Origin of the sequence: Streptomyces sp. P17, from assembly GCF_032436805.1 — a bacterium.
GTDB lineage: Bacteria > Actinomycetota > Actinomycetes > Streptomycetales > Streptomycetaceae > Streptomyces.
Map to the genome: position 1 here is coordinate 55,510 of NZ_JAVRBF010000018.1, position 56,149 is coordinate 111,658.

Here is a 56,149-nt window from a genome sequence, read left to right on the forward strand (position 1 = left end):
TGACGGGCGCGACCTGGCGTAAGTCTTCTTACAGCGGCGACACAGGGGGGCAGTGCGTCGAGTGCGCGCCCCTCGGAACGGCGACCTGGCGTAGGTCCTCGTACAGCGGAGGCACGGGCGGCGAGTGCATCGAGGTCGCCGACCTCACCCCCCACATAGTTGTCCGCGACTCCAAGAACCCCGCCCACGGAACACTCACCGTCACCCCGGACACCTTCGCCACCTTCGTAACGGCAACCGCCGCCGGTGCCTTCGGCTGACGTCACTCCGCGCGTACCGCCTCGGCAGCGGCGCGGTAGATACCGCTGGCGGTGGTCAGGTGACCGCGTGCCTCGTCGGGGGTGGTCGAGACGTGGGCGAGGTATTCGGCGCGGTGGTACGTCTTCGCCGTTTCCGGGTGGCGCTCGATCTCGATCAAGGCGGCCCAGTGATCGAGGTAGGCGTGGACGGGCTTCAGCGAACCGTGCTGCACAGCCGTCGCCAAGGCTTGATCCTTGGCCTGGTCGTACACAGTCAGCAGCCGAGGGGCGACAACCGCACAGGCGGCATGCAAGGCACCCGGCGTGCGCTCCGGGCGCGGGATCAGCGGCCAGTCGCCCTCTGCTGTTCCCTTCACAGGCACGCCTCCGACTCCAGCCCCACCCCGACTCATCCCGCCCCGCAACCGTCAGGACGCCGCACCCGGCGCTTTGGCCCTCCCCCGCCCCACCTGCGTCCGGACCGCGCCCATGCTCGCGGCGATGACCAGCGCGATGGCAACCGACTCCATGGCCGACAGGGCCTGGTTCAGCACCAGGAAGCCCGCCGTCGCCGCGATCGCCGGTTCCAGGCTCATGAGGATCGCAAACGTGGAGGCGGGCAGACGCCGTAGGGCCAGGAGTTCGAGGGTGTACGGGAGTACCGAGGAGAGGATCGCCACCGCCGCGCCCAGGGCGATCGTCACGGGGTCGAGGAGCTTTCCGCCCGACTCCAGCACGCCCAGCGGCAGGAACAGCACCGCCGCCACCACCATCGCCAGCGCCAGCCCGTCCGCCTGCGGGAACCGTCGGCCCGTACGCGCGCTGAAGACGATGTACGCCGCCCACATCGCGCCGGCGCCCAGGGCGAAGGCCACGCCCGCGGGGTCCAGGCTGCTGAAGCCTCCGCCGCCGAGGAGGAAGACGCCGGCGAGGGCCAGTCCGGCCCAGACGAAGTTGATCGCCCGCCTGGATGCGACCACCGACAGTGCCAGCGGGCCCAGCACCTCCAACGTCACCGCGGGGCCCAGCGGGATGCGGGCCACCGCCTGGTAGAAGAGGCCGTTCATCGCGGCCATGGTGATGCCGAACACGACCACTGTTCCCCAGTCCGTGCGGGAGTGGCCACGCAGCCGTGGGCGGCACACCAGCAGCAGAACCAGCGCCGCCACCGCCAGCCGCAGTGTCACCACGCCCAGCGCGCCCGCCCTCGGCATCAGGCTCACCGCGAGGGCACCGCCGAACTGCACCGAGATCCCGCCGGCGAAGACCAGCCCGACCGGACCGAGGGAGCCCCAGCGGCGCGGCGCACCGACCGGGAGGGAAGCGGTGGAGGAGGCAGCGGCGGCGGTCGGCGCGGGCGAGGTCACGGGCGGTCCTGAGGGCTCGGAGATCGTTCATCGTGATGTACTGCTGAGTCCAGGGTAGTGGACTCTGTCAGGTGTGTGAACCCAATTCGGAGCTGTCCCATGAAGTGAGAAAGCGATCCGGCAGCGCGCCGCGCGGCATCACCCGGAACGGCCCAGCCCTTCCGCCAGCACCTCCGCCAGATGCCGCCCCCGCACGCCCGCCAGCTGCTCCAGCTGCGTCCGGCAGGAGAAGCCGTCCGCCAGGATCAACGCCCCCTCCGGAGCCTGCCGTACGGACGGAAGCAGTTGCTCCTCCGCGCATGCCGCCGACACCTCGAAGTGGCCCTTCTCGAAGCCGAAGTTCCCGGCGAGCCCGCAGCAGCCGCCGCTCAGTCCGCCGGAGAGCAGTGCGGCTTCCCGCAGGCGGCGGTCGGCCGCGTCGCCGAGGACCGCGTGCTGGTGGCAGTGGGTCTGGCCGGTGACCGGGCGGTCCACGCGCGGTGGCGTCCAGTCCGGGGCCAGGCGCTCCAGGGCCTCCGCGAAGGTCAGGACCCGGGCCGCCAGGCGAGCCGCGCGCGGGTCGTCGTGCAGCAGCTCCGGCAGGTCCGCCCGCAGGGCCGCCGCGCAGCTCGGTTCCAGGACCACGAGGGGCACCTCGGCCGCCAGTACCGGTTCCAGCAGGTCCAGTGTCCTGCGCAGTACCGCTCGGGCCCGGTCCAACTGGCCCGTCGAGATGTACGTCAGGCCGCAGCACACCCTCCCCCGACGCCCCGCGCCCAGCAGCGAGAGAGCCCCTCTCGTACGGCCGTCCCCCACCGGCCGCCCCCGCATCCGCAAGGTCGGCGGCAGCGCCACCCGCAGACCCGCCGCCTCCAGCACCCGTACCGCCGCCCGCCCGACGGAAGGCGAGAGGTGCTCGGTGAAGGTGTCCGGCCACAGGACGACCAGGCGGCCGTCGGCAGCGGCGGGGCCGCCCTTACGTCGCCACCATCCGCTGAATGTCTCCGTGGCGACCCGAGGAATCCCCCGCTCGGCCGCCACCCCGCCGAGTCGCTTGCCCAGCGACGCCAACACCCCCACGGACGCGAGGGAGTTCACCACGGGAGCCAGCCGCCATCGCGCCACCCATCGCAGCCACACCGGCAGCCACCCCATCGTGTAGTGGGCCGCCGGGCGCCGCCGCCCCGCGTAATGGTGGTGCAGGAACTCCGCCTTGTACGTGGCCATGTCCACCCCGACCGGGCAGTCGGAGCGGCAGCCCTTGCAGGACAGGCACAGGTCGAGCGCGTCGCGGACCTCCGTCGAGCGCCAGCCGTCGGTCACGACCTCGCCCGCGAGCATCTCGTGCAGCAGCCGGGCACGCCCGCGCGTGGAGTGCTCCTCCTCGCCCGTCGCGCGGAAGGAGGGGCACATGACGGCGGGGCCGGTCGCCGAGGTCGTACGGCATTTGGCGACGCCGACACAGCGGCGTACGGCGGCGGAGAAGTCACCGGCGTCGGACGGGTAGCCGAAGGCCACGTCGACCGGTTCGCGGGGCAGGACGGAGAAGCGGAGGCCGGTATCGAGAGGGGACGGGCGGACGAGCATGCCGGGGTTCAGCGACCAGTCCGGGTCCCATACCGCCTTCGCCCGCTCGAACAGGCCGACCAGCTCCGGGCCGTACATCTTCGGCAGCAGTTCGGCCCGCGCCTGTCCGTCCCCGTGCTCCCCGGACAGCGAACCGCCGTGGGCCACCACCAGTTCGGCGAGCTCCTCCGAGAAGCGCCGGAAGCGGCCGATGCCCGCCTCGGTGAGCAGGTCGAAGTCGATACGGACGTGGATACAGCCGTCCCCGAAGTGGCCGTACGGCGTTCCGCGCAGCCCGTGCGCGGTCAGCAGGGCGCGGAAGTCCCGCAGGTAGGCGCCGAGGCGGGCGGGCGGGACCGCGCAGTCCTCCCAGCCCGGCCAGGCCTCGCTGCCGTCCGGCATGCGGGTCGCCGTACCGCTGGCGTCCTCGCGGATGCGCCACAGGGCCCGCTGCCCGGCCGGATCCGTGACGACCAGGGAGTCCACGACATCGGCGGCGCGCACGATCGTCTCCGCACGCGCGCGTGCCTCCTCGGGCGACTCCCCGCCCGTCTCCACGAACAGCCACGCACCGCCCCTGGGCAGCGCGACCGCCGAGGGCACCAGGTCGGCTGCCATGCCCTCCACCGTCAAAGGGCCGTACGGCAACAGCCCCGCCGCGGCCTCGGCGGCCGTGCCCTCGTGCGCGTACCCCAGTACCGCGAGGGCACGCGCGCGTGGCGCCGCCACGAGTGCGACGACCGCCTCGGTCAGCACGCCGAGCGTGCCCTCGGAACCGCAGAAGGAACGGGCCACGTCCGCGCCCTTCTCCGGCAGCAGCGCGTCCAGCGCGTAACCGGAGATACGGCGGGGCAGCTCCGGAAACCCGGTCCGCAGCAGGGCCAGTTCCCCCTCCACCAGCCCCCGCAGCCCCTCCGGCGCCCCCGCCCAGCCCCGGCCGAGCCTCAGCCGCTGCCCGCGCGCGGTGACGACGGCCAGCTCGCGAACGCTGTCCGCGGTGGTCCCCCACGCCACCGAGTGCGAGCCGCAGGAGTTGTTCCCGATCATCCCGCCGAGCGTGCAGCGGCTGTGGGTGGAGGGGTCGGGCCCGAAGCGCAGTCCGTGCGGCGCTGCGGCGTCCTGGAGCCGGTCGAGGACGAGTCCGGGCTGGACGACGGCGGTACGGCTCCCGGGGTCGAGGGACACGAGACGGTTCATGTGCCGGGTGAAGTCCAGCACGACCCCGGTGCCGGTGGCCTGCCCGGCGATGGAGGTGCCCCCGCCGCGCGGCACGACCGGCACGCCGTGCCTGCGGCACACCTCCAGTACGGCCGCCACGTCGTCGGCGTCGCGCGGGGCGACCACGCCGAGCGGGACACGCCGGTAGTTGGAGGCGTCCATGGTCACCAGCGCCCGGGACGTGACGTCGAAACCCACCTCGCCCCGGACGGCCTTGCGCAGCTCGACCGCCAGATCCTTCATGCGTCCACTCAACCAGCCCCACGTCTCAGCCGACGGACTGCATTTCGCCCCGGTTTCCCCCAGCGGCTAACCTCACCCCGTGGCTGAGATCCAGATTCCCGCTGACATCAAGCCCGCCGACGGACGTTTCGGCGCGGGCCCCTCCAAGGTGCGGACGGAGGCGCTGGACGCCCTCGCCGCCACCGGTACCTCTCTGCTGGGCACCTCCCACCGCCAGGCCCCGGTCAAGAACCTGGTCGGCCAGGTGCGGGAGGGCATCAGCGAGCTGTTCCAGCTCCCGGACGGCTACGAGGTCGTCCTCGGCAACGGCGGCTCCACCGCGTTCTGGGACATCGCCACCCACGGCCTGATCGAGAACAAGTCGCAGCACCTCACCTTCGGTGAGTTCAGCTCGAAGTTCGCCAAGGCCGCGAAGCTCGCCCCCTGGCTGGCCGAGCCGACCGTCATCTCCTCGGAGCCCGGCACGCACCCGGAGCCGCAGGCCGAGGCGGGCGTCGACGTCTACGCGTACACCCACAACGAGACCTCCACCGGTGTCGCGGCCCCCGTCAAGCGCGTGGCCGGTGCCGACGAGGGCTCCCTCGTCCTCGTGGACGCGACGAGTGGCGCCGGCGGTCTGCCCGTCGACATCGCCGAGACGGACGTCTACTACTTCGCCCCGCAGAAGTCCTTCGCCTCCGACGGCGGCCTGTGGATCGGTGTCTTCTCCCCGGCCGCGATCGAGCGCGCCGGGCGCGTCCACGCGAGCGGTCGTCATGTGCCGGAGTTCTTCAGCCTGCCGACGGCGATCGACAACTCCCGCAAGAACCAGACGTACAACACCCCGGCCCTCGCCACCCTCTTCCTGCTGAACCAGCAGCTGGAGTGGATCAACGGCCAGGGCGGCCTCGCCTGGTCCACGGCCCGTACGAAGGACTCCTCGACCCGGCTGTACGGCTGGGCGGAGGAGAGCAAGTACGCGACCCCGTTCGTCACGGACCCGGCCAAGCGCTCGCAGGTCATCGGCACGATCGACTTCTCCGACGAGATCGACGCCGCCGCCGTCGCCAAGGTGCTGCGCGCGAACGGCATCGTCGACACCGAGCCCTACCGCAAGCTCGGCCGCAACCAGCTCCGTATCGCGATGTTCCCGGCGATCGACCCGGCGGACGTCGAGGCGCTGACGAAGTGCGTCGACTACGTGATCGAGAAGCTGTAAGCAGTCATCGAGAAGCTGTAAGCGGTTTCCGTACGGCTGTGGAGGGCGCCCGGCGAACCCCGCCGGGCGCCCTCGCCTTTCACCGGCCGAGCTTCTGGAACCTCCGCACCGCGAGCGGCAGGAAGATCGCCGTCAGGACGACGGGCCACACGCCCGCCATGAGCAGGGCGTGCTCCTCGACCCAGGAGTCGCCGCCGCCGACCGGGGTGCCGAACAGGTCACGGGTCGCCGCGGCCGTGGAGGAGATCGGGTTCCAGGCCGCGACCCAGCCCAGCCAGTCGGGCATCAGCTGGGGTGCGACGAAGATGCTGGAGATCATCGTCAGCGGGAAGGCGACCGCGAAAAGTCCGCCCGCCGCCTCCGGGTTGGGGACCAGGAGACCGAGCCACACGCCGATCCAGATCAGCGAGAACCGCAGCCACAGCAGCAGCCCGAACGCGGCCAGGAAATTGAGCCCGCCGTCCGGCCGCCAGCCCATCGCGACCGCGGTCAGCATCATGATCGCCAACTCGGCGCAGGCGCCGAGGAGATCGGTCACCCCGCGTCCGGCGACCACCGCGGAGGAGGCCATGGGCATGGAGCGGAACCGGTCGAGGACGCCCTTGGTGGAGTCGTAGACCACGAGGGTCGCGGTGTTGATGAAGCCGAAGGCCATGGTCATCACGAACATGCCGGGCATCAGGAAGTCCTTGTAGTCCCCGCCCCCGGGCACCTGCATGGCGCTGCCGAAGACATAGCCGTACAGCAGGACGGAGAGGATCGGGAAGCCCAGCTGCCAGGCGATGTTGACCGGTTGGCGCTGGTAGTGGGTGAGGCCGCGGCGGACGATGTTCCACACGTCGGCGAGCAGCCAGTACGTACGGCCGCCCGGAGCCTGCGTGTTCAGGTCTACGGCGGTCATGCCGCTGCCTCCTTCTCGGTGCGGTGTCCGGTCAGACGCAGGAAGACGTCGTCGAGGCTCGGCCTGCGCAGTCCGATGTCCTCGACCCGCACGCCCTCGTCCTGGAGGGTGCGCGCGACCTCGGTGAGCGCGCTCACCCGGTCGGTCACGGGAGCGTGCACCCGCAACTCTGCCTCGTCGGCCTCGGGTTCGCCGTCCGAGACCCGGGAGACGACCTTGACCACGCGCGGGATCTCCGACCGCTCGGCGACCACGACCTCGACCCGGTCGCCGCCGACGAGGTTCTTCAGCCCGTCCGGGGTGTCGTCGGCGATGGCCTTCCCCTGGTCGATGACGGTGATGCGGGAGGCCAGCTTGTCGGCTTCCTCCAGATACTGCGTGGTCAGCAGTACGGTCGTGCCGCTCGCCACCAACGCCCGTACCGACTCCCAGACTTCGCCCCGGCTGCGCGGGTCCAGCCCGGTCGTCGGCTCGTCCAGGAAGAGCACCGCCGGGGCGAGGATCATCGACGCGGCGAGGTCCAGGCGGCGCCGCATACCGCCGCTGTACTTGCCTACGCCCTTCTCGGCGGCGTCGGTCAGGTCGAACCGCTCCAGCAGCTCGGTGGCGCGCGCCTTGGCCCGCCTGCCGCCGAGGTGGAACAGGCGGCCGAACATCTCCAGGTTCTGCCGGCCGGTGAGTACCTCGTCCACCGCGGCGTACTGCCCGGTGAGCCCGATCCGGGCGCGCACCTCGCGCGACTGCCGGACGACGTCCAGGCCGGCCACCGTCGCCCGGCCGCCGTCCAGCTTCAGCAGCGTGGACAGGATGCGCACGGCCGTGGTCTTGCCCGCGCCGTTCGGACCGAGCAGTCCGTGTACGGTGCCCTCGCGGACGGCCAGGTCGAAGCCGTCGAGGGCGCGCTTGTCGCCGTAGCGCTTCTCCAGGGCCTCGGCCCGTACGGCGTGTCCGTCGCTCATGGGGTCCCCCTTCTCCGTAACCGAGTACACCGTACCCGATTGCGCGTACGCCGTACCCAGTTTTTTCCGGAGGACTTAAGCTGAAGGGCATGACCAGCGGCAAGGGCGGTACGGAGACCAGTGGCAGCGGTGACATCGCCCGCACCATGGAACTGCTCTGGGACACCGGCAGGCGCCCCAGCCGCGGCCCGAAGCCGACCCTCACGATCGACCAGATCGTGGAAGCGGCTGTCCGGGTGGCGGACGGCGAGGGTCTTGAGGCGGTCTCCATGCGCCGGGTCGCCGCCGAACTCGGCACCGGCACCATGTCGCTGTACCGGTACGTCCCCGGCAAGGGCGAGCTGCTCGACCTGATGCTGGACCGGGTCCAGCGGCCCTCGGAGGACCCGGCCGATCTGGGCGACGGCACCTGGCGCTCGGCGCTGGAGGCCCTGGGCCGCGCGACCCTCGACCTCTACCGCCGCCACCCCTGGCTGCTCCAGGTCAACCAGTCCCGCCCGCTCCTCGGGCCGAGCGCCCTGGACGGCATGGAGAAGATCCTCGCCCGGCTCAAGCCGATGGGCCTGAGCGACCCCGAAACGGTCTCGGCGATCATCATGATCGACGGCTATGTCGTGGGCGCCGCGCGCACCCAGCTGTACCAGCGGGAGGCGGAACGGCGGACGGGACTGACCGACGCGGAGTTCTGGCAGGCGCAGACGCCGATGCTGGAGAAGGTCCTGACGTCCGGCCGCTATCCCCTGCTCTCCTCCCTCGCCGAGGACACATGGGGGCCGGACTTCGACCACTTCGAGTTCGGGCTGCAGCGGATCCTGGACGGGCTTGAGGTGTTCGTGGCCCGGCGCCGGGAGGAGTGAGCCGGGGGCTCACCTGCGCCGCAGCAGCCGCCCGAAGCCGAACACCGCGGCGATGACGGCGGCCACGGCAAGGGCGCCGACCTTGTAGTCGCCGCCCTCACCGTCACCGGAACCCCCGTCGGCGGACGGCGACTTGGAGTCCCCACCGCCACCCTCGCCGGAGGCGTCCCCGGGCGCGTCCTCCGGCTGCACCGAACTCTCCGCCCCTTCGGCGCCGTACATGAGCTTCGAGCCGTCGGCGGTGTAGGTGACGGACTCGCCCTGGCCGAGGAACGGCACGCTCAGACGGCCGGTCCGCTTGAGGTCGCCGCCGTTCCAGTCAAAGGCGGCGGCGCCGAAGTAGCTGCGGACGACGAGCGTCTTGCCGTCGGGCGCGAGGGTGGCGTCGGTGGCCTGGAGGTTCTCGACGGTGGCGATGGGCTTGAAGACGTTCGTGCCGGAGGCGGAGAGCTCGGCCGGACCCTCGTAGAGTTGCCCGTCCCCGTCCTGCTTGTCCACGATGTAGACGCGCCCGGTCTTCGGATGCACGACGAGCGACTCCGCGTCCCGCGCCCCGTCCTCGTACTTCACGACGTACTGCGTGGCCTTGATCGTCTGATCCCGCAGCTCCTTGGGCTCGGGCAGCTGGTAGATCCACACGTACGGCCAGGTGCCGCCCATGTTGTCGCCGATGTCGCCGACGTAGAGCTGGTTGTCCGGGCCGACGGAGATCGCCTCGACGTCGCGCGGTGCGCCGACGCCGGTCATGGTGAGGGTGGCGACGGTGTCGCCGGTGGCGCTGTCGACGGCGTAGAGGTAGGCGCCGTCGTCACTGTCGTTGTGGGTCCAGTAGATGCCGGGATGCTGACGTGAGGCGGCGAGACCGCTGGACTCGGTGATGCGCGGGTCCTTGATGGTGAAGCCGTCGTCACCGTCGGCGGCGGAGGCGGGCACGGCGAACGCGCCCACGAGGAGGGCGGCGGCGAGGACGGCGAACGGTCGGCGCATGCCGTCAAGACTGCCATCCCGCCCTGCCGTTCGGCGGGGCGTGTCCGGCCTCACACCCCACCCGCCCCGCTGATCGTCCATCATGAGCGGATGCTCAGGTTCATGCCCGTCGGTGACTCCCAGACGATCGGAAGCGCGGGCGAACACACCTGGCGCTACCGACTGTGGCAGCACCTGCGCGACACGTACGGCGGACCCTTCACCCTCGTGGGCCCCCGAGAGACGCTCTACGACAAGGCCACGGACTCCCCCACCTCGTACGAGTACGCCGACCCCGACTTCCCCCGCGCCCACCTGGCCGGCTGGGGCGAGGGCTGGCTGCACATGGCGCCGCTGATCGGCGAGGCGGCACGGTCGTGCCGGGCGGATGTGCTGCTGGTCTCCCTGGGCCTGATCGACCTGGGCTTCTACACGAACGCGCAGCAGACGGCGGAGAACGTGCGGGCCTTCGTGGCCGAGGCACGGGCGGCCCGGCCGAAGGTGCGGATGGCGATCCTGCCGGTCATCCCGAACATCCGGGCGGAGTCCGAGCCCGACTTCGGCGCGCAGGTCACCCTCTTCAACGAACTCCTGGCGAAGGCGGTGGCCGACCTGGACGAGCCCCGCTCGTCCCTCCTGCTGACCTCACCCCCGCCGTCGTACGACATCAACTTCGACACGTATGACGGCACCCACCCGAACGCCAGCGGCGAGCAGAAGATCGCGGCGGCGTTCGCGGACGCGATGTGGCAGGCGTGGGGTCTGGGGGAGCGGTACGGGGACTGAGTTCCTTACGTGACCTGGTCACCGTGCGTATCGTTGTACTGCGCGGCTGCATCTGTCCGTGGGGCGGCCGGGGAGGAGCGCCACGATGACCGTCCTTCAAGACAGGATCGCGATGGCCGACGCCAACACCGAGCGCTTGGACGAGTGGTTCGAGCGGCTTGAGCGCATGCCCGTCCCCGAGGGATACAAGGTCGAGATCGTCGGGGGCAACGTTCACATGACGCCGCAGCGGGACACTCACTGGGAAAACATCCGGCGGATCGTGCGGGCTCTCGAGGACAGGTTCGGCATGGACGTCAAGGTCTTCTCGGACGTCCGCATCGACTTCCCTGGCCACGAGAACGGATTCTGCCCGGACGTCGCCCTACTCAAGGACTCGGCGAAGAAGGACGACAAGAACCACTGGCGTTACCAGGACGTCGACTTCGTCGCCGAGGTCATCTCCGAGGGCACGGGCGCCAACGACTACGGCCCGAAGAAGTCTGCCTACGCGGTCGCCGAGGTCCCTCTTTACCTCGTCGTCGACCCCTACCAGGGCCGGTGCTTCGTCTACACCCACCCCAAGGACGGCGACTACGCCATGAGGACGTCGGTGGACTTCGGCACCGACATCGACCTCACCGGCACCGTCGTAGACCTCGTCCTCAAGACCGACAAGTTCCCCCGCGACTGACAGAATCAGTTCGCATGGCGATCATCCATCACACCACCCTCAAGCCCTCCAAGCTCGACCTGCTCACCACCTGGCTGCCCGCCCGCCCCTGGTATGCCGGCGACGGCGCACCGGAGTTGACCAAGGCCGGCGGTTTCCGGCTGGACGATCCCGAGGGTGAGGTCGGGATCGAGTTCATGGTGGTGGGCGATGCCGACGGGGTCACGTACCTCGTCCCCCTCACCTACCGCGGCGCCCCTCTCGACGGCGCCGAGCACGCCCTCGTCGGGACCATGGAGCACGGGGTGCTGGGCAAGCGCTGGGCCTACGACGGCTGCCATGACCCGGTGCTGGTCGCCGAGTTGTTCGCCCTTGTCGAAGGGCGCGCCCAGGCGCAGGCCCAGTCCATCGACAACACCCCGGACCACGAGATCGCCCGCTCCTACACCGGTCCCGGCGGCCTCCGTCCGCAAGGCCCCGCCGTCGAGGACAAGAGCGGCACCGAGATCACCGCCCAGGACGGCACCACCCTGCGCCTGCATCGCCGCCCCGGCCTCCCCGACGCCCCGCCCCCGGGCGTCGTCGGGCATGTCTCCGGGCACTGGACCGCCCCGGACGGCACCCGCGTCCGCGCGCTCTTCGCCGAGCTGCGCTGAGGATCCTTGCTTCGAGTCCACTCCACGCAGTTGGCTTGTCAGTCATGAAGTACACGCAGCTCGGACGCACGGGACTCAAGGTCAGCCGACTCGTCCTCGGCACCATGAACTTCGGACCGCAGACCGACGAAGCCGACAGCCACGCGATCATGGACGCGGCGCTGGACGCGGGCATCAACTTCTTCGACACCGCCAACGTGTACGGCTGGGGCGAGGACAAGGGCCGTACCGAGTCGATCATCGGCAGCTGGTTCGCCAAGGGCGGCGACCGCCGGGACAAGGTCGTCCTCGCCACCAAGGTGTACGGCAACATGGGCGCCGACGGCGCGGCCTGGCCGAACCACGACAAACTGTCGGCGCTCAACATCCGCCGGGCCGTCGACGCCTCGCTGAAGCGGCTCGGTACGGACCACATCGACGTCTACCAGTTCCACCACATCGACCGGAACACCCCCTTCGAGGAGATCTGGCAGGCCATCGACGTCCTCGTCCAGCAGGGCAAGATCCTGTACGCCGGTTCCAGCAACTTCCCCGGCTACAAGATCGCCCAGGCCAATGAGACCGCCGCCCGCCGCGGCTCGTACGGCCTGGTCAGCGAGCAGTGCCTGTACAACCTGTACGAGCGCCGCGCCGAGATGGAGGTCATCCCGGCCGCGCAGGACTACGGGCTCGGCGTCATCCCGTGGTCGCCGCTGCACGGCGGTCTGCTCGGCGGCGTGATCAAGAAGGAGACGGAGGGCGGACGGCGTGCCTCCGGGCGCGCGGCCGACACCCTCGCCGATCCCGCCGCCCGCGCCCGCCTCCAGTCCTACGAGGACCTGTTGGACAAGCACGGGGTCGAACCGGGCGAAGCGGCCCTGGCCTGGCTCCTCACCCGCCCCGGTGTGACGGGCCCGATCGTCGGCCCGCGCACCGCGCAGCAGCTCGACTCCGCGCTGCGGGCGGTCGAGCTGGAACTGAGCGAGGAGCTGCTGACGGGCTTGGACGAGATCTTCCCCGGACCGGGGCCGGCTCCCGAGGCCTTCGCCTGGTAGCACCCCTGTCAGCGGGGGCGCCCCTGGTCAGGGCGCCTCCGCTACTGGCCCACTGCTGCCGCCAACACGACCACGACGAACATCAGCACAAGCACACCGGCCATGATCCGGTTCCGGGTTTTCGGGTCCACACCCCGAGCCTAACCGCCCGCCCCGAGCGCCCAACGGGCGACCGCCTCGTACCGCGGCTGCTCCCCCGGCACCCCGGACCTCGGCAGGTCACTGCGCACCAGCGCCAGCTCCCCCACGGTCCAGGCGCGCCCGGTGAAGGCGTCCAGCGACGCCAGACAGTCCCGTACATCCACCGCGTCCCGGCTCCGCGCCACCGTCAGATGCGCTTTGTACCGCCGGTGGTCCCCCATCGGCACCCCCGCCTTCCGCCCCGCCGCCTCCGCCCGGTCGGCCAGCAGCCGCATGCTCGGCACATCCCCGTCCGCCCCGACCCACAGCGCCCGGCCGTGCCCGAACTGCCCGCCCCCGCGCAGGGTCAGCCGGAAGGGCTCACTGCGGTGCGCCGCGCGCTCCAGCCGAAGAGACAGATCCGGTACGACGTCGTCGTCGACCTCGCCGTAGAAGGCAAGCGTGAAGTGCCACCCGGGGCGGCCGGTCCAGCGCAGCGCGTCCGACCCCGGCAGCGTCTTCAACTGGTCGACCTCAGCGGCCAGTTCACGGGAAACATCCTCCGGCAGGAGCAGCGCGGCGAAGAGTCTCATACGTCCAGTCTCACCGCCGCACCCGCGAGTGACCCGGTCACCGTGCGTATCGTTGTACTGCGCGTTTGGCCGTGACCGAGCGGCAGCCGGGCAGGAGCGCCACGATGACCGTCCTTGACGACAGGATCGAGATGGCCGAGAGCAGCGGCGAACTCACGCTCGACATGATGTTCGAGTGGCTGGAGAAGATGCCCGTCCCCGAGGGATACAGGACCGAGATCGTCGGGGGGCACATCTTCATGTCACCGCGGCGCCGCACTCACTGGCAAATCATCTTCGACATCCTCGACCAGCTGCGCAGTCGGCACCCCAAGCAGTGTCTGATGTCCGACGTCCGCATCGACTTCCCGGCCGGCTCAACGGTTTCGCCACCGACGTCACCCTGATCGCCGAGGACGCGCAGGTGGACGACAAGGGCCGCTGGCATTACGAGGACGTCGAGTTCATCGCCGAGGTCATCTCCAAGGACACGGCTTCCAACGACTACGGCACCAAGAAGACCGCCTACGCCCTCGCAGAAGTACCGGTGTACCTGATCGTGGATCCCTACACCGCGGAGTGGCACCTGCACGCCCTGCCCCAGGACGGCAAGTACCACAGCGCGGTCAGCTTCTCCTTCGGTGAAGAGATCGACCTGGCCGAGACCGCGGTCGGCCTCGTCCTGAAGAGCGACGAGTTCCCCCGCGACTGACCTGGACGCCCCTCCTACGCCACCGTCGCCAGCTGCTCCCGCTCCCTCGGCACGAAGCGGACCACCGGATGTCCGCCGTTCCAGCCCACCGTCAGCCGTAGATTGCCGACTCGGGCCAGGACCAGGCCGATCACGACCGCCGCGGCCGCGGCGATGGCGCCGCCGGCGGCCAGGCCCGCGCGGACGCCGTACGCGTCGGTGATCCAGCCGGCGATCGGCGCTCCCAGCGGCGCGCCGCCCATGAACACCATCATGTACAGGGCCATCACCCGGCCGCGCATGGCCGGGTCGGTGCTCAGCTGGACGCTGCTGTTGGCGGTGACGTTGACCGTCATGCCGAACATCCCGATCGGGACCATGAGCAGCGCGAACAGCCACAGCGAGGGCGCGATCGCGGCCGCGATCTCCAGCGCGCCGAAGGCCACCGCGCCCGCGACCAGCACCCTGAGCCGGGCGGTGCCGCGGCGGGCGGCGAGCAGGGCGCCCGACAGGGAGCCCACCGCCATCAGGGTGTTGAACAGGCTGTAGGAGCCGGCCCCCGCGTGGAAGACGTCGTCGGCGAAGGCGGAGAGGTAGACGGGGAAGTTGAAGCCGAAGGTGCTGACGAACCCGACCAGGACGATGGTCCAGATCAGCTCCGGGCGCCCGGCGACGTACTGCAGGCCCTCCCGCAGCTGACCCTTGCCGCGCGGCGCCCGCTCGACGACGTGCAGGTCGCGGGCGCGCATCAGCAGCAGCCCGGCGATGGGCGCGACGAAGGACAGGCCGTTGAAAAGGAAGGCCCATCCCGTGCCCACGCCGGTGATCATCAGGCCGGCCACCGCCGGGCCGACGAGCCGCGCGGACTGGAAGTTCGCCGAGTTGAGACTGACCGCGTTCTGGAGCTGGTCGGGGCCGACCATCTCGGTGACGAAGGTCTGCCGGGCCGGGTTGTCGACGACCGTCGCGAGACCCACGGCCCAGGCGGCGAGGTAGACGTGCCAGACCTCGACATGTCCGCTCAGCGTCAAAAAGGCGAGCGCGAGGCCGGTCACGGCCATGGCGGACTGCGTGACGAGCAGCGTGGGCCGCTTGGGCAGCCGGTCGACGAGGACACCGCCGTAGAGGCCGAAGAGCAGCATCGGCAGGAACTGCAGAGCCGTCGTGATGCCGACGGCGGTCGCGGAGCCGGTGAGGCTGAGGACCAGCCAGTCCTGGGCGATGCGCTGCATCCAGGTGCCGGTGTTGGAGACGACCTGTCCGATGAAGAACAGGCGGTAGTTCCGGACGCCCAGCGAGCTGAACATCGAGGACTTGGAAGACTTGGTAGGGGTGGTCGGTGCGGGGGCGGAGGGTGCTCCGGATCCCGTACTCAAAAGGCTTCGCCTCCTTCGACGCGCTTACAGGTGTGCGAGCTTCTCCAGTACGGGGGCGGCGGCGCGGAGTTTCGCCCACTCGTCCTCGTCGAGGCCGTCGACCAGGGTGGCCAGGAAGGCGTTGCGCTTACGGCGGCTCTCTTCGAGCATCGCCTCGGCCTGCTCGGTCCTCGTGACGACCTTCTGGCGCCGGTCCTCGGGGTGCGGCTCAAGCCGGACCAGCCCCTTGGCCTCCAGCAACGCGACGATGCGGGTCATCGACGGCGGCTGGACATGCTCCTTGCGGGCGAGCTCGCCCGGGGTGGCCTGGCCGCAGTTGGAGAGGGTGCCGAGCACCGACATCTCGGTCGGGCTCAGCGACTCGTCGACCCGCTGGTGCTTGAGCCGGCGGGACAGCCGCATGACAGCGGAGCGCAGGGAGTTCACGGCGGCAGCATCGTCGCCGTGGGTAAGGTCCGACATGTTCTTTAGGTTACCTCATTACCCTGACTAAAGACCACCCTGACACGCACAAATGCCCGTGACCCCGGCCACTGAACCCCGCCGTCACCCATATGAGTGAGCCGAATCCGGAAAGTGACACGCGGTCCGGCCACCTGAGGTGACCCTCGTAGGCATGGGGACCAGCGTGCTCAGCCTGCGGATAGACGGGGAGCTGCTCGAACGGCTCCGGCACCACGCGGCGAAAAGAGGAATGAGCGTCCAGGACTACGTGGTCCGGGCGCTCATTCGGGACGACTTCGACGAGCGGTTCCAGACCGCCGTGGAAGAGACAGAGAAGTTCTACGGCCTTACGTGAGGCCCAGCGCCGGCATCAGGTAGTAGAAGCCGAACACCGTGGCCACGACATACATCGCGGCGGGGATCTCCTTGCCCCGCCCGGCCGCCAGCCGCAGCACCACGAAGGTGATGAAGCCCATGCCGATGCCGTTGGTGATCGAGTAGGTGAACGGCATCATCACCATCGTCACGAACGCCGGGATCGCGATCGTGTAGTCGGCCCAGTCGATCTCCTTGACGGAGTTCGCGAGGATCAGGAAGCCGACCGCGAGCAGCGCCGGGGTGGCCGCCTGGGACGGGACCATGGTGGCGACCGGCGTCAGGAAGAGCGCGACGGTGAAGAGCCCGCCGGTGACGATGTTCGCGAAGCCGGTGCGGGCGCCCTCGCCGACGCCGGCCGTGGACTCCACGAAGGCGGTGGTGGCCGAGGAGGAGCTGGCACCGCCCGCGGCGACCGCGAGGCCGTCGACGAAGAGGACCTTGTTGATGCCGGGCATCTGCCCCTGGGCGTCGGTCAGCTTGGCCTCGTCGGAGACGCCCATGATCGTGCCCATGGCGTCGAAGAAGCACGACAGCAGGACCGTGAAGACGAACAGGACGCCGGTCAGCATGCCGACCTTCTCGAACCCGCCGAACAGGCTGACCTCGCCGACCAGACCGAAGTCGGGGGAGGCGAGCGGGTTGCCCGGCCACTTCGGGGTGGTCAGGCCCCAGGAGGGGATGTCCGCGACCGCGTTGATGATCACCGCGAGGACCGTCATGGTGACGATCGAGATCAGGATGGCGCCGGAGACCTTGCGCACGATGAGGGCCAGCGTCAGCAGCGCGCCCAGGATGAAGACGAGCACCGGCCAGCCGTTGAGATGACCGCCGCCGCCGAGCTGGAGCGGGACGGTGGTCTGGGCGGCGTCCGGGATGCGGGAGACGAACCCGGAGTCGACGAGCCCGATCAGCATGATGAACAGGCCGATACCGATCGAGATGGCCTTGCGCAGTCCGAAGGGAACGGCGTTCATCACGCGCTCGCGCAGACCCGTGGCGACCAGCAGCATCACGACGAAGCCGGCCAGGACGACCATGCCCATGGCGTCCGGCCAGGACATCCGGGGCGCGAGCTGGAGCGCGACGACCGAGTTCACGCCGAGTCCGGCGGCCAGCGCGATCGGCACATTGCCGATGACGCCCATGAGGAGCGTGGTGAAGGCGGCCGTCAGGGCGGTGGCGGTGACCAGCTGACCGTTGTCGAGCTGATTGCCGTACATGTCCTTCGCGCTGCCGAGGATGATCGGGTTCAGCACGATGATGTACGCCATCGCGAAGAAGGTGGCGAAGCCACCGCGGACCTCACGCGCGAGCGTGCTGCCCCGCTCCGAGATCTTGAAGAAGCGGTCGAGCGCACCGTACGCGGGCGCGCCGCCCGGCTGCTCGGGGGCGGGAACCTTGGCGGGGGCCGAGGTGGGCATTGGCGTTTCCTACGAACAGAAGTGGTCAGAGACAAACGGTTTCAGTATGAACATATGATGGATTGATCGCTATCTCCGCGCGTAGACCGCGTGTGGACCTGATCGCGGTGAGCCGCTATCCGATCGCCTCGTAAGCTGTGCCCATGGCGAAGTGGACACCCCAGCACGAGGCGCCGGAGCCCCTGGAGGGCCCCGTCGTCGCCACCATCACGGGCGGCACGATCCTCTGGTTCGTCCTCTTCCTGATCCAGCTCCCCTTCTACGGCTGGTTCGACGACCGCGGGCACCTGTGGTGGCTGTGGACCTGCCTGGCCGGCGGCGGGCTCGGTCTGATCGGCATCTGGTACGTCCGCAAGCGGGACGCCGCGATCAAGCGGTCCGCGTCCGCACAGCAGTAGGCGCGGCCTACAACCACGGCACCATTTCGCCCCGTTGCCCGTCCTCCCCAGGTCGGATCTTCCGCGCACTCGGCGGGTGAAGCCGTAAATCCGCACGTACCGTCGAATGCATGACGCACATCGACGCGGGCACCGAAGTCGATCCCGGCCATCCCCTGCCCGCCCCGGTGGGTACGGGCGGACTGACCGCCGCCGAAGTGGCCGAGCGGGTCGCGCGGGGGCAGGTCAACGACATACCGGTGCGCAGCAGCCGCTCCACCGTCGATATCGTCCGGGCCAATGTCTTCACCCGGTTCAACGCGATCATCGGCGTGCTCTGGCTGATCACGCTGTTCGTCGCGCCGATCCAGGACAGCCTGTTCGGCTTCGTCATCCTCGCCAACACCGGTATCGGCATCGTCCAGGAGTGGCGCGCGAAGAAGACCCTGGACTCCCTCGCCGTCATCGGGGAGGCCCGGCCCACCGTCCGGCGCGACGGGGTCGCCGCCGAGGTGACCACCGCCGAGATCGTGCTGGACGACCTGATCGAGATCGGGCCCGGTGACAAGGCCGTCGTCGACGGGGTGTGCGTCGAGGCCGACGGCCTGGAGATCGACGAGTCCCTGCTCACCGGCGAGGCGGACCCGGTCGTCAAACGGCCCGGGGACCAGGTCCTGTCCGGCAGCTTCGTGGTCGCGGGCGGCGGCGCCTTCCAGGCCACCAAGGTGGGCCGCGAGGCCTACGCCGCCCAGCTCGCCGAGGAGGCCTCCCGCTTCACCCTGGTCCACTCCGAGCTGCGCTCCGGCATCTCCACGATCCTCAAGTACGTGACCTGGATGATGATCCCGGCCGCGCTCGGTCTGATCGCCACCCAGCTCTTCGTGAAGAACAAGGACCTCGACGACTCGATCGCCCGGACCGTCGGCGGCATCGTCCCCATGGTCCCCGAGGGCCTGGTCCTGCTCACCTCCGTCGCCTTCGCCATCGGCGTCATCCGGCTTGGCCGAAAACAGTGCCTGGTTCAGGAACTCCCGGCCATCGAGGGCCTCGCCCGCGTCGACACCGTCTGCCTCGACAAGACCGGCACCCTCACCGAGGGCGGCATGGACGTCACCGAGCTCAGACCGCTGGGCGGCCGCGACGAGGGTTACGTCCGCACCGTGCTCGGCGCCCTCGGCGAGTCCGACCCCCGCCCCAACGCCTCCCTCCAGGCCATCATCGACGCCTACCCCGACGCCGAGGACTGGCGCTGCACCGAGTCCCTCCCCTTCTCCTCCGCCCGCAAGTACAGCGGCGCCACCTTCAGCGAGGGGGGCGGCGAGTCCAGTACGTGGCTGCTGGGGGCGCCTGATGTGCTCCTGCCCGCCGGTGACCCGGCCCTCGCGGAGACCGAGGCGCTCAACAAGCAGGGCCTGCGCGTCCTGCTGCTCGCCCGGGCCGGCCGCGACCTCGACGATCCCGGCGTGGCCGACGGTGCCAAGCCCGCCGCACTCGTCGTCCTGGAACAGCGGCTGCGGCCCGACGCCGCCGACACCCTGCGCTACTTCGCCGAGCAGAACGTCAGCGCCAAGGTCATCTCCGGCGACAACGCGGTCTCGGTGGGCGCGGTCGCGAACAAGCTCGGGCTGATGGGAACGACCGTCGACGCACGCACGCTGCCGCGCGACAAGGACGGCATGGCCGCCGCCCTCGACGAGGCCACGATGTTCGGGCGCGTCACCCCGCAGCAGAAGCGGGACATGGTCGGCGCCCTCCAGTCCCACGGGCACAACGTCGCCATGACCGGCGACGGCGTGAACGACGTCCTGGCCCTGAAGGACGCCGACATCGGCGTCGCGATGGGCTCGGGTTCGGAGGCCACCCGCGCGGTGGCGCAGATCGTGCTGCTCAACAACAGCTTCGCCACGCTTCCCTCGGTGGTCGCCGAGGGGCGGCGGGTCATCGGGAACATCACCCGGGTCGCGACGCTGTTCCTGGTGAAGACGGTGTACTCGGTACTGCTGGCCGTGATGGTGGTGTGCTGGCAGGTGGAATACCCGTTCCTGCCACGGCACTTGACCCTGCTGTCCACCCTGACCATCGGCGTCCCGGCGTTCTTCCTCGCCCTCGCGCCCAACAAGGAACGGGCGAAACCGCACTTCGTGCGGCGGGTGATGCGGTACTCGATCCCGGGTGGCGTGGTGGCCGCGGTCGCGACCTTCCTGACGTACCTGATCGCCCGTCACTACTACTCGGGCGAGGGGGCGTTGGACGCGGAGACCAGCGCGGCGACGCTCACGCTGTTCCTGATCTCGATGTGGGTGCTGGCGATCATCGCGCGGCCGTACACCTGGTGGCGGGTGGCCCTGGTCGCGTCGATGGGCCTCGGCTTCGTCCTGGTGCTGGTCGTGCCCTGGCTGCAGGAGTTCTTCGCGCTGCGGCTGGTCGGCGAGACCATGCCCTGGATCGCGGTGGGGATTTCGGTGGGTGCGGCGGCCGCCCTGGAGTTCCTGTGGAAGTGGGTCGACCGCCGTTTCCCGGCGTAAGGAGTCCTACTGCACGTCGATGGCGTCGCCCTTGGCGCTGACCGGCGCCGTGCTCGTGATGCCCGCGTACGTGAAGCGGTAGTAGCCGTCCTCGGAGGCCGTGACCGTCGTCTTCAGCGCACCGCCCGTGGCGGTCTGGACGCCCTTGACGTTCGTGTAGGCGGTCGTGCCCGCCTTGCGGAACTGGAGCACCACCTTCTGGCCCGCCGGGAGGCCCACGTACTTCTCGGTCTCCCAGTTGGCGCGGGTCAGCTTGCCGGTGACCGTGATGGGCTTGCCCTTCTTCACCGGCTCCGGCGCGGCGTCGACCGTGAGCTTGGAGGCGCGCTGGACCACCGTGCTGCCGAGGTCGCCCTGGTCGGCGTAACCGACCTTGGTGATGTCGTAGTTCTCGCCGAGCGGGTCCTGGCCGTTCTGCGCGAGCGCGAGGGCCGCGCCCTTCCAGGTGCCGGCGTCGGAGTTCAGCAGCTCGCCGTCGCCCGGGTAGATGTCGATCTTGCCGGTGCAGTCGGCGGTGGTGGCCGAGGTCGAGGTGCAGGTGGCGGCCTTGTTGCCGAACAGCATGTTGTCCGGGGTCGCGAAGGCGCCCTTGTAGATGTACGGGCCGGTCTGGAAGTCCTCGGCCTTGATGTCGATGTCGGCGGCGTGGGTCATCGTGTAGGTGACCGTCGTCGAGACCTGGGCGGTCGTGCCGGCCTTGACCGTCTTGGCGATCTTGAAGTTGGAGAAGGTGACGTCCATGTCGTACGGGGCGTCGGCGCGGGTGCCGTAGGCGCTCTTGGCGGCGGCGTCGCGGATCTTCGCGACGTCGGCACGGTAGGCGGAGGCGGAGTCGTCGGCCTGCGCGGCCGGCACGGCGAAGGCGGACAGGGCCAGGGCGCCGGAGACGGCGGCCACAGTGGCGCGAATACGCATGCGTTCCCCAAATGGTCGTGAAGGGAGCCTGGATGCTCCACATGATCAGAGGGGCGCGCGGGCCGTTCGGTTGCCCGACGGCCCCAAAACGCCGACGCCCGGCCGCGGATGGCTTCCGGGACCGGGCGACTGCGTACTGCCGGGCTGCTTACTGGACGTCGATGAAGTCACCCGCGGCCGAGACCGGCGCGGTGGACGTGATGCCCGCGTAGGTGAAGCGGTAGTAACCGTCGGTGGACGCCGTGACCGTGGTCTTCAGCGCGCCGCCCGTGGTGGTCTTGATGCCCTTGACGTTGGAGTACGTCGTGGTGCCCTTCTTGCGGAACTGCAGCACCACGCTCTGGCCGCTGGGCATGCCCACGTACGTGTTGGAGTCCCAGCTGGCGCGGGTCAGCTTGCCGGTGACCGTGATGGTCTTGCCCTTCTTCACCGGCTCCGGCGAGGCGTTGACCGTCAGCTTGGAGTAGCGCTGGAGGTTGAAGGAGTTGGTCTTGTCCTGCACCGCGACACCGACGTTGTCCAGGTTCGGGTTCTCCGGGTCCTCACCGTTGAAGGCGACCGCGAAGGCGGCGGCCTTCCAGGCGCCCGCGTCCTCGTTCAGCAGCGCGAGCGGGTCGATGGTGACGGTGGCCTTGCAGGACGCGGCGGTGGCCGAGGTGTCCGTGCAGGTGGCGTCGTTGCTGTCGAACGACCAGATGGAGTTGTCGAACGAGTCGCCGCGGTAGAGCTCGACACCCGCGAAGAAGTCGGAGGCCTGGATGTCGACGTCCGCGCCGTGGGTGAGGGTGAAGGAGACCGGCACGTTCACCACGTTGGTGGTGCCGACCTTGATGTTGCTGCCGTTGTTGACCTTGACGTTCGAGAAGGTGGCGTCGAGGGCGTAGGGAAGGCCCCCCTCGGCCGCGGCGAAGGCCGACTTGCCGGTGGCCGCGTGGGCGGCCTCGCTCGCGGCGCTGAGCTGGGCGGGCACCCGCGAGTCGTCGGCCTGCGCGAGAGGCGCGGCAACGGCGGACAGGGCCAGGGCGCCGGAGACGGCGGCCACGGTGGCGCGAATACGCATGTGTTCCCCAGTTGGAGAGGGGCCCCGACGATGGTCGTTCCCTACGGCTCGTCGTCGGTCGGGGCCCAAGTGATCGTGGAGCCTGTTGGCTCGCATGATCAGATTCGTGACGCATGTGAATGGTTGTACGTCGTACGAAAATTCTGTGCGGATATTTTTGGGACCGTGTGAGCGGCTCAGTCGAACCAGCGGTCCCGCGCCAGCTCCTGCGTCCGCGACGGGTCCTCCAGCAGCGCCGCCACCTCGAACCGGCGCGGCCACTGCCCGGCCGCCCAGGCCAGACCCGCGGCAACGCCCTCCAGCGTGGACGCGTGCAGCACGCCGTCGTCGGTGAGCCGCCAGTCGATCTCCACGCCGTCCACGACGAGTTCCTCGTGCTCGACGTAGGAGGACGGGGTCCGCGGCCCCAGCAGCACCCGCACGGATTCCGGTACGTCGTGCTCGGTGCCCTCGGAGTCGACCTCGCCGGTGACGGACTCGCTGAGGCGCCGCACCTGGAACAGCTCGGCCAGCTCCGCGGCCCGCGACGGCCGTACCGGCAGCAGCGGGACGCCCTCGGTGAAGGGCAGCAGGTCGGGCGAGTCGACGACCACGGCGTCGGCCGCGTCCGCCACCTCCACCCGGCCGTCGATCACGGCCCGCAGCTCGTCCGGCAGGGTCACCTGCTCGGGGTCGAGGTCCGCCAAGGCGCTGTAGAGGGCGTGCAGTTGGGCGCCGGTCACGTTCCGTTCGGGGTCGGCGAGCCGGTCCAGCAGCTCGGCGGCGCCGCCCGGCTCGTCGAGCAGGGCCGCGACCGACGTCCGTACGCCCAGGGCCCGCAACACCTGCTCGTCGTCGAACCCGGTCGCGTCGGCCTCGTCGTACAGGCCGCGCAGCAGCGGGTCGCCACCGGAGGCGAGCAGCCCCGCGGGGCGGCGGCCGTCGAGCACGGGGTGCCCGCGCAACCACCAGGCGGTGTAGGGCCGTACGACCTCGTGCGTGCCGTCGGGCAGCAGGATCCGCACCTGCTGGGTGAGGGCGTCCCTGAGCGGCGGCTGGGCGAGGAGGGCGAGGGCCTGGGGCCACTTGTCGTCGTCGACCAGGTCCAGATCGCGTACGGCGACCAGTTCCGTGGCGACGGGCGGCACCGGGGTGTCCGGGAAGCGGTCGAGGATGTCCTCGCTCCACACATCCACGGCGTCCAGCAGCCCGGCGTCGTCCGGCTCGGCGAAGTCCCCTTCCCGGGGCTCCAGTTCATCGGGGTCGAGGACGACGTCCGTGGCCCGGACGAGCGCGAAGCCGGCGAGCACTCCGCAGGCGGCGAGGGGCTGCTCGCCCCACTTGCCGGCCAGTTCGGCGTCCACGGCGGCGAGTTCGCCCTCACGCATGACCTGGTGGAAGGGGCTGCCGGGCAGCACCAGCTCGCCCGCGGGCGCCAGTTCCCCTTCCTCGTCCGGCAGGGCGAGGGCGCCGAGCCAGGGCTCGTCACCGGGTTCGAGGTCGGCGTCCCGCACCAACGCCAGGACGGTGTCGGCCAGTTCCTCGGCGTCGGGGGCCCCCTGCTCCCAGTCGAGACCGCCCTCGTCGTCCAGGGAGGCGGCGACAGCGGCGCGCACCTGCGGGGTGGTGAGCACGGCCCGCGCGGTGGCGGGCAGCGCGCCGAGCTTCTCCAGCAGCGGGTGGGCGGCGGCCGGGTGGGCCACCTTCAGACCGAGCCGGGCGAGGACCTCGGGGTCGACGGGGGCGCCCTCGGGACTGGGCAGGAGCACCTGCCGGGGCCCGATGGTGGTCCGCCCGTCGGCCAGCGGTACGGGAAGCCCGGAGAGCCGGTCGGGGTCGACGCCGGCGAGGCTGTCGTACAGCCGCCGCCACCAGCCCGGCTCCTTCTCCAGACCGGCCAGCCGGTCCACGGCATCGGTCAGCGGAACCCGGGCCACGCCCAACGTCCGCAGCTCCACCCGCCGTTCGAGCCCGGCGGGCAGCAGAGTGGGCAGCACTTCGGCGAGGACACGCACGGTGTCCGATCCCGCGCCCTCGACGACCTCGGCCTCCCGGGGCCGCAGGGCCTCGGGAAGATCGTCGGTGGCTTCGAGGGCGGGGGGCAGGAAAGAGGTCCGGGGCAGCCGTTCCAGGATCGCCGCCCGCAGTGCGCCGTCCAGCTCGCCCTTGCCGAGCGGCCCGGGCACGAGGTCGATGATCCCCGCGGTCACCGGCCGCCACTCGGCGAGCAGCTCGGCGTAGGCGTCGGCGGCGCGCTCGACGAGGAAGTCGGTCAGCGGGCCGGGGGCGGCGTGCCGCCGGGTGGTGTCCAGCGGGAAGGAGGCGATGAGCAGCGCGGGCACCCCGAGCGGCTCGTCGCTCGGCGTCGGGGCGTGCACGACGGGGCTGGTGCGCGGCCGTGCCGGGGAGCCGTCCGCTTCGGCGGGCACGGCCCAGGTGACGGACCAGTGGGGGCGCAGCCGCTCCTCCACGGGCCGGTCGGCGAGCAGCTCCGCCGTGAGCGGCCCGTGCGCGACAGCCGTACGCCAGTGGGTGATGCCGTCCCGCGAATCCTCTACGACGGTGAAGACGCCGTCGGTGCGGCGGCTGATCGTCCGTACGGTGTCCGTCTCGATGACGACCTCGGTGAGCCCCGGCAGGGCGAGCAGGAGGGCGTCGTCGACGGCGTGCAGGAGGCGCTCGGCGAGGTCGGCGGCGGCCGTGTCGCGCAGCGGCAGGATGACGGCGGTGTCGTAGGGGCCGGGGGCGGTGCCCTCGGCGGCGAAGGGGAGCCGGAGGAGGGGCACATGACCGTCGCGGCGGCGGATCTCGTCCCCCAGACCCGGACTGTGCCGGGCGGTGTCGGCGGCGAGTTCACGGGCCTCCGCGAGCGACCAGCGCACCCCGCCGTGCCGGCCGACCACGGCGGGCTCGTCGGTGACGGACAGGACGGCGGCGAAACCGACGCCGAAGCGGCCGATGGAGGGAGTGTCCCGTTTGGCGGACGCCCGGAGCGTGGAGAGCGACTCGACGCCGGCCGCGTCCAGCGGGGCGCCGGTGTTCGCGGCGACGAGGACGCCGTCGCGCAGGGTGAGCCGGAGCCGTCCTGGCACGCCCGCGCGTGCGGCGGCGTCGGCGGCGTTCTGAGCGAGCTCCACGACGAGCCGGTCGCGGTATCCGCCGAGGACGAGGTCCTCCTCGGCGTTGGCGTCCTCCCGGAACCGGGCGGGGCTGGTGGCCCAGGCGTCCAGTACCCCGCGTCGCAGCCGGGCGGTCCCGAACGGATCCGCTCCCTCGACGGCCGGCCGCACGAACTTGCTCACGTTCACTCCACTCATCGGCGTGACGATGAAGGTACCGCGAGGTGGGGCCCCGCTAACCCCGGGCCAGGGGCTTACCGAGGGCTAGGGCCTGTCCGGCGGATCAGGTCGGCTGCAAGGAACGGTGCTGCCCGGCCCGAACCGAGCGGGGTCTGGTGCGTGCAGCCGCAAGGCGGAGGAGGGAGTCGACGCGGAGCGCCGGCGAGTGACGACAACGCGGCAGGGGGTCCCCCCTCTGGGAAAGTGCGCACCAGACCCCGCGACGCCGGCATGCTCCGCCGGACAGGCCCTAGGGGGTGTGTTTTGAAAGTCCCGCACAGCACCCACGGCGCCCGGCACGCACCCTCGCCGCACCGGCCAAAGACCCAAGTACGTCCAGTACGAGGGCCTTCGTCCGGCACGCCGAGGGCACGCACCGAACACCGCGGGCACCGCACAGGACTTTCAAAACACCCCCTAGGAGTGACCGAGATCCGCCGCGTCCTCGTCCGACACCGCCGGTACCGAGCCCGAGTCCGACGCCGGGCGCAGGGGGAAGGGGTCGACCGTCGTCTCGTCGATCACCGGTGGGGCCGGCTGTGGGGGCTTGGGCATGACGGCCGCCTCGGAGTGGCCACCACAGCCGTAGGTCAGGGAGACGACCCGGCCGTCGGCCGGGGAGAACTCGTTGGCGCAGACGCCGAAGGCCTGGCCCAGGGAGCCGCCAAGACGCATCAGGAAGCCGCAGCTGACACAGGAGGCGGGAGCCGCCTGCGCCATCGGGGTCTTGGCGCCGAACGCCTCCTCCCAGCGGTCGGCGGCGATATGGAGGCCGTAGCGGGACAGGACCCGGGCCCGGCGCATGCCCAGTTCCTCGGCGACGGCGGCGATCGAGCCCCGCAGGGGGGCGACCGGCAGATGCGCGGGGGTGCCGGCGGTCACCTCGGCGTCCTCGGCCTCGACCAGCTCGGCCATCTCGTGCGAGACCGGGGAGCTCGGCACCGGCTCGTCCTCGCCGGTGTAGCCGGGCTCCAGGCGCAGGTCCTCGGCGTCCGTCGGGAGCAGGTCGCCGGGACCCATGTCGCCGGGGCGCAGCCGCTCGCTCCACGGCACCCACTCGGGCGCCAGCAACGCGTCCGGGCCGGGCAGCAGGACGACCTCGTCCAGCGTCACGATCTTCGCGCGGGAGGCCCGCGCCACGGTCACGGCCCAGCGCCAGCCGCGGTAGCCGAGCTCCTTGCACTCGAAGAAGTGCGTGACAACGCGGTCGCCCTCGGAGACAAGACCCACGTGCTCCCCGACGACGCCGGGCGCGGCTGCCTCCTCGGCGGCGGTGCGGGCGAGGTCGGTCGCCTCGGCGCACAGGCGGTCGGGGGTGCGGCTTCGCGTTGTCGCTGCGCTCACAGGTATCGCTTCTCTCCTACGCCGTCTCTCGGGTGCGGCTGCCTGAAGGCGGCGGGGCGGGCGGACGGAGCGGACCGAAGGACCGCGTCGACGTCGTCGCCCCCTCGCACTCGGGCGCACCTGTCACCATCCATTCTGCGGGATGGCCGAGATACGCACGCTACCTGCTCACCGGCGCTCGGCCTACACCGACGGTCGTAAACCGCTGACAAAGCCGCCGCCATACGCGCGGTAACCGCACTACGTACGCCCGTCTCGGGGCACTATGACGTCGTGGCAGCCGCGCGGACGCCTCAAGGAGCCACCGGGGTCGGTGGGGACAGGGGCCGCAGCAGAAGCGGCGGTTCGGGCCGACTTGGCGGTGCCGTCCGCTCCGTCGGACGTGCCCTGCACTTTCCGGTCACCGGTACCGCCCGCGGCATCCGCAAGGCGACCCACGCGCAGGGCGCCGGTGAGTCCGGCCTCGGCAAGCTGATCGAACTGCACGGGGTGAACGGCGCCGGGGACATGATGATCACCGTCGCCCTCGCCTCCACCGTCTTCTTCTCCGTCCCGACCGACGAGGCCCGTGGCCGGGTCGCGCTGTACCTCGGTATCACCATGGCGCCGTTCACGCTTCTCGCGCCCGTGATCGGCCCCCTCCTCGACCGCGTCCCGCACGGCCGCCGGGCGGCGATGGCGGGCGCGATGCTCGCCCGGGCCCTGCTCGCGCTGGTGCTGTCCGGTGCGGTGATCACCGGCGGTGTCGAGCTGTACCCGGCGGCCCTCGGCGTGCTGGTGTCGTCGAAGGCGTACGGCGTGGTCAGAAGCGCGGTCGTGCCCCGGCTGCTGCCACCCCGCTTCTCCCTGGTGAAGGCGAACTCACGGGTCACCCTCGGCGGGCTGCTGGCCACCGGCGTGGCCGCGCCGATCGGCGCCGGGCTCCAGGCGATCGGCCCCCGCTGGCCGCTCTACGGCGCCTTCGTGCTCTTCATGGTGGGGGCGTTCCTGTCGTTCACGCTGCCTCCGAAGGTCGACTCGGCCAAGGGCGAGGACACCGCGCTGCTGGCGGCGGACGAGCAGCATCTGCACGGACCGCACCTGAAGCCGGTGAAGCGCCCCGGGCTGCGCACGGTCGGCATCGCCGTCACCCACGCGCTCGGCGCCAACGCCGCCCTGCGCTGTCTGTCCGGCTTCCTGATCTTCTTCCTGGCCTTCCTGCTGCGCGAGCATCCGCTGGCCGGCCAGAGCGCCGCGGTGTCGCTGGGGATAGTGGCCGTCTCGGCCGGGGTGGGCAACGCCTGCGGTACGGCGGTCGGGGCGTGGCTGAGATCGCGCGCCCCGGAGATCATCATCGTGACCGTCGTGGCCGTTGTGCTGACCGCGGCGATCACCGCCGCGGCCTTCTTCAGCGCCGCCCTGGTGGCCTGTCTCGCGGCGGTCGCCGGGTTCTCGCAGGCGCTGGCCAAGCTGTCCCTGGACGCGCTGATCCAACGGGACGTTCCGGAGCTGGTGCGCACCTCCGCCTTCGCCCGCTCCGAGACGCTGCTGCAGATGTCCTGGGTGCTCGGCGGCGCGATCGGCATCGTGCTGCCCCTGAACGGCACCCTGGGCATGACGGTGGGCGCCACGATCGTCGCCGCGGGCTGGCTGACCACGGTCCACGGCCTGATCGTCTCGGCCCGGCACGGCCGCCCGCCGCGGACGAGGGTGGCGTAACGCACGGCACGCCGCACCCCAGGTAAAGAGACCGCAGGACGCTCCCGATAGCCTTCGCCCATGACCCTGCTGCAATCCGCTGTGCGACGCCGCCGCGCGCTCGCCGCCGCCGGCGCCGTATCCGCCGGACTGCTCGTTCTGTCGGCCTGCGACAAGCCCACGCCGATGGCCACGATCACCGTCGGTTCGTCCTCGGTCAGTGAGGAGGCCACCTGCGGTGGCGAGGGTGACGCGCTGAAGACCCCGGACGTGACGAAGTGCCTGAAGGACACCGGCATCAAGTCGATCACCGTGGATCCTGACGAGACCGTCCGCTTCGGTGTCGACCCCGAGGTCGCCGACAAGCGCTGGACGATCCTGATGAACGGTCAGCCGCTCACCGAGGACTCCGACAAGACGTACCGCACGATCCCGGGCAGCGTGTTCTTCAACGCCCAGTACGGCGCGCAGGGCGACTCCACCCTCGTCTCCATCAAGGCCGGGGACGGCAAGAAGCAGAGCCAGACGGTCACCGGCCTGTGGTCCTTCAAGCTGAAGAAGGACGACTGACCACGCCCGCCGTACGCGTCCTCGTGGCCACCGCGGTCCCCGCCGAGCGGGACGCGGTGGCTCGGGCGTTCCCGGGCGAGGTGCTCGCCGTCGGCGTGGGCCCGGCCCGCGCCGCGGCGGGCACCGCCACGGCCCTCGCGAGAGCCCCGTACGACCTGGTGATCTCCGCCGGGATCGCCGGCGGTTTCGCGCCGCACGCCCCCCTCGGCTCCCTCGTCGTCGCCGACGAGATCACCGCCGCCGACCTGGGCGCCGAGACACCCGACGGCTTCCTGGCGGTCACCGAGCTCGGCTTCGGCACCGTCACCCACCGTCCGCCCGATGCACTCGTACGGGAGACCGCGACCGCCACCGGCGCCCTCACCGGCGCCGTGCTCACCGTCTCCACCGTGACCGGCACCGCCGTCCGCGCCACCGCGCTGCGCGAGCGCCACCCGACGGCCCTCGCCGAGGCCATGGAGGGCTTCGGGGTCGCCGAGGCGGCCGCCGCGCACGGTGTGCCCGTGCTGGAGATCCGGGCCGTGTCCAATGCCGTGGGCCCGCGCGACCGCGCGTCCTGGCGCATCGGCGAGGCACTCGACGCCCTGACGGTCGGCTTCGGGAAGCTCACACCCGTCCTGCAGAGTTGGAAGTCGGTATGAGGCTGCAGATCGCGTACTCCCCCTGCCCGAACGACACCTTCGTCTTCGACGCCCTCGCACACGGCCGGATCCCCGGCGCGCCCGAGCTGGACGTGACGTTCGCGGACATCGACCTCACCAACGGCATGGCCGAGCGCGGTGAGTTGGAAGTGCTGAAGGTGTCGTACGCGGTGCTGCCGTACGTCCTCGACGAGTACGCGCTGCTGCCCTGCGGGGGCGCGCTGGGCCGGGGCTGCGGTCCGCTGGTGCTGACCCGGGAGGCCGGGGTGGACCTCACCGGCCGTACGGTCGCGGTGCCCAGCGAGCGGTCGACGGCCTATCTGCTGTTCCGCCTGTGGGCCGCGGACACGCTTCCGGGCGGGGTCGGGGAGATCGTGGTGCTGCCGTTCCACGAGATCATGCCGGCCGTGCGGGACGGGAAGGTCGACGCGGGACTCGTCATCCACGAGGCCCGGTTCACGTACCAGAACTACGGGCTGCACAAGCTCGCGGACATGGGCGAGCACTGGGAGCACACCACCGGGCTGCCGATCCCGCTCGGCGCGATCATCGCCAAGCGCTCCCTGGGCGCCGAGCGGCTGACCCGCCTCGCCGCGTCGATCCGCGCCTCGGTGCTGGCCGCCTGGGACGACCCCGAGGTGTCCCGGCCGTATGTCATGGAGCACGCCCAGGAGATGGACCCGGCCGTCGCCGACCAGCACATCGGGCTGTACGTCAACGAGTTCACCGCGGGCCTCGGCGAGGACGGCTACGCCGCGGTGCGCGGTCTGCTGACACGCGCGGCGGCCGAGGGGCTGTTGCCGCCCCTCGGCCCGGACGCGCTGGAATTCCCGTAAAAGCGACGGCTATACGTCGAGCTGGTCGGCGACCGCCCGCAGCAGACCCGCGATCTTCTTGCCGGCGGCCTTGTCGGGATAGCGGCCCCTCTCCAGCATCGGCGTGATGTTCTCAAGGAGGGTCGTCAAATCCTGGACGATGGAAGCCAGCTCGTCCGGCTTCTTGCGCGTGGCCGCCGCGACCGAGGGGGTCGGGTCGAGAATCGTGACGGACAGGGCCTGGTCGCCGCGCTGTCCCGCGACGACCCCGAACTCCACTCGCTGGCCCGGCTTGAGCGTCTCGACTCCGGCGGGGAGGACCGAGGAATGGACGAAGACGTCACCGCCGTCGTCGCGGGAGAGAAAGCCGAAGCCCTTCTCGCTATTGAACCACTTGACCTTGCCGGTAGGCACGTCTGTCCTCGTCCTCGTACTCGTCGGAAAACTGCTTCTGGAAACGGCTCTTGATAGCACTCGGGCGGGTCGACCATGACCCGCCGGTACCAAGGCTAATGGTCTTCGGGCGGGTGACAAGACGTCCCCCGGTTGTTCCTTCGCGCAGGGAACTACCCTGGTCCGGTGCGTGACAAAACCCAAACGAATTCCGCCGCGCCCGGTGACCGACTGATCCGAGTCGGAGCGGTCGTGTTCTTCCTCGGTGCCGTGGCCACTGTGGTCACGGTGGCCCCCCTGCTGCTGGGGACGACGCCTTTCCCGACGTACATGTTCGGACTGAGCATGCTGATGGGCGTCGGATTCCTGATCGCGGGCGTGGGCGTGTTCCAGTCGATCGCGGCGGGGCGCCGTCAGGCGCGGGCGGGCCAGTAGCCCGCGAGCCACCCCGGGAAGTGCGTGAGGTCGGCGAGCACCACGTCGGCACCGGCCGCGCGCAGGGCGTCGGCGTCGTAGGGCCCGGTGGCGACGGCGACGGAGAGCGCCTCGGCGGTCCGGGCGCCGCGTACGTCGCCCAGGTGGTCGCCGACGTAGACACCTGCGGCGTACTCACGCAGCGCCTCCGCCTTCCGCTCGGCCCACAGGTCGCCCATCACCGCGTCGGGCTCGATGCCGAGATGGTCGAGGTGCAGCTTGGCGTTGGGCTCGTACTTGGCGGTGACGACGATCGCCCGTCCCCCGGCCGCCCGTACGGCCGCGATCGCCTCGACGGCGCCGGGCAGTGCGGGGGTGGCGGCGATGGCGAACTCCGGGTACATCGACCGGTACAGCTCGGCGATCTCCCCGACCCGCCCGGCCGGGAACCAGTTGGCGAGCTCCTCCTCCAGCGGCGGCCCGAGCCGGGTGATCGCGAGGTCGGCGTCGACGTAGGTCCCGGTGCGCTCGGCGAGCGCGGTGTAGCAGGCGTGGATGCCGGGGCGCGAGTCGATGAGGGTCATGTCGAGGTCGAAGCCGACAGTGAGGGCGGGCACGGGGTTCTCGGTGGAGGCCATATGGGCCATTGTGCCCATCCCGTACGACGGACCTACTTCTGCCTCTGCGACCGCCACACCAGGTACAGCGCCGAGGCGACCGCGGCGCCCCGCACCACCCAGGGCCAGGTCTCGGCGACGGCGCCGTTCATCTGCCCCTCGGCGATGGGTTCGCCCCAGCGGCCGTCGGTACGGCCCCACAGCCACACGATCCCGGCGGTGAGCGCGAGGCCGGGCAGGACGATGACGGCGCCCTTCTTCTCGGCTTCGGTCAGCCGGCGGGAGCCGTAGGCGAGAAGCCAGCCGAGGATCAGCACGACGAGGTTGCCGATGACGGCGCCGGTGAGGAGGAGGGCGGCGGCGAGGAGGAGAAGGGGGTTCTGCCGGCTCTTCCACCTGGCGGCGGGGAGCACCCGGAAGCGGCGGCGCGGGGCGGGCTCCTCCTCGACCGGTTCCTCCGCCTTCTCGACGACGGCGGGGACCCGGGCCGCCTCTTTCGCGGGCGGAGGCTTGAGCAGCTCCGGGATCTCGACGCCGCCGACGAACCCGGGGACCTCGTCCCCGACCCCGAACGGGCCGGAGTCCACCCGCCACCAGTCGGGCTGTGCGGCACTGTCACCGAGCTCGTGGGTGGCGGCGAGATGGGGCGAAGAGGGCACCTCGACGCCCCCGGAGTCGGCTTCGGCGGGCCGGGGCCGGGGCACGATCCGCCGCAGCCGCTTCTCCTCACGGTCCGGCTGTACGGGCACGGAGGCGGCGGGCGCTTGGGGCTGGGGCGCGGCGCCGCGGCCACCGGCGGCGGTGACGACCTCGTCCGGGCTACCGAGCCGGTCGATGATCCGGCGCACGGCGGCAGGACTGTCGACGACGACTTTGGCCCGGCGCCGGTCGATCTCGTTCCGCAGCTCGGAGACGAGCCGCATCCGAGTACTCGACGGCAACTGCCGCTGCTGAGCCACGTCTCCGACGCGGCTCAGATACTCGTAGACGACCTGATCGCTCTCAATACCCACCGAAGTCCCTCCGGGGGTCGGCACGTTGAAACCCAGCGCAACGAAGGTACCGCCTCCCGGTCTGCGTCTCGCTCCCGACGCGGGCCGGCGCTCGGGGCGCGCACCCCACGGCACATCGGCCCACCCGTCCAGGACAACCCGCTAACGTGGGCAGGATGAGCGACCCGGCATCCCCGCCCCGTTCCCTCGCGGAGGCGCTCCGCGCGCGGGACGACGCCTCCCTGGCCGTACTCCTGCGCGCCCGCCCCGACCTCATCACCCCCGTCCCGACGGACCTCACCCAGCTCGCGACACGGGCCGGCACCCGCGCCTCCGTCGTCCGCGCCCTGGAGCGTCTGGACCGCTTCGCCCTGCAGACCGCCGAGGCCCTGGCCGTGGCCGGGGACCCGGCTCCGTACGAGGAACTCCTCGGCCTGATGGCCGGCGACGAGGGCGACCCCGCCGTCGAGGGCGCCCTCCCCCGAGCCGTCGCGCTCCTTCGTGAGCAGGCCCTGGTCTGGGGCGACGACGCCCGGCTCCGGCTCGTCCGCACGGCCCGCGAGCTGCTCACGCCCACCCCGCAGCACCCGTCCCCCACGGGCCTCGGCCCAACGGTGCGGGAGGCCACGTCGGGCATGTCCCCGGGCCGTATCCAGGAGATCGTCACCGCCGCCGGACTGCCGTCCACCCACGACGCCGTCTCCGCGGTGACCGCGCTGACCGCCCTGTTCACCGACCGGCACCGGATGTCCGCGCTGCTCTCCGGCGCCCCGGCGGAGTCCCTCGACGTGCTGACCCGGCTGATCTGGGGCCCGCCGTACGGCCAGGTCACCGCCGACCCGGCGCCCCGGCTCCGCTGGCTCCTGGACCGCGGGCTGCTGCTGCCGACGACGCCGGGGACGGTCGTACTCCCCCGCGAAGTGGCCCTGCATCTGCGCGGCGGCCATGCGCACCGCACCACCGAGCCGCTGCCGCCCGCCGTGGCGGCCGCGGCCACGCACCGTCCACAGGTTGTGGACGCGACGGCGGCCGGACAGGCGTACACCGCGCTCGCCACCGTCGAGGAACTGCTGAAGGACTGGGACGAGGGCGGTCCGTCGGTTCTGCGGGCCGGCGGTCTGAGCGTGCGCGACCTCAAGCGCACCGCCGTGGCGCTGGACGTCGCCGAGCCGGTCGCCGCCTTCTGGGTCGAGCTGGCGTACGCGGCGGGGCTCCTCGCCTCCGACGGCGAGGCCGACGAGCGGTACGCGGCGACACCGGCCTACGACGAGTGGCTTGAGCAGCCCCCGGACCGCCGCTGGTCCCGGCTCGCGGAGACCTGGCTGACGGCGACCCGGACGTCGGGCCTGGTCGGCGGGCGGGACGCGAAGGACCGTACGCTCTCCGCCCTCGGCCCCGGCCTCGACCGCTCCGCCGCCCCCGAGGTACGGCACCGGGTGCTGACCCTGCTGGCCGGACTGCCGGAGGGCGCCGCCCCCAGCGCGGAGTCGGTGCTCGCCCGGCTGCGCTGGGAACGCCCGCTGCGCGGCCCGCAGCAGGGCGACGATCTGCGCGCACAGCTGGCCCAGTGGACGCTGGCGGAGGCCGAGATGCTGGGCGTGACCGGCCGGGGCGCCCTGTCGGCACACGGCCGCGCCCTGCTCGGCGCACCGGAGAAGCCCCACAGGCACGAGGAGCGCTCCGCGGGCCCCGGCGACAAACTCCCCGTCCACCACCGCCCCGCCCCGGCCGCCGCCACCCTCTCCCCTCCCGAAGAGGCGGCTGCCTCCGCGGCGGCCGCCCGCCTGCTGGCCCCGCTCCTGCCCGAGCCCCTGGACCACGTCCTGCTCCAGGCGGACCTGACCGCGGTGGCCCCCGGCCCGCTGGAGCGGCCGCTCGCGGACATGCTCGGGGTGCTGGCGGACGTGGAGTCGAAGGGCGGCGCCACCGTCTACCGCTTCACGCCCGGCTCGGTGCGCCGCGCCCTGGACGTCGGCCAGTCCGCCTCCGACCTGCACGCCTTCCTCGCCGCGCACTCCCGTACGCCGGTGCCGCAGCCGCTGACGTATCTGATCGACGACGTGTCCCGCAGGCACGGCCATCTCCGGGTCGGCGCGGCCTCCGCCTACGTCCGCTGCGACGACGACGCCCTGCTGAACGAGATCCTCGCCGACAAGCGCGCCGCGGGTCTGGGCCTGCGCCGCCTCGCCCCGACCGTGCTGGCCGCCCAGGTGGACCCGGCCGCCCTGCTGGACGGTCTGCGCGCGATGGGGTTCGCCCCGGCCGCCGAGTCCGCCGAGGGCGATGTCCTGATCACCCGCGCCCTGGCCCACCGCACTCCGCCCCGCACGGCCCCCGAACCGGTCCCGGAGGGCCCGCCGGTCCCGGACGCGACGCTCCTGTCGGCGGCGATCCGCGCGATCAGGGCGGGCGACATGGCCTCCACGACCCCTCGCAAACAGCCCCCGCTCTCCGGCGGCGACCTCCCCCGCACCTCCTCCGCGGAGACCCTGGCCACCATGCAGGCCGCCGTCCTCACCGGCGAGGCCCTGTGGATCGGCTACGTCAACGCCGAGGGCTCCGCCAGCCAGCGCGTCATCGCCCCCCTCCGCGTCGAGGGCGGCTTCGTCACGGCATACGACCACACCGCGGACGAGGTACGGACGTATCCGCTGCACCGGGTCACCGGGGTGGCCGAGCTCGCGGACGACTGAGATTGATCGTTCCCGGGTGCGGCACACTGGAGGTTTGGACCAGTCCGGAGGGATGCGTACGTGAACGGATCGCTGATCGTCAATACGATCAGGTGTGATGCACACACTAGCGCCCAAGTCTGAGCTGTGCGGCGTTCCCGCTGGCCAGCGCAGCAACTCGACCTTGTCTACTGCAAGGGCTTGGCCAGGTAACGCTTCAGAGCGTCGACACCATCAGGTACGAATGTCCACCGCTGGAGCGCGTCCTGGAGTTCGCTCTCGGTGACCCACCCGTGCCAAGCGATCTCCGACGGATCGGGGGCGATCTCCTCGGTGACGACAGCTTCGTGGACGCCGAGCCAATACGGGCTGATCGCCCCTCGGCAGAGGAACTTGAAGGCGAATCGGACCGACGCCTGGACGCCCAGTTCCTCAGTGAGTTCGCGGACTGCCGCCTCCTCGTAGGACTCTCCGATCTCTGCGGCTCCACCGATCAACCAGTTGTACTGTCCTGGGAACCGGGAGATGTCCTCCTGCCTCCGATGCACGAGGATGCGGCCCCCCGTGTCTCGACAGACGGTCGTCGCGACGCGGTGCAGCCAACGGTTCTTGATGGCCTCGCCTCGGTCCACCACCCCGAGCACCCGATCCCGCTCGTCCGCCCGCTCCACCAGTTCGCCCATGGCTCTCACCATCGCAGAGGGGTACGACAGTCCGTTGCTACCAGCCAGTTCATCCGCGGGTGTATCGGGCCGCCGTGTACGCGATAGGGCCGGTCAGCCCCGTACTCACCTCGTCGACCATGTCCACGACCTCGAATCCCGCACCCGATACGTAGCGGTCGAGTTCGCGCGGGAACAGGACCCGCCGCCTGATCTCGTCCCGGGCCTCGTCTCCCGTGGGAAGGACCCAGCTCCTGTGCATGGTGTTGATCTGCGTCCGCAGGTCCCACGAGTAGGTGATGGTGACCTGCGCTGGTCCGTGCGGAGTCCGGACAACAGTGGTCGTCACCTCTGAGCGGGTGATGGGCGACACCGGCGAGCAGAGTACGAGCAGTCCACCCGGCCGTGCGTGGGCGGCGAAAGTCTCGAACACCTCGCTGATCTCGTCGTTGTCGTGCACGTAGGCGAGGGAGTTGCCGAGACAGGTCACGACATCCGTGCGCCTCCCGAGTCGTACGGTCCGCATGTCGCCTGCGCGGATGTCGAGCGCTGGCCGCACCTGGTGTGCGAAGTCGACCATGCCGGGCTGGAGATCCACCAATACGGACTTCCGCAGCATGTCGCCCAGGATCGGCGCCCCATAGGAACGCAGCCCTGATTCCAGGACGCCCAGGAAGTTCTCCGGCTCGGTCGGCGCGGCCACCCACTCGGGCAGTCCGGCCCGTCTGATGCGGTCGCGGAAGAGCGCCTTCCCGCGCTTGTGCTCGTGCGGCAGTTGTTCCATGAACCGCACCATGTGCGGGTGCACGAGCGGGCTGACGGGCCAGGTGCCGGACCGGAGGAATCCGGGGTTGTGGAGGCCGAACGCCATCAGGGTCGGGACAGGTAGTACCGGCATGGGCGCCAGGTTCTCGTTCACCTCGCCGAGCGCTTGCGTCGCCTTGCTGCCAAGCCACGGGACCGGTTCCGCGGGCGGTAGTTCGGCCTCCTTCCTGGAGTGGTGGGCGTTGATCTCGTCGCCGCCGCTGCCGGTGACCATGACCTCGCACCGCCGGTTCGCCGCCTGTTCTCGCACGACGTCGAACGCCTCTCGGTAGAAAGCTCCGGCCGGGTCGTGGGGCTTGCCGAGGGCTCGTACGCCGCCGGGCGCGAACGGGGGGTACTGCATGGCGGGAATCGCGGTGTCCCGGAATCCGCAGTGATCCACCAATACCTGCCTACGCTCGCGCTGCTGCGCGCCGAGCGCTCCGCCCACCAACAGTCCGAAGCTGTACGTCTCGTCGAACCGGGCCGCCCTCACCGCCAGGGCGACATTCCCCGAGTCGGCACCGCCGGACAGTTCGACGCCGACACACCCGGTCGCTGTCGGGGCTTCTCGGACCACGTTGGTCAACAACTCGTCGAAGACGGTGAGCGGGTCCACGCCTGACCGTAGCGGGCGGGGCTCAAGTACGTGCTCAGCGGGTTCGGGGTAGCGGATGGCCAGGCCCGAGGACGTGAACACCGCCGTCGCCCTCTCGGTGAGCCGGTACACGCCCTCGAACAACGTCTCGGACGTGTAGCGGTGCTGCCTCGTCAAGGTGCGGGCCACTACTCGGGGCACCAGACGCTCAGGGCGCAGGTACGGGCGTAACTCGGCCAGGTCCCATGACGCGTGCAGCACGCCGGCCTTCGCCACAAGGTGGAGCGGGGCGCTGCCGAACACACCCACCGTGAGACGGACTTCATCCGGTGTCATCGTGAGTTCGGTGAAGTCGGCTTCCCCGCGCTTGCCCTCCTTCACCTTGACTCGGACAAACGGCGCGCGATCGTCATCGAGCTCCGTGACCAGCGCGCCAAGGTTCGCAGGCTCGATCCAGCTCTCACCGTTGACCCAACGGCCCGCCTGCGGCCTCCAACGTGGTGCCTGGAGATCCGCCAGATGCAGACGCAGCGACAGCATGCCGCCCCTTTCCCATGGGGTGCGGCGGGACAAGGCCCTCTTCCTGGATGACGCCGAAAGCGTGCATCACTTACTGAAGGAGCGTGCTCAACGCGTCACCATCCGCGTGGGTGTCGACGGTATAGCCGATGAGGTTGAGGACCTACGCGACACCAAGCCGAGCGACTTGAACTACGTGTGCTTGATCACGAAGGAGCCGCACGTCAAGGTTCGGCTCGGGGCAGTGCCCTACGTCTCGGCGGGTGACAACCAGGACGCCCGCGAACTTGCGCGGGATGTGTACAGCTTGATCAGCGTCCGTCAACGGCCGGGATGGCAGAACCTCGCCGCGATCAGCGCCGTGAGGATTCTTGGTTTCGGTCCCGCCATGACGTTTCTGGCTGTCCTTCTGGCCGACGTGCTTGGACTGATCTCGCCTTCCGATCACACACGCAGTCTGATCGGAAGCGTCTTGCTTCCCGGCGTCTTGCTTGGTCTCCTCGGTTCAGCCATCACCTACAAGCAGTGGCTCAAAGTTGACTATGCGACACCTGTGCTTCCCGAACGGCGGCGAGAGGCCCGAAGCCGATCCACGCAGGGCAAGTCGGGGCTATCACGCCGCGCCTGTTCGCGTTCGTCGGTGACGACCTGGCCGAGGCGAACAAGCTGTTCACCAGGCTGGTCAAGTTGCGCCGCGACCGTTTCGCCGCCATGAAACGGGCTCTGGGCACCGCCAACCTGTGGGACGTGAACCCGTCGGCTGCCTGGCCCCTGGTGGTCCTGGTCATCGACGAGGCGCACACCTTCTTCAGCCAGCCCAAGGGCAGCGACAAGCGCTCCCGGGAACTGGCCGCCCTGGCCGCCGAGAACGCCCGGCTCGTGGACGACCTGATCCGCAAGGGCCGCTCGGTCGGCTTCGTGACCATCGTGATCACCCAGAAGCCCACCGGTGACGCCATCCCCACCTCGATCCGCGACAACTGCGGTATCCGGGTCTCCTTCGCCCAGACCACCCAAGAGGCGGCCGTAGCCGCACTCGGTGACGACATCCGCCAGTGGCCGGACGCCAACCCCGCCAGCCTCCAGGACCCGGCCTACGTCGGCGTGGCCTCCATGCGCATCCGAGGTCAGGAGGGCTTCACCCGCGTACGGATGCCGGAAGTCACGTCAGCCTGCGTCTTCCTTGGGCGTCTCGTCCTGCCCGCTCTTCTTCTCCGCTGCCGCCCGCCGCATGTGACCTTCCTCACCGAAGTGCACGGACAACCGCGACGTGTCCAGCTTCTTCCCACCGCGCCGCGCGGGTGCCACCTCCAGGTAGCCGCCCGCGTTCAGCAACAGGTCCCGCTTACCGGCCACGTCCGAGCGCTTCCATTGCTCAGCGTGCGTCTCACCGGTCGGCTCCGCCTTCACACCGCCGGGCTTCGCCGTGCGCTGCTTCTCCTGCAGAGACGCCAGGCGGTCCTCCAGCTTGGCGTACTGCTCCGCGTACCGCCTCGCGCCGTCGTCGCCCTTGAACAGGCCCCGGTCGTAGCGGTCCTTCTGCAAGTCGGCCAACGCTTCTTCGGCCTGCCTGATCTGGGGACGGAAGTCCTCGCCCACCTCCTGGACCATCCGCATCACGGAAAGGTGCCCGTACTTCGCGAGGAACTGCTCAGTGACGTACTCCTCGGTGGTCACCCCCGCCACGGTCGGCCCGTAGCACTTCACGCCCGGCTTCTCCTCCCCCTTCGCCGCCCGCTGGCGGTACTTCAGAGGTCCGATGCACCGATACCGAAGCTGGCCGTTGCGCCCGCTGAAGGTGTACATGCGCTCGCCGCAGACTCCGCAGTGCATGATGCCGCGCAGCAGTGACGTCCCCTCCCGGCGCTTCTCACCGGGGTTGGCCCGGCGCTCCAACTCGTCCTGGAGCGCCTGCCACGTGTCCGTGTCGAGGATCGGTGGGCGGTTGACCAGGGGCAGACCGTCCGTCCGCAGGATCGGCTTTCCGTCCTCGATGAGCTGTCCGAGCAACTGGGGGTTGCTCAGCAAACTGCGCAGCGTCGTCGTGTACCACTGCTTGGAATCGCTGCGCTTGCCCGTCGTCTGGCGTGAGGTGTGGCCAGGAGAAGGGACACCCTCCTTGTTGAGGTCGTTGATGATCTGCATGAGCGAGTCCTTGGTCAGGACCCGCTCCACGATCCGCTTGATCGTCTTGGCCTCGTCCTCGTTGACCGCGAGGACCTTGCCCGCCCCGTTGGGGTTGGGGATGACCATGTACCCGTACGGGACACGACCGCCGGTGTAGCGGCCCTCGCGGCGCAGGTGCTCGTGCGCGCTGGACACCCGCATCCCGATGGTGCCGGACTCCAGCTCAGCGAAGACCGCGATCACCTTCGCCATGGCTCGGCCCATGGACGACGTGAGGTCGAGCGGCTCCGTCGCCGACGCGAGCGCGACGCTCTGGTGCTCGGCGAGTCTCATGATCTCCGCGAAGTCGACCGTGGAGCGCGCAAGCCGGTCGATCTTGAAGAACACGATCACGTCCAGCTCGGCGAGCCTGGTCAGGATGCGTTGCAGTCCCGGCCGGTCGAGCCCGCGCGAGAACCCCGAGACATCGATGTCTTCCTCGGCGGCTACGACCTCCCAGCCGCGTGCCTCGCACAACGCCTCACAGGCCGCGCGCTGGCGTTCCGGCGCAGTCGTCTCGTCGGTTTCGCGCGATAGGCGAACATAGATAGCGGCGCGCATCCCCGGCGCGCTGGCCGGGACGCCCTTCCGGCGTCGGGCACGGGGCATAGCCCGTGCTGTGACAGGCGTTGGTTCTGTCATGAGACGACCCTATCTCCGGAGGTATGCGTGTCCTGCCTAATCGTCCAGTCCGACAAGACCCTGCTCCTGGAAGTCGACCACGAGCAGGCCGACGCATGCCGTCGGGCCATCGCGCCGTTCGCCGAGCTGGAGCGGGCGCCGGAGCACATCCACACCTACCGGGTGACCCCGCTCGGGCTGTGGAACGCGCGTGCCGCCGGGCATGACGCCGAGCAGGTCGTGGACGCGCTCGTGCAGTTCAGCCGGTATCCGGTGCCGCACGCGCTGCTCGTCGACATCGCCGAGACCATGGACCGGTACGGCAGGCTGACGCTCTCCAAGCACCCCGCGCACGGGCTGGTCCTGACGACCACCGACCGTCCGGTGCTGGAGGAGATCCTGCGCTCCAAGCGGATCATTCCGCTGGTCGGCGCCCGGATCGACCCGGACACGGTCGCCGTGCATCCCTCCGAGCGCGGGCAGATCAAGCAGACGCTGCTGAAGCTGGGCTGGCCGGCCGAGGATCTCGCCGGGTACGTGGACGGCGAGGCGCATCCGATCGAGCTGGCCGAGGACGGCTGGGCGCTGCGGCCGTACCAGAAGCAGGCCGTGGAGAACTTCTGGCACGGCGGGAGCGGGGTCGTGGTCCTCCCCTGTGGTGCCGGTAAGACGCTCGTCGGCGCCGGGTCGATGGCGCAGGCCAAGTCGACCACCCTCATCCTCGTCACCAACACCGTCTCCGCCCGGCAGTGGAAGCACGAGCTGGTCAAGCGGACCTCGCTGACCGAGGACGAGATCGGCGAGTACAGCGGGACGCGGAAGGAGATCCGGCCCGTCACCATCGCCACCTACCAGGTGCTGACGACGAAGCGGAAGGGTGTCTATCCGCACCTGGAGCTGTTCGACTCCCGGGACTGGGGGCTCATCGTCTACGACGAGGTGCACCTGCTGCCCGCGCCGGTCTTCAAGTTCACCGCCGACCTCCAGGCACGGCGGCGGCTCGGCCTGACCGCGACCCTGGTCCGCGAGGACGGGCGCGAGTCGGACGTGTTCTCGCTCATCGGCCCGAAGCGGTTCGACGCTCCCTGGAAGGAGATCGAGGCGCAGGGCTACATCGCGCCCGCCGACTGTGTCGAGGTCCGGGTCAACCTCACCGACTCCGAGCGGCTCGCCTACGCCACCGCCGAGCAGGAGGAGAAGTACCGCTACTGCGCGACGACCGTCACCAAGCGCAAGGTCACCGAGGCTCTGGTACGGCGTTTCGCGGGCCAGCAGATCCTGGTGATCGGCCAGTACATCGACCAACTCGACGAACTGGGCGAGCACTTGAACGCCCCCGTCATCAAGGGCGAGACCTCCAACGCCCAGCGCGAGAAGCTCTTCGACGCCTTCCGCGAGGGCGAGATCAGTGTGCTGGTCGTCTCGAAGGTCGCCAACTTCTCCATCGACCTGCCGGAGGCCACGGTCGCCATCCAGGTCTCGGGCACCTTCGGCTCCCGCCAGGAGGAGGCCCAGCGCCTCGGCCGCGTCCTGCGCCCGAAGGCCGACGGCCACCAGGCGCACTTCTACTCGGTGGTGGCCCGAGACACCCTCGACCAGGACTTCGCCGCCCACCGCCAGCGGTTCCTGGCGGAGCAGGGGTACGCGTACCGGATCGTGGACGCGGACGAGCTCCTCGCGGAGAACTGAGCCGCCAGCAGGGCCAGCGCGAACAGGGCGTACGGGGACGCCAACGGCTGTTGCCACCAGGGCAGTCGGAGGTCCAGGTCGCCCTGGTGCGGGAGCAGCCACATCGTGCGGGCGGTGAAGACGGCCGTCGTGAGGGCCGCCAGGTGTCGTCTTCGGTCCGCGAGGAGTACGGCGATCAGCGGGACGCACCACACCCAGTGGTGGGACCAGCTGATCGGCGAGACGAGCAGGGCCGTGCCCGCGGTCAGCAGGACGGCGTGGCGCTCGTCGGGGGCGGTGCGGGCCTGCCAGAGGGCTACGGCCGCGACCGCGAGCGCCGGGAGGAGCCAGGCGGGGCCCGGTGAAGGGTCCCCCAGGGCGCGGGCGATCAGGCCCTGGAGGGACTGGTTGTCGACGATCCACGCCTTGCCGACGCGGTCGGTGTCGTAGAGGTGGCGGGTGAAGTAGTCGACGGTGGCGGCGGGGAGGGCCAGGGCACCGAGGAGGACGGTCCCCGCGCAGGCGGCCGTCGCGGTGAGCGCCTCTCGGCGGTGGCCGCGCAGCAGCAGGTACGCGATGAAGACGGCCGGGGTCAGCTTGGTCCCGGCCGCGATGCCCACCGCCATGCCTTTGCCGGGGGCGCCGGGCGGGCGGGTGAGGTCCCACAGGAGCAGGCAGACGATCGCGAGGTTGACCTGGCCGAACAGCACGGTCTGGAAGACCGGTTCGAGCCAGAGGGCGAGCGCCGTGGCGGCGCAGATCGCCGACGGGTGGGCGGGCAGGCCCGCCAGGCGGGCGGAGAGGTGGACGAGCCGGGCGAGCAGGAGCGCGTTGCCCGCGAGGAACGCCGCCTTGACGACGGTGACGGGAAGCAGGGCGGCCGGGGCGAACAGCAGGGCCGCGAACGGGGGGTAGGTGGCGGGGAGATGCCACTCGGTGACCGTGAAGCCGTACAGATCTCCGCCCTGTACGACCGCCTGTCCCTCGGCCCGGTAGACCAGCGCGTCGGCCATCGGGAGGCCCTGGTGCGCACAGAGGGCGGCGAAGGCGGTGACGGAAACCGCCGTAAGGAGAAGGGTGGTTACGGTCTGTGATCTGCGGGTCACGCTGTGACCCTAGGGGGTTACTTGCGGCGGACGCCTGCTTCCTCGCCGTACTCACCGAGGATGATCACGTCGAAGGCGGCGCCCGCGAAGACCTTCAGGGCGCGCAGGGCGTCGCCGAGGCGGTGGCGGTGGCTGCCGAGGACCGGGCTGGCTCCGGCGGCCGGGGGGCGGCCGGGGGCTGGATGGATGGTTGCTGCGCTCATGTCTCCATGGTTGCTCGCGGGCGGCAAGAAGAGCATCGGCCTGCCGGGCGAACCGCCGCACGGCCCTCGTACGTCTGCGGACCGACCCGTACCCCCCGGGGAGGAGGGCCCCGTCCCCTAGGGGATGAGGAAAACCGTCGGTGGAAAACCGTTGGTGTCTCCCTTCCCCGTTCACCTAGAATCTCCGCTCTTGCCCGCCTCCCCTCACGGAGTGCCGCCGCCCGGACGGAAACCGGACGGCTTCTCGCAGCGCCCGAACCCGTAGGCCCACCGGAGGCACCCCCTTGTCCACGCCCGCCGACGACCCCCTCTCCCGTGAGCGCTCCCACCTCGCCTCCTCCCGTGCCGCCCTGCGTGCGATGCGCGAGGACGTCGAGGCGCTCGACATCACGGACGTCACCGCGAACTGGGTCAACGCCGAAGTGCTCGCCCACCAGATCGACGAGCGGATCAAGGCGCTGGCCGACCTGAGCGACACGCCCCTGTTCTTCGGCCGTCTCGACTATCTGCACGCGCCGGGCGCGGACCGCTCCGAGGGCGGCGAGGGCGAGCGGTTCTACATCGGGCGCCGGCATGTGCACGATGCCGTCGGCGATCCGATGGTGATCGACTGGCGGGCGCCGGTGTCGCAGCCGTTCTACCGGGCGTCCAAGAAGGATCCGCTGGACGTCGCGCTGCGCCGCCGGTTCGGCTACACGGGCGGCGATCTGACCGCGTACGAGGACGAGCACCTCTCCGACCCGGCCGAGGCGGCGAAGACCAGCAAGCTGCTCCAGCAGGAGATCGAGCGTCCGCGTGTGGGCCCGATGCGGGACATCGTCGCGACGATCCAGCCCGAGCAGGACGAGATCGTACGGTCCGGTCTGGGCGGGACGGTGTGTGTGCAGGGCGGTCCGGGGACCGGAAAGACGGCGGTCGGCCTGCACCGGGTGGCGTATCTGCTGTACGCCCACCGCGAGCGGCTGGCGAGGACGGGGACGCTGGTCATCGGACCGAACCGCTCCTTCCTCCACTACATCGAGCAAGTCCTCCCCGCACTCGGCGAGTTGACGGTCCGGCAGGCGACCGTCGACGACCTGGTCGGGCATGTGGAGGTGCGCGGCGAGGACGACGCGGCGGCGGCGATCGTCAAGGGCGACGCGAGGATGGCGGAGGTGTTGCGGCGGGCACTGTACGCGCATGTGACGATGCCGACGGAGCCGGTCGTGGTGGTGCGGGGCTCGCGCCGCTGGCGTGTCCCGGCGTATGAACTGGAGGACATCGTCCGGGAGTTGCTGGGACGGGAGATCCGTTACGGGGCGGCCCGGCAGGCGCTGCCGCAGCGGATCGCGCATGCGGTGCTGGTGCAGATGGAGCGCTCGGGGGAGGCGCCGGACGATCGTGTCCAGGACGCGGTGGCGCGCAATACGGCCGTGAAGGCGGCCGTGAAGGCGATCTGGCCGGTGGTGGAGCCGGCGAAGCTGGTCCTGCGGTTGCTGACGGATGCCGGGTTCCTCGCGGAGCACGCGGAGGGGGTGCTGAGCGAGGAGGAGCGGAAGCTGATCCTGTGGGCGCGGCCGGTGCGGTCGGTGAAGTCGGCGAAGTGGTCGGCGGCGGACGCGGTGCTGATCGACGAGGCGAGGGACTTGATCCAGCGGACGGCTTCTCTCGGGCATGTGGTCCTGGACGAGGCCCAGGACCTCTCCCCGATGCAGTACCGGGCGGTGGGGCGGCGGTGTACGACGGGGTCGGCGACGGTGCTGGGGGATCTGGCGCAGGGTACGACGCCGTGGGCGACGCGGAGTTGGGCGCAGGCGCTGACCCATCTCGGCAAGCCGGAGGGGGTGGTGGAGGAGCTGACGGCGGGTTTCCGCGTGCCGACGGATGTGATCACGTACGCGTCCCGGCTGCTGCCGCACATCGCGCCCGGGCTGGCCCCGGTGGCGTCGGTCCGTGAGAATCCGGGGTTCTTCGAGGTGCGGGCCGTCGGGGGTGCGGGGGAGGTGGTCGCCGCGTGTGAGGAGTTGCTGCGGAACGAGGGGTCGACGGGGCTCATCGCGGCGGACGCGCGCATTCCGGAACTGGTGGAGGCGCTGGGGGCGGCGGGCATCGGCTACCTGTCCCCCGGCGAGGAGACGACTCAGGAAACCCGCCTGACCCTGGTCCCGGCGTCCCTGGCGAAGGGCCTGGAGTACGACTACGTGGTCCTGGACGAACCCCGGGCGGTGGTGGACGGCGAGCCGGACGAACGGACGGGTTTGCGCCGGCTGTACGTGACGCTGACGCGAGCGGTATCGGGGCTGATCGTGACGCATGGGGCGCCGTTGCCGGCTGAACTGACGTCCTGATTTCACCCCCGCCGCCCCTACCCGTCCCGTCCTCCAGGGGCTCCGCCCCTTCGACCCCGCCCAGGGGGCGCTGCCCCCTGGACCCCCGCTCCTCAGACGCCGGAGGGGCTGATGTCCTGCGCTTCTCAACGCCGGTCAGGCAATCTCAGCCCGTCCGGCGTTTGAGGACGAGGCCCCTTCAGGGCCGAAGCGGGGGTCTGGGGGCGGCAGCCCCCAGTGGGGGTCCCCCCTGTGGGGGAGGGACGGGTAGGGGCGGCGGGGGCGAAGAACGCTCGGGTCACGCCCCGTCCAGCACCCGCCGCCACTCCCCCACCGCCGCCTCCGACACCGGCTCACCCCAGCCCCCCGGCCGAGCCGCCCCGCCGATATGGAACGCGTCGATCCCGGCGGACAGCAGATACGGCACGTGTTCCAACCGCAGCCCCCCACCCACCAGGATCCGCTGCTCGTACCCCGGCTCCCCACCCCGCGCCGCCTCCGCCAGCAACGTAGGCACGCCCTCGTCGACGCCCACCGCAGACCCCGCCGTCAGATACGTGTCCAGCCCCGGCACCCCGTCCAGCGCCTTCCGCAACGCATCCCGGTCCCCCGCCCGGTCGATCGCCCGGTGAAACGTCCACGGGCACCCACCCAGCACGCCCACGACCCGCTCCACCGCCTCGAGGTCGACGCCCCCGTCCGAGTCGAGGAACCCGAGCACGAACTCCGCGGCCCCCACCCCCCGCATCTCCCCGGCAACCCCCACCAGCCGGTCCACGTCCCCCGCCGCGAACCCGTCCGCCAACCGCACCATCACCCGCACCGGAATATCGACCGCGGCCCGGATCCCCGCCACGGTCGCGGCCGACGGAGTCAGCCCGTCGGCCGCGATGTCGGTGACCAGTTCGAGGCGGTCCGCGCCTCCGGCCTGAGCGGCGACCGCGTCCTCGACGTCGAGGGCGATCACCTCCAGGAGTGCACGCTTGCTCATGGGGCCCCATTCGTCGGCGACCAGAGGTCGGCTACAGGTCTTCTACAGCTGGCACAGGTCAGTACAGGTCTAGTCCAATTCTGCTCCAAGACTACGCCCGCTACACGACCCGGCTCACCCGACCCGCACACCGCACCCCTCACCCGAAGATGTTCAGCTCCCCCTCCTCCGCCCCGGCCAGCTCGTACGACGCCCCGCTCGCCGGCCGCCGCCCCGAGTACAGCCGGACAAGAGTCGCCGCGTCCCCGATGTACCGCGCCGGCGTCCGCTGCCCGGAGTCCGCGCCGCAGCGCAGTGGTTCGTCCACGTCGTCCAGGTCGGCGTGCAGGGGCAGATGCCCGCGGGAGCGGGTGACCTCGGACAGCAAGGTCAGTGCGTACGGCAGGCCCGCACCCGTGTACGCCCCGGGCTCACCCCACGCCTCCCGTACATCCCCCGCATGCACCCACTCCCCGAGCGCGATCCCGTCCAGCACCCCGCCCGCCTTCGCCATCACGGGCCCGGCCTCGGTCATCCCCCGCTCCAGCTCGTCCACGATCCGCGCGGCCGGCCACTCGGCCCGCTCGGCGATGTCCCGGTCATTGGACTCGGGCGAGAACACCCCCTCCTCGAACCGCCCCTCCACCACCCGCATCAGCGCGGCCGAGCAGTGCGCCAGCACATCCCGCACCGACCACCCCGGACACGCCCCGACGGGCACCGCGAAGTCCGTCTCACCCCGCTCCCGCAGCATCGGCACCAACACATCCCGCTCCACGACGAGCAGCCGCCCGGGCAGCTCCGGATCACGCACCTGTACGTCAGTCATGGCCTCCAAACTAGGGGCGCGCGTCAGCCCAGGGGGAGAATGAGCGCATGGCAGATCTCGACGACCTCCGCCGCCGCTGGCTGCGCGCCCTGCTCGCGGCGCGGGAGGACGACTCCCGCGCCATCGCCCCGGAACGGTACGGCGAGGCGCTGCTGAAGCGCTGGTCCGAGCCGCAGCGGCGCTATCACACCGTGGAGCACCTCACGGCGGTCCTCGACCACATCGACGTACTGGAGGAGTACGCCGACGACCCGGACGCCGTACGGCTGGCCGCCTGGTTCCATGACGCGGTCTACCTGCCGGAACGCTCGACGAACGAGGAGCGCTCCGCCGGCCTCGCCGAGCGCGCCCTGTCCGAGGCCGGAGTCCCCGCGGAGCGCACCGCCGAGGTCGCGCGTCTGGTCCGGCTCACCGTCACCCACGACCCCGCCGACGAGGACCGCAACGGCCAGGTCCTGTGCGACGCCGACCTCGCGATCCTCGCCGCGCCGCCCTCCGTGTACGCCGCCTACACCGCCGCCGTCCGCGAGGAGTACCACTTCGTGCCGAGCGACGCCTTTCGCGCGGGCCGGTCCGCGGTGCTGCGCCAACTCCTCGCCCTGCCACGGCTGTTCAGGACGCCGTACGGACAGGAGAAGTGGGAGGCCACAGCCCGCTACAACCTCACCTCGGAACTCGAAATGCTCTCGCTCCCGTCCACCCCGTCCGCATAGCCTGCCCGCATGCGACACATGGGCGGGGAGCGCGTTCAGGAAGCCGTGGCGGGCTCGGTGGCCCTGCTGCGGACAGCCGCCGAGAAGGACTGGGACACGGTCAAGGCCGCCCGGTCCCAGTGGAGTTGCTGGGAGGCGGCGATCCATATCGCCTACGACCTCATCGTCTACGCCAGTCGGCTCGCGGGACGGGGGAGCAGCGCTCATGTGCCGCTGAGGATCCACCCCGACGACACCGCCGGCAACGAAGGCCTCCTCCAGGCCATCGAAACGACCGGCACCCTGCTCACCGCCACCATCCGCACCACCCCCCGCCACCTACGCGCCCACCACCCCTGCCCCTTCCACACCGCGAACCCCGAAGGCTTCGCCGCCCTCGGCGTCGGCGAGGTGCTGCTGCACACGTACGACATCGCGGAGGCCCTGGGCCTGGCGTACGAACCCCCCGCCGAACTCGCCGAGTTCGCGCTCACCCGGCTCCTTCCGCAGGTCCAGCCCGGCCCCACCCCCTGGAGCACCCTCCTGTGGGCCACCGGCCGCGGCGACCTCCCCGACCGCCCGCCCGTCACCAGCTGGCACTGGATCAACAACCTCGTCGTCCCCTCCGAGCGCCTCAACCTGGAGAGCCTGACCCCCGCGGCCGCCGCCGACCTCGCCGCGGGCGGCGACGGCGGCTACGAGTGGGCCCAGGGCGGCCCCTACGACGGCACCCGCGAGGCCTCCGGCATGCTGCTCAAGTCGTACGAAGCGGGCGTGCACCGCCCGGAGTTCGGCGTCTTCGTCCTCGTACGCCATGAGGACGACCGCGCGGTCGGCGCCCTCGGCTTCCACGGCGCGCCGGACGAGGACGGCCGGGTCGAGATCGGCTACGACCTGGCGGAGACCGCTCGTGGCAACGGATACGCGACGGAGGCGCTGCGCGCCCTGGCGGGGTGGGCGCTGGCCAGGGATGACGTACGCACGCTGCTGGCGACGATCGACCACGACAACCGGGCGTCACAAGCCGTCGTGACGCGGGCGGGCTTTGTGCGGGCCACCGCCGAGGAGGAGCGGGCGATGGGCGAGAGCCGCGAGGCGAACGGTCCCCTTCAGGTGTACCTGCGCGCCGGCGAGGCCTAGCGTCCCTTCGGCCGCCGCAACCCCGCCCCGTTCAGCAACCGCACCACATCCCGGCTGCTGACCTCCACCGCGCCCGCGGCCACCACTTCCGCGTACCGGTGCGAGGGTATGTCGTAGTGGTCCCGCTCGAAGGCCCGTCGGGGCACGCCCAGCCGCTCGGCGAAGTCATGGAGCTCGGCGAAGGACACGTCGCTGACCAGGTGGGACCACATACGGCCGTGACCGGGCCAGGTCGGCGGGTCGATGTAGACCGTCACGGGGACCGCCTCACGAGGAAGCCCCGCCCGTCGCGATCCCCAGGGAACCCAGCGACGCCACCTTCACGCCCGCCTTGTGGCAGACCCAGTGCGGGTCGGGGCCGAGCTCCGGTTCGACGTCCAGCGCGTGCGGGTCGCCCTGGCCGCAGACCGGGCACAGCGGCCAGCGGCCGTACCGTTCGAGCAGGGCGTCCTGGACGTCCTGCGCGACCAGTCCGGCGACATACCCCGCACCCTCGGGCCATTGCTCCACCCACCAGCGCCGCTGCGCGACGGAGTCCTCGACGAGCGACACGACGTCCGCCTCGGCGACCTTGCCCGCGACCAGATCGGCGAGCACCAGGGCGCGTGCCGCGTGCAACGCCTGCTCCAGGGGGTTTACGGGGTGGCCGGAGGGTTCCATGCACCCATTGTGCGCACTCTTGACCACAACACTGAAGCGAAAATATCTTTCAACCGTGACCCAGCATGTGAAGGAAACTTTCGGGCAGGCTGGTCCGCCCGGTGGCCCGCCCCCGGCTCCCGCCGCCCTCGCGGCCAAGGTGCGCACGCTGGCGCCGTCCATGACCCGTTCCATGCAGCGGGTCGCCGAGGCCGTGGCCGGTGACCCGGCCGGCTGCGCCGCGCTCACCGTCACCGGTCTCGCGGAGCTCACCGGCACCAGCGAGGCGACCGTCGTCCGCACCGCCCGGCTGCTCGGTTACCCCGGCTACCGCGATCTGCGCCTCGCGCTCGCCGGACTCGCCGCCCAGCAGCAGTCGGGGCGGGCGCCCGCGATCACGACGGACATCGCGGTGGATGACCCGATCGCCGACGTCGTCGCCAAGCTCGCCTACGACGAGCAGCAGACCCTCGCCGACACCGCGGCCGGACTCGACACGGCCCAGCTCGGCGCGGCTGTCACCGCGCTGGCCGGTGCCCGCCGGATCGATGTGTACGGCGTCGGGGCGTCCGGGCTCGTCGCGCAGGACCTCACGCAGAAGCTGCTGCGCATAGGGCTGATAGCCCACGCGCACAGCGATCCGCATCTCGCCGTGACGAACGCGGTGCAACTGCGCGGAGGCGATGTGGCGATCGCGATCACGCACTCCGGGTCCACGGGCGATGTGATCGAGCCGCTGCGGGTGGCCTTCGAGCACGGGGCCACCACGGTGGCGATCACCGGACGGCCGGACGGGCCGGTCGCCCAGTACGCCGACCACGTCCTGACCACGTCCACCGCGCGCGAGAGCGAGCTGCGCCCCGCGGCCATGTCGTCCCGGACCAGTCAACTGCTGGTGGTGGACTGTCTGTTCGTGGGCGTGGCCCAGCGGACGTACGAGACCGCCGCGCCCGCGCTGTCGGCGTCCTACGAGGCACTGGCCCACCGGCACCGGCGGTAAAGACCCAGGAAACGACACCCGTACGCGGAAAGAGCTCATGACCTCTACATCCAACCCCCGTGACCTGCGCGCCGAGTTGGACTCCCTCACCACCGAGGCCTTCCGCCCCGACCTCGCCGACATCGACCGGCTGCCCACCCTCGACATCGCCCGCCTGATGAACGGCGAGGACACCTCCGTACCGGCCGCCGTGGCCGCGCGGCTGCCGCAGATCGCCGCCGCCATCGACGCCGTCGCCGAGCGGATGGCGCGCGGCGGGCGGCTCGTCTACGCGGGCGCGGGTACCGCGGGGCGGCTCGGGGTGCTCGACGCCTCCGAGTGCCCGCCCACCTTCGACACCGATCCGACGCAGGTCGTCGGCCTGATCGCGGGCGGCCCCGAGGCCATGGTGACCTCGGTCGAGGGCGCCGAGGACTCCAAGGAGCTGGCCCGCGCCGACCTCGACGCGCTCACCCTCACCCCCCTCGACACCGTGGTCGGCGTCTCCGCGTCCGGCCGTACCCCGTACGCGATCGGCGCCGTGGAACACGCCCGTGCGCTCGGCGCGTTGACCATCGGCCTGGCCTGCAACGCGGACAGCGCGCTCGCGGCCGCCGCCGAGCACGGCATCGAGATCGTCGTAGGGCCCGAGCTGCTCACCGGCTCCACCCGCCTGAAGTCCGGCACGGCGCAGAAGCTCGTCCTCAACATGATCTCGACGATCACGATGATCCGTCTCGGCAAGACGTACGGGAACCTGATGGTCGACGTGCGCGCCTCGAACGACAAGCTGCGCGCCCGCTCCCGCCGTATCGTCGCGCTGGCGACCGGCGCGGGCGAGGAGGAGATCGAGCGGGCACTGGCGGCCACCGACGGCGAGGTGAAGAACGCCATCCTGGTCGTTCTGGCCGGCGTGGACGGCCCGACGGCCGCCCGCCTTCTGGAGGAGTCCGGCGGCCATCTGCGTGCCGCGCTGGCGGCGGCGGGCGGCTGAACCGCAGGCTCGCGGGGTGAGCACCTCGTACTCCGACACAGCAGCGGCGATCCTCCCCCTGGTGGGCGGCCCCGCGAACGTCACCTCCGTCGCCCACTGCATGACCCGTCTGCGCCTGGGCCTGGCCGACCGCTCCCTGGTGGACGAGGAGGCGCTGCGGGCGCTGCCCGGCGTCCTCGGGGTGGTCGACGACGACACGTACCAGATCGTCCTGGGGCCGGGGGTGGTGGCAGGGGTGGCACCGGAGTTCGAGGCGCTGCTGACCTCGGCGGGTCAACTGGCCGCCAGGGGCGCGGAGCTGAAGGCCGCCAGGAGCACGCGCAACTCCACCCCCGGCAAGCTCCTGCTGCGGCGCATCGCGAACATCTTCGTTCCCCTGATCCCGGCCCTGATCGGCTGCGGCATCCTGGCGGGGCTCAACGGCCTGCTGATCAACCTGGGCCTGCTGCCGGGCGTGACCCCCGCGCTGGCGGTGCTCGCCGCCGCCTTCATGTCCCTGAGGGCGTCCCGGCCATGCCCGGCCCCCAGCTCCAGGACGTGCTGGGCACCGGCGTCCCGGAAGACGCCGGCGGCATGCACGGCCGGCGCCGAGGGCTCCTCGCCGTACATGCCCGGGTGGGAGGCGTACATCCCCTGCCAGTGGGCCCGCTGGGCGTCGCCGAGTTCGTGCTCGTCGTTCACCGTCCGCACGTTACAGCGCCGCTCGTCCGCCCGGCCGACGAGCAGATCCGACCGCAGCTCGCGCAGCTCAGGGGCGTCGTAGAGCTTGGCCTGGGCCGGGGGCGGCGTGGCGAGGGTGGCCTCGCCGGCGGCGGCGCGGTAGGTGTTGCCGGCCGGGTAGTCGTCCATGGCGCGGTCGTCGGTCCGCCGGACCACTGGATCCAGTTGCCCGAGCGGGACTACTGGGCGCAGTGACAGGGGTGGAGGGGCTCAGGACTTGGCCGTCGCCTCCGCCGGTGCCGGTGTGCCGTCCGCCGGCGCGGCCAGGGTGGCGGCCGGTCGCCGGCGCGGGATGAAGGAGGCGACCGCGAAGGCGAGGAGGGCCGCTCCGGCGCCGACCGCGAGGACCACCTGGAAGCCCTTCTCGGAGGGCAGGGCGTAGCCGCCGAGGTCGGTGGTCATCTGGGCGAGGACGACGCCGGCGATGGCGCTCGCCGAGGAGGTGCCGATGGACCGCATCAGGGTGTTGAGGCTGTTGGCGGCGGCCGTCTCGGAGGCGGGCACGGCGCCCATGATGAGCGCGGGCATCGAGCCGTAGGTGAAGCCGATACCGGCGCCGATGACACAGGACACCAGCACGAAGTGCCAGACCTCGGACATGAGAAGGATGTTGAGACCGTAACCGGCGGCCACGATCAGGGCGCCGATCATCAGGGTGACCTTGGGGCCCTTGGCCTTGGAGACGGCGGCCGAGACCGGGGCGGTGGCCATCATGACCAGCCCTGAGGGCGCCATGACCAGACCGGCGACCAGCATCGACCTGCCGAGGCCGTAACCGGTCTGCTCGGGCAGCTGGAGGAGCTGCGGCAGCACCAGGGACATCGCGAACATCGCGAACCCGACGGCGATCGAGGCGAGGTTGGTGACCAGCACCTGACGGCGGGCGGTGGTGCGCAGGTCGACCAGCGGCTGCTCGGTCCGCAGCTCCCACCAGCCCCACGCCGACAGGATCACCACGGCCGCGACGAACAGACCGAGCGTGGTGCCGCTGGTCCAGCCCCAGTCGGCGCCCTTGGAGATACCGAGCAGCAGACAGACCAGGCCCGCCGCCATGCCCAGGCCGCCGACGAGGTCGAAGCGGCCGCCGGTGCGGACCTTGGACTCGGGCACGAAGAGGAGGACGAGCACGGTGGCGACGGCGCCGAGGGCGGCCGAGGTCCAGAAGAGCAGGTGCCAGTCGAAGTTGTCGGCGATCAGCGCGGCGGCCGGCAGACCGAGGGCGCCGCCGATGCCCAGGGAGGCGCTCATCAGGGCGGTGGCGGAGGCGAGCCGCTCGGCGGGCAGTTCGTCGCGCATGATGCTGATGCCGAGCGGGATCACACCGGACGCGAGGCCCTGGAGCACCCGCCCGATGATCATCGGGATCAGCGCGTCGCTGAGCGCGCACACCAGCGAGCCCGCGACCAGCAGCACGGCGCTGACCAGCAGCATCCGTCGCTTGCCGAACATATCGCCGAGTCGTCCGACGACCGGGGTGGCCACGGCGGCGGCGAGCAGAGTGGCGGTGACCGCCCAGGCGGTGTCCGAGGCCGGAGCGTCCAGCAGCTTCGGCAGTTCCGGGACGATCGGGATCACCAGGGTCTGCATCAGCGAGACGACGATTCCGGCCAGGGCCAGCACCGCCACCACGGCATTCGGCCTCGGCGGGGCGGAACCCCCCGAGGCGGTCCCGGCAAGGGTGTCGGACATGGCGGAGCCTCCGTCGACAAGGAAGAGCGATTGACCGAGGCAACCTTAAGTCAGTTGATTGACTTAAGCAAGGGTGCTGGTGGAGGGCGGCCAGGCGCGCCTCTGGGGCCGCGCCTGACTCTCAGTCCCGGGGCGCCCGCGCCTCGATGAAGGCCCGGATCCGCTCCTCGCCCAGGTCGTGAACCGTCTCGTGGGCTCGCGGGTCACGGGCGTGCAGGGTGTGGAAGAGCGGTCCCGTCGCCCCGCCCAGTTCCACCAGCGTGGCCGAGGCACCGCGCACCGCGCGCTCGGTCCCGGCCGGCGCCGTCAGATCGATGCGGTTGACCACGCCGGGGGTCACCCACACCGGTACGCCCGCCAGGAAGCCGAGGAGCTGGAGGTGGAAGTGGCCGGTGAGGACGGCCTTGACGTCGGTGCCGTGGATGACGTCGGCGAGGAGCTCGGGGTCCCGCAGGCCGAAGAGGCGCTGCACCGGGTGGTCCAGCGCGACGGGCGGATGATGGAAGGCGAGGACCGTCCCCTCGCCAGCGGGCGTGCGCAACACCTCCCGCAGCCAGCCGAGTTGAACCTCGCCGAGGCTGCCCCACCCCTCCCCCGGCACCAGCGAGTCCAGGGTCACGATCCGCCACCCGCCGACCGTGGTCACGGCCGCCCGCTCCCCGGCATCCGACTCCAGCGCCGTCTCGGCACAGTCACCGCCGTCCACGCCCAGATGCCCGCTGCCCAGCACCTTGCCGAAGGCGCCGCGCTCGTCGTGATTGCCGGTGGTGAAGAACACCGGCACCCCCAGCCCCGCGGCGAACTCCCCCACCAGCTCCCGGAGGGCGGCGTACGCCTCGACGGCGCCGTCGTCGGCGAGGTCGCCGGTGACCACGACCGCTCCGACGTCCCG

General features: G+C 71.0%; 51 protein-coding genes and 3 pseudogenes (3 of these 54 only partly in view). 26 read left to right on the top strand and 28 right to left on the bottom strand.

Annotation, left to right across the window (positions count from 1 at the left end; genetic code table 11):
- Positions 1-22, top strand: partial view of a helix-turn-helix transcriptional regulator gene (locus RMT89_RS14180; protein WP_315884095.1) — the end only. 824 nt of this gene lie to the left of the window's left edge; 22 of the gene's 846 nt are visible here — the last part of the coding sequence; the start codon falls outside the window, past its left edge; it ends in the stop codon at positions 20-22.
- A protein-coding gene (locus RMT89_RS14185) for a DUF397 domain-containing protein (RefSeq protein ID WP_315884096.1) crosses the window boundary here: on the top strand, positions 1-260 show its 3' portion. The gene continues 19 nt to the left of window position 1, outside the view; only the last 260 of its 279 coding nucleotides appear in the window; its start codon lies off the left edge, out of view; it ends in the stop codon at positions 258-260. Before RMT89_RS14180 ends, RMT89_RS14185 begins: the two co-directional genes overlap by 41 nt.
- 2 nt (positions 261-262) lie before the next feature.
- Here RMT89_RS14185 and RMT89_RS45945 read toward each other — a convergent pair whose 3' ends face one another.
- The 3 genes from RMT89_RS45945 to RMT89_RS14200 form a co-directional block, all read right to left on the bottom strand.
- Positions 263-652 (bottom strand): DUF6247 family protein, encoded by a 390-nt coding sequence (locus tag RMT89_RS45945; protein WP_399498114.1) that lies wholly within the window; start codon positions 650-652, stop codon positions 263-265.
- Between the two features lie 15 nt (positions 653-667).
- Positions 668-1,606, bottom strand: coding sequence for an EamA family transporter (locus tag RMT89_RS14195; protein ID WP_315884098.1), 939 nt, complete (start codon positions 1,604-1,606; stop codon positions 668-670).
- 138 nt (positions 1,607-1,744) lie between these two features.
- Positions 1,745-4,612, bottom strand: coding sequence for an FAD-binding and (Fe-S)-binding domain-containing protein (locus RMT89_RS14200; RefSeq protein WP_315884099.1), 2,868 nt, complete (start codon positions 4,610-4,612; stop codon positions 1,745-1,747).
- A gap of 79 nt (positions 4,613-4,691) precedes the next feature.
- Here RMT89_RS14200 and serC point away from each other — a divergent pair, with 79 nt between their 5' ends.
- A complete protein-coding gene (gene serC, locus RMT89_RS14205) occupies positions 4,692-5,810 on the top strand; it encodes a phosphoserine transaminase (RefSeq protein WP_315884100.1) in 1,119 nt (372 codons plus the stop codon).
- A gap of 79 nt (positions 5,811-5,889) precedes the next feature.
- Here the strand turns inward: serC and RMT89_RS14210 are convergent, their stop codons facing one another.
- Complete coding sequence (locus RMT89_RS14210; protein WP_315884101.1) at positions 5,890-6,711, bottom strand: ABC transporter permease; 822 nt, start codon at positions 6,709-6,711, stop codon at positions 5,890-5,892.
- Positions 6,708-7,670, bottom strand: a complete 963-nt coding sequence (locus RMT89_RS14215) for an ATP-binding cassette domain-containing protein (RefSeq protein ID WP_315884102.1) — start codon at positions 7,668-7,670, stop codon at positions 6,708-6,710. The genes RMT89_RS14210 and RMT89_RS14215 overlap by 4 nt, the downstream gene beginning before the upstream one ends.
- Positions 7,671-7,759: 89 nt before the next feature.
- On the opposite strand from RMT89_RS14215, the gene RMT89_RS14220 reads away from it, so the two are divergent.
- Positions 7,760-8,527 carry a TetR/AcrR family transcriptional regulator gene (locus RMT89_RS14220; protein WP_315884103.1) on the top strand — a complete coding sequence of 256 codons (768 nt, stop codon included), beginning with the start codon at positions 7,760-7,762 and terminating at the stop codon, positions 8,525-8,527.
- A 9-nt stretch (positions 8,528-8,536) separates the two neighbouring features.
- On the opposite strand, the gene RMT89_RS14225 is transcribed toward RMT89_RS14220, so the two are convergent.
- Positions 8,537-9,514: a WD40 repeat domain-containing protein gene (locus RMT89_RS14225; RefSeq protein WP_315884104.1), complete on the bottom strand. Its 978-nt coding sequence runs from the start codon at positions 9,512-9,514 to the stop codon at positions 8,537-8,539.
- A gap of 90 nt (positions 9,515-9,604) precedes the next feature.
- Between RMT89_RS14225 and RMT89_RS14230 the strand changes: the two genes are divergently transcribed.
- From RMT89_RS14230 to RMT89_RS14245, 4 genes are all read left to right on the top strand, one after another.
- Complete coding sequence (locus tag RMT89_RS14230) at positions 9,605-10,279, top strand: SGNH/GDSL hydrolase family protein (RefSeq protein ID WP_315884105.1); 675 nt, start codon at positions 9,605-9,607, stop codon at positions 10,277-10,279.
- Positions 10,280-10,364: 85 nt separating this feature from the next.
- On the top strand, positions 10,365-10,952 hold the full coding sequence (locus RMT89_RS14235) for a Uma2 family endonuclease (protein WP_315884106.1): 588 nt from the start codon (positions 10,365-10,367) through the stop codon (positions 10,950-10,952).
- Positions 10,953-10,966: 14 nt separating this feature from the next.
- Positions 10,967-11,587: a maltokinase N-terminal cap-like domain-containing protein gene (locus RMT89_RS14240; RefSeq protein ID WP_315884107.1), complete on the top strand. Its 621-nt coding sequence runs from the start codon at positions 10,967-10,969 to the stop codon at positions 11,585-11,587.
- A 44-nt stretch (positions 11,588-11,631) separates the two neighbouring features.
- Complete coding sequence (locus RMT89_RS14245) at positions 11,632-12,621, top strand: aldo/keto reductase (RefSeq protein WP_315884108.1); 990 nt, start codon at positions 11,632-11,634, stop codon at positions 12,619-12,621.
- 140 nt (positions 12,622-12,761) lie between these two features.
- Here the strand turns inward: RMT89_RS14245 and thpR are convergent, their stop codons facing one another.
- Positions 12,762-13,334 (bottom strand): RNA 2',3'-cyclic phosphodiesterase, encoded by a 573-nt coding sequence (gene thpR / locus RMT89_RS14250; RefSeq protein WP_315884109.1) that lies wholly within the window; start codon positions 13,332-13,334, stop codon positions 12,762-12,764.
- A 104-nt stretch (positions 13,335-13,438) separates the two neighbouring features.
- Here thpR and RMT89_RS14255 point away from each other — a divergent pair.
- A pseudogene (locus RMT89_RS14255) lies at positions 13,439-14,025 on the top strand (Uma2 family endonuclease).
- A gap of 14 nt (positions 14,026-14,039) precedes the next feature.
- Here the strand turns inward: RMT89_RS14255 and RMT89_RS14260 are convergent.
- Both RMT89_RS14260 and RMT89_RS14265 read right to left on the bottom strand, forming a co-directional pair.
- The gene (locus RMT89_RS14260) at positions 14,040-15,380 is read right to left on the bottom strand and encodes an MFS transporter (RefSeq protein WP_399498120.1); all 1,341 of its coding nucleotides are present in this window, start codon (positions 15,378-15,380) and stop codon (positions 14,040-14,042) included.
- Positions 15,381-15,404: 24 nt separating this feature from the next.
- Positions 15,405-15,842 carry a MarR family transcriptional regulator gene (locus tag RMT89_RS14265; RefSeq protein WP_315884111.1) on the bottom strand — a complete coding sequence of 146 codons (438 nt, stop codon included), beginning with the start codon at positions 15,840-15,842 and terminating at the stop codon, positions 15,405-15,407.
- 154 nt (positions 15,843-15,996) lie between these two features.
- On the opposite strand from RMT89_RS14265, the gene RMT89_RS14270 reads away from it, so the two are divergent.
- Positions 15,997-16,179, top strand: a complete 183-nt coding sequence (locus RMT89_RS14270) for a ribbon-helix-helix protein, CopG family (protein WP_315884112.1) — start codon at positions 15,997-15,999, stop codon at positions 16,177-16,179.
- On the opposite strand, the gene RMT89_RS14275 is transcribed toward RMT89_RS14270, so the two are convergent.
- Entirely contained in the window at positions 16,172-17,623 is a 1,452-nt protein-coding gene (locus tag RMT89_RS14275; RefSeq protein WP_315884113.1) for an NCS2 family permease, read from the bottom strand. The genes RMT89_RS14270 and RMT89_RS14275 overlap by 8 nt on opposite strands.
- A gap of 143 nt (positions 17,624-17,766) precedes the next feature.
- Between RMT89_RS14275 and RMT89_RS14280 the strand changes: the two genes are divergently transcribed.
- Positions 17,767-18,021, top strand: coding sequence for a DUF2530 domain-containing protein (locus RMT89_RS14280; protein WP_315884114.1), 255 nt, complete (start codon positions 17,767-17,769; stop codon positions 18,019-18,021).
- 110 nt (positions 18,022-18,131) lie between these two features.
- The gene (locus tag RMT89_RS14285) at positions 18,132-20,525 is read left to right on the top strand and encodes a cation-translocating P-type ATPase (RefSeq protein ID WP_315884115.1); all 2,394 of its coding nucleotides are present in this window, start codon (positions 18,132-18,134) and stop codon (positions 20,523-20,525) included.
- Between the two features lie 6 nt (positions 20,526-20,531).
- Here the strand turns inward: RMT89_RS14285 and RMT89_RS14290 are convergent, their stop codons facing one another.
- From RMT89_RS14290 to RMT89_RS14305, 4 genes are all read right to left on the bottom strand, one after another.
- Positions 20,532-21,440: a hypothetical protein gene (locus tag RMT89_RS14290; RefSeq protein ID WP_315884116.1), complete on the bottom strand. Its 909-nt coding sequence runs from the start codon at positions 21,438-21,440 to the stop codon at positions 20,532-20,534.
- Between the two features lie 148 nt (positions 21,441-21,588).
- Positions 21,589-22,500 (bottom strand): hypothetical protein, encoded by a 912-nt coding sequence (locus RMT89_RS14295; RefSeq protein WP_315884117.1) that lies wholly within the window; start codon positions 22,498-22,500, stop codon positions 21,589-21,591.
- Between the two features lie 176 nt (positions 22,501-22,676).
- Positions 22,677-25,781 (bottom strand): sacsin N-terminal ATP-binding-like domain-containing protein, encoded by a 3,105-nt coding sequence (locus RMT89_RS14300; protein ID WP_315884118.1) that lies wholly within the window; start codon positions 25,779-25,781, stop codon positions 22,677-22,679.
- Positions 25,782-26,234: 453 nt separating this feature from the next.
- Entirely contained in the window at positions 26,235-27,161 is a 927-nt protein-coding gene (locus tag RMT89_RS14305) for a DUF3027 domain-containing protein (RefSeq protein WP_315884119.1), read from the bottom strand.
- A 273-nt stretch (positions 27,162-27,434) separates the two neighbouring features.
- Between RMT89_RS14305 and RMT89_RS14310 the strand changes: the two genes are divergently transcribed.
- From RMT89_RS14310 to RMT89_RS14325, 4 genes are read left to right on the top strand one after another with little or no spacing between them, the layout of a single operon-like run.
- Positions 27,435-28,859 carry an MFS transporter gene (locus RMT89_RS14310; protein WP_315884120.1) on the top strand — a complete coding sequence of 475 codons (1,425 nt, stop codon included), beginning with the start codon at positions 27,435-27,437 and terminating at the stop codon, positions 28,857-28,859.
- 60 nt (positions 28,860-28,919) lie between these two features.
- Complete coding sequence (locus RMT89_RS14315; protein ID WP_315884121.1) at positions 28,920-29,408, top strand: DUF2771 domain-containing protein; 489 nt, start codon at positions 28,920-28,922, stop codon at positions 29,406-29,408.
- Positions 29,378-30,049 carry a futalosine hydrolase gene (locus RMT89_RS14320; RefSeq protein WP_315884122.1) on the top strand — a complete coding sequence of 224 codons (672 nt, stop codon included), beginning with the start codon at positions 29,378-29,380 and terminating at the stop codon, positions 30,047-30,049. The genes RMT89_RS14315 and RMT89_RS14320 overlap by 31 nt, the downstream gene beginning before the upstream one ends.
- The gene (locus tag RMT89_RS14325) at positions 30,046-30,885 is read left to right on the top strand and encodes a 1,4-dihydroxy-6-naphthoate synthase (RefSeq protein ID WP_315884123.1); all 840 of its coding nucleotides are present in this window, start codon (positions 30,046-30,048) and stop codon (positions 30,883-30,885) included. The genes RMT89_RS14320 and RMT89_RS14325 overlap by 4 nt, the downstream gene beginning before the upstream one ends.
- A gap of 9 nt (positions 30,886-30,894) precedes the next feature.
- Here the strand turns inward: RMT89_RS14325 and RMT89_RS14330 are convergent, their stop codons facing one another.
- Complete coding sequence (locus tag RMT89_RS14330; RefSeq protein ID WP_315884124.1) at positions 30,895-31,278, bottom strand: cold-shock protein; 384 nt, start codon at positions 31,276-31,278, stop codon at positions 30,895-30,897.
- A 165-nt stretch (positions 31,279-31,443) separates the two neighbouring features.
- On the opposite strand from RMT89_RS14330, the gene RMT89_RS14335 reads away from it, so the two are divergent.
- Positions 31,444-31,692: a hypothetical protein gene (locus tag RMT89_RS14335; RefSeq protein ID WP_315884125.1), complete on the top strand. Its 249-nt coding sequence runs from the start codon at positions 31,444-31,446 to the stop codon at positions 31,690-31,692.
- Here RMT89_RS14335 and RMT89_RS14340 read toward each other — a convergent pair.
- Both RMT89_RS14340 and RMT89_RS14345 read right to left on the bottom strand, forming a co-directional pair.
- Positions 31,671-32,318, bottom strand: a complete 648-nt coding sequence (locus RMT89_RS14340) for a haloacid dehalogenase-like hydrolase (RefSeq protein WP_315884126.1) — start codon at positions 32,316-32,318, stop codon at positions 31,671-31,673. The two genes, RMT89_RS14335 and RMT89_RS14340, sit on opposite strands and share 22 nt — an antisense overlap.
- A gap of 23 nt (positions 32,319-32,341) precedes the next feature.
- Positions 32,342-33,301 (bottom strand): hypothetical protein, encoded by a 960-nt coding sequence (locus tag RMT89_RS14345; protein WP_315884127.1) that lies wholly within the window; start codon positions 33,299-33,301, stop codon positions 32,342-32,344.
- Positions 33,302-33,456: 155 nt separating this feature from the next.
- Here RMT89_RS14345 and RMT89_RS14350 point away from each other — a divergent pair, with 155 nt between their 5' ends.
- Positions 33,457-35,973 (top strand): helicase C-terminal domain-containing protein, encoded by a 2,517-nt coding sequence (locus RMT89_RS14350; protein ID WP_315884128.1) that lies wholly within the window; start codon positions 33,457-33,459, stop codon positions 35,971-35,973.
- A gap of 167 nt (positions 35,974-36,140) precedes the next feature.
- Here RMT89_RS14350 and RMT89_RS14355 read toward each other — a convergent pair whose 3' ends face one another.
- Positions 36,141-36,635, bottom strand: coding sequence for an NUDIX domain-containing protein (locus RMT89_RS14355; protein WP_315884155.1), 495 nt, complete (start codon positions 36,633-36,635; stop codon positions 36,141-36,143).
- A gap of 49 nt (positions 36,636-36,684) precedes the next feature.
- On the bottom strand, positions 36,685-38,556 hold the full coding sequence (locus RMT89_RS14360) for an asparagine synthase (RefSeq protein WP_315884129.1): 1,872 nt from the start codon (positions 38,554-38,556) through the stop codon (positions 36,685-36,687).
- On the opposite strand from RMT89_RS14360, the gene RMT89_RS14365 reads away from it, so the two are divergent.
- On the top strand, positions 38,555-39,250 hold the full coding sequence (locus tag RMT89_RS14365) for a hypothetical protein (protein ID WP_315884130.1): 696 nt from the start codon (positions 38,555-38,557) through the stop codon (positions 39,248-39,250). The genes RMT89_RS14360 and RMT89_RS14365 overlap by 2 nt on opposite strands.
- Positions 39,251-39,702: 452 nt before the next feature.
- Here RMT89_RS14365 and RMT89_RS14370 read toward each other — a convergent pair whose 3' ends face one another.
- Entirely contained in the window at positions 39,703-41,343 is a 1,641-nt protein-coding gene (locus tag RMT89_RS14370; RefSeq protein ID WP_315884131.1) for a recombinase family protein, read from the bottom strand.
- A gap of 27 nt (positions 41,344-41,370) precedes the next feature.
- On the opposite strand from RMT89_RS14370, the gene RMT89_RS14375 reads away from it, so the two are divergent.
- The gene (locus RMT89_RS14375) at positions 41,371-43,011 is read left to right on the top strand and encodes a DNA repair helicase XPB (protein WP_315884132.1); all 1,641 of its coding nucleotides are present in this window, start codon (positions 41,371-41,373) and stop codon (positions 43,009-43,011) included.
- 275 nt (positions 43,012-43,286) lie between these two features.
- On the opposite strand, the pseudogene RMT89_RS14380 reads toward RMT89_RS14375, so the two are convergent.
- Both RMT89_RS14380 and RMT89_RS14385 read right to left on the bottom strand, forming a co-directional pair.
- Positions 43,287-44,003 (bottom strand): annotated as a pseudogene (locus RMT89_RS14380) (glycosyltransferase 87 family protein); the annotation flags it as partial.
- Between the two features lie 110 nt (positions 44,004-44,113).
- A complete protein-coding gene (locus RMT89_RS14385; RefSeq protein ID WP_315884133.1) occupies positions 44,114-44,299 on the bottom strand; it encodes a hypothetical protein in 186 nt (61 codons plus the stop codon).
- 284 nt (positions 44,300-44,583) lie between these two features.
- Between RMT89_RS14385 and RMT89_RS14390 the strand changes: the two genes are divergently transcribed.
- Complete coding sequence (locus RMT89_RS14390; protein WP_315884134.1) at positions 44,584-46,626, top strand: UvrD-helicase domain-containing protein; 2,043 nt, start codon at positions 44,584-44,586, stop codon at positions 46,624-46,626.
- Between the two features lie 277 nt (positions 46,627-46,903).
- Here RMT89_RS14390 and RMT89_RS14395 read toward each other — a convergent pair whose 3' ends face one another.
- Positions 46,904-47,596, bottom strand: coding sequence for a copper homeostasis protein CutC (locus tag RMT89_RS14395; protein ID WP_315884135.1), 693 nt, complete (start codon positions 47,594-47,596; stop codon positions 46,904-46,906).
- Positions 47,597-47,735: 139 nt separating this feature from the next.
- Positions 47,736-48,404 (bottom strand): maleylpyruvate isomerase family mycothiol-dependent enzyme, encoded by a 669-nt coding sequence (locus RMT89_RS14400; RefSeq protein ID WP_315884136.1) that lies wholly within the window; start codon positions 48,402-48,404, stop codon positions 47,736-47,738.
- 47 nt (positions 48,405-48,451) lie between these two features.
- Here RMT89_RS14400 and RMT89_RS14405 point away from each other — a divergent pair, with 47 nt between their 5' ends.
- Both RMT89_RS14405 and RMT89_RS14410 read left to right on the top strand, forming a co-directional pair.
- Positions 48,452-49,117, top strand: coding sequence for a hypothetical protein (locus RMT89_RS14405; protein ID WP_315884137.1), 666 nt, complete (start codon positions 48,452-48,454; stop codon positions 49,115-49,117).
- Between the two features lie 9 nt (positions 49,118-49,126).
- Positions 49,127-50,236, top strand: coding sequence for a GNAT family N-acetyltransferase (locus RMT89_RS14410; RefSeq protein ID WP_399498127.1), 1,110 nt, complete (start codon positions 49,127-49,129; stop codon positions 50,234-50,236).
- Here RMT89_RS14410 and RMT89_RS14415 read toward each other — a convergent pair.
- Together RMT89_RS14415 and RMT89_RS14420 are read right to left on the bottom strand one after the other, a co-directional pair.
- Entirely contained in the window at positions 50,233-50,493 is a 261-nt protein-coding gene (locus RMT89_RS14415; RefSeq protein ID WP_315884138.1) for a DUF4031 domain-containing protein, read from the bottom strand. The two genes, RMT89_RS14410 and RMT89_RS14415, sit on opposite strands and share 4 nt — an antisense overlap.
- A gap of 10 nt (positions 50,494-50,503) precedes the next feature.
- On the bottom strand, positions 50,504-50,896 hold the full coding sequence (locus RMT89_RS14420) for a hypothetical protein (RefSeq protein ID WP_315884139.1): 393 nt from the start codon (positions 50,894-50,896) through the stop codon (positions 50,504-50,506).
- A 55-nt stretch (positions 50,897-50,951) separates the two neighbouring features.
- On the opposite strand from RMT89_RS14420, the gene RMT89_RS14425 reads away from it, so the two are divergent.
- The 3 genes and pseudogenes from RMT89_RS14425 to RMT89_RS14435 all read left to right on the top strand — a co-directional run.
- Positions 50,952-51,875: a MurR/RpiR family transcriptional regulator gene (locus RMT89_RS14425; RefSeq protein WP_315884140.1), complete on the top strand. Its 924-nt coding sequence runs from the start codon at positions 50,952-50,954 to the stop codon at positions 51,873-51,875.
- Positions 51,876-51,912: 37 nt separating this feature from the next.
- Positions 51,913-52,848 carry an N-acetylmuramic acid 6-phosphate etherase gene (gene murQ, locus RMT89_RS14430; protein ID WP_315884141.1) on the top strand — a complete coding sequence of 312 codons (936 nt, stop codon included), beginning with the start codon at positions 51,913-51,915 and terminating at the stop codon, positions 52,846-52,848.
- A 16-nt stretch (positions 52,849-52,864) separates the two neighbouring features.
- Positions 52,865-53,353, top strand: a pseudogene (locus RMT89_RS14435) (PTS transporter subunit EIIB); the annotation flags it as partial.
- A gap of 425 nt (positions 53,354-53,778) precedes the next feature.
- On the opposite strand, the gene RMT89_RS14440 reads toward RMT89_RS14435, so the two are convergent.
- Together RMT89_RS14440 and RMT89_RS14445 are read right to left on the bottom strand one after the other, a co-directional pair.
- Positions 53,779-55,257 carry an MFS transporter gene (locus RMT89_RS14440; protein ID WP_315884142.1) on the bottom strand — a complete coding sequence of 493 codons (1,479 nt, stop codon included), beginning with the start codon at positions 55,255-55,257 and terminating at the stop codon, positions 53,779-53,781.
- A 121-nt stretch (positions 55,258-55,378) separates the two neighbouring features.
- Positions 55,379-56,149: the 3' portion of a metallophosphoesterase gene (locus RMT89_RS14445; protein WP_315884143.1), read on the bottom strand. It continues 114 nt past the right edge of the window; only the last 771 of its 885 coding nucleotides appear in the window; the start codon falls outside the window, past its right edge; its stop codon occupies positions 55,379-55,381.

Bases quoted from the DNA above. Each gene is read 5' to 3' on its own strand.
- RMT89_RS14350 (WP_315884128.1), top strand. From the start codon at position 33,457: ATGAGCGACCCGGCATCCCCGCCCCGTTCCCTCGCGGAGGCGCTCCGC.
- RMT89_RS14355 (WP_315884155.1), bottom strand. From the start codon at position 36,635: ATGGGCGAACTGGTGGAGCGGGCGGACGAGCGGGATCGGGTGCTCGGG.
- RMT89_RS14365 (WP_315884130.1), top strand. From the start codon at position 38,555: ATGCCGCCCCTTTCCCATGGGGTGCGGCGGGACAAGGCCCTCTTCCTG.
- thpR (WP_315884109.1), bottom strand. From the start codon at position 13,334: ATGAGACTCTTCGCCGCGCTGCTCCTGCCGGAGGATGTTTCCCGTGAA.
- RMT89_RS14290 (WP_315884116.1), bottom strand. From the start codon at position 21,440: ATGCGTATTCGCGCCACTGTGGCCGCCGTCTCCGGCGCCCTGGCCCTG.
- murQ (WP_315884141.1), top strand. From the start codon at position 51,913: ATGACCTCTACATCCAACCCCCGTGACCTGCGCGCCGAGTTGGACTCC.
- RMT89_RS14395 (WP_315884135.1), bottom strand. From the start codon at position 47,596: ATGAGCAAGCGTGCACTCCTGGAGGTGATCGCCCTCGACGTCGAGGAC.
- RMT89_RS14220 (WP_315884103.1), top strand. From the start codon at position 7,760: ATGACCAGCGGCAAGGGCGGTACGGAGACCAGTGGCAGCGGTGACATC.
- RMT89_RS14285 (WP_315884115.1), top strand. From the start codon at position 18,132: ATGACGCACATCGACGCGGGCACCGAAGTCGATCCCGGCCATCCCCTG.
- RMT89_RS45945 (WP_399498114.1), bottom strand. From the start codon at position 652: ATGAGTCGGGGTGGGGCTGGAGTCGGAGGCGTGCCTGTGAAGGGAACA.
- RMT89_RS14400 (WP_315884136.1), bottom strand. From the start codon at position 48,404: ATGACTGACGTACAGGTGCGTGATCCGGAGCTGCCCGGGCGGCTGCTC.
- RMT89_RS14420 (WP_315884139.1), bottom strand. From the start codon at position 50,896: ATGGAACCCTCCGGCCACCCCGTAAACCCCCTGGAGCAGGCGTTGCAC.
- RMT89_RS14200 (WP_315884099.1), bottom strand. From the start codon at position 4,612: ATGAAGGATCTGGCGGTCGAGCTGCGCAAGGCCGTCCGGGGCGAGGTG.
- RMT89_RS14315 (WP_315884121.1), top strand. From the start codon at position 28,920: ATGACCCTGCTGCAATCCGCTGTGCGACGCCGCCGCGCGCTCGCCGCC.
- RMT89_RS14245 (WP_315884108.1), top strand. From the start codon at position 11,632: ATGAAGTACACGCAGCTCGGACGCACGGGACTCAAGGTCAGCCGACTC.
- RMT89_RS14360 (WP_315884129.1), bottom strand. From the start codon at position 38,556: ATGCTGTCGCTGCGTCTGCATCTGGCGGATCTCCAGGCACCACGTTGG.
- RMT89_RS14340 (WP_315884126.1), bottom strand. From the start codon at position 32,318: ATGGCCCATATGGCCTCCACCGAGAACCCCGTGCCCGCCCTCACTGTC.
- RMT89_RS14270 (WP_315884112.1), top strand. From the start codon at position 15,997: ATGGGGACCAGCGTGCTCAGCCTGCGGATAGACGGGGAGCTGCTCGAA.
- RMT89_RS14385 (WP_315884133.1), bottom strand. From the start codon at position 44,299: ATGAGCGCAGCAACCATCCATCCAGCCCCCGGCCGCCCCCCGGCCGCC.
- RMT89_RS14275 (WP_315884113.1), bottom strand. From the start codon at position 17,623: ATGCCCACCTCGGCCCCCGCCAAGGTTCCCGCCCCCGAGCAGCCGGGC.
- RMT89_RS14405 (WP_315884137.1), top strand. From the start codon at position 48,452: ATGGCAGATCTCGACGACCTCCGCCGCCGCTGGCTGCGCGCCCTGCTC.
- RMT89_RS14230 (WP_315884105.1), top strand. From the start codon at position 9,605: ATGCTCAGGTTCATGCCCGTCGGTGACTCCCAGACGATCGGAAGCGCG.
- RMT89_RS14215 (WP_315884102.1), bottom strand. From the start codon at position 7,670: ATGAGCGACGGACACGCCGTACGGGCCGAGGCCCTGGAGAAGCGCTAC.
- RMT89_RS14265 (WP_315884111.1), bottom strand. From the start codon at position 15,842: ATGTCGGACCTTACCCACGGCGACGATGCTGCCGCCGTGAACTCCCTG.
- RMT89_RS14240 (WP_315884107.1), top strand. From the start codon at position 10,967: ATGGCGATCATCCATCACACCACCCTCAAGCCCTCCAAGCTCGACCTG.
- RMT89_RS14225 (WP_315884104.1), bottom strand. From the start codon at position 9,514: ATGCGCCGACCGTTCGCCGTCCTCGCCGCCGCCCTCCTCGTGGGCGCG.
- RMT89_RS14235 (WP_315884106.1), top strand. From the start codon at position 10,365: ATGACCGTCCTTCAAGACAGGATCGCGATGGCCGACGCCAACACCGAG.
- RMT89_RS14440 (WP_315884142.1), bottom strand. From the start codon at position 55,257: ATGTCCGACACCCTTGCCGGGACCGCCTCGGGGGGTTCCGCCCCGCCG.
- RMT89_RS14325 (WP_315884123.1), top strand. From the start codon at position 30,046: ATGAGGCTGCAGATCGCGTACTCCCCCTGCCCGAACGACACCTTCGTC.
- RMT89_RS14410 (WP_399498127.1), top strand. From the start codon at position 49,127: ATGCGACACATGGGCGGGGAGCGCGTTCAGGAAGCCGTGGCGGGCTCG.
- RMT89_RS14210 (WP_315884101.1), bottom strand. From the start codon at position 6,711: ATGACCGCCGTAGACCTGAACACGCAGGCTCCGGGCGGCCGTACGTAC.
- RMT89_RS14370 (WP_315884131.1), bottom strand. From the start codon at position 41,343: ATGACAGAACCAACGCCTGTCACAGCACGGGCTATGCCCCGTGCCCGA.
- RMT89_RS14280 (WP_315884114.1), top strand. From the start codon at position 17,767: ATGGCGAAGTGGACACCCCAGCACGAGGCGCCGGAGCCCCTGGAGGGC.
- RMT89_RS14295 (WP_315884117.1), bottom strand. From the start codon at position 22,500: ATGCGTATTCGCGCCACCGTGGCCGCCGTCTCCGGCGCCCTGGCCCTG.